Raw genomic sequence first — 57049 nt, 5'->3', positions numbered from 1 at the left:
TGGGCGGCTTCTAAGCCTCCCGGCCGGGACCTGCCCGCCAAACTGCAAAGTGCGGCCCCCTCTTCGGAGGGGGCCGCATTTTTATGTCGAAGGTTTTGGGTCCCGGCCACGCTGACGCGGCCGGCGCTGGCTGAGCCGCCCGGACGAGGAGCTGCGGGAGGCGGGTTACTTCCGGGCCGAATCCAGCATTCCCTGTACTTCCTTCTTGAATGCTTCCGCCGCGGCCTGTGGTGTCATCCGGTCGTACAGCACTTCATCCGTGTACCTCCTGATGACGTTCTGGACGCTGCCTGCACCCACGGGCGGGACAGGGGGTGCGTCCTTGATGTCCGGGGCTATGTCCTTCAGGAAGCCAACCACGGTGGTGTCAGCCGGCTTGAGCTGCGGGGTGATGCCCGAAACGATGTCCGGATTGGTGGGGACGCCCCTGTCGGTCATCAGGATGGCGCCCGCCTCCGGACTGTTGGTGAGGTAGTTGATGAACTCCGCGGCCTGCTGGGGATGCTTCGAACGCGAGGATGCCGACCAAAACATAGTGGGCTTGTAGTACATGCCACTGTCGGTCGAGGCACCGTCGACGCTGGGCGCCCGCAGCATTTTGATGCTGCTGCCGGTGGTGGCTTCAAGGGAACCAAGCTGGTTGGTCCACCACCAGGCCATGGCAACCCGATTTGTTCCGAACAGGCTTTCCTCCAGTCCTGCCCCTGCATCCTCGGTTGCCACGGTCGCTGCCGGACTGGCCTTGGAGTCGCGCTGTTCCTTGATCCGTTCCCAGAAAGATGCTGCAGTGGCGGCTTCAAAATCGAGCTTGCCGTCCCCTGAGTAGAGATTCTCGCCGTGCTGGCGCAGCCAGATGATCAGGTCGGCCTCGTTGCTGCCATAAGCGGCCCCGTAGATCTTCCCATTACCTGCTGCGCTGATCTTCGTCGCCGTGTCCACGAAGTCTTTCCACGTCCAGGTCTTGTCGTCCGGCACGGGCACTCCGGCTGCCTGGAACACTTTCGTGTTGGCCATGATGACATAGGCGTTCTGGCCTGTGCTCAGCCCGTACTGGGCGCCCCCGTACTTACCCGACGCAAGCGCTTCCTTGTCGAGTTTTGAGGTATCAATGCCGTTTTGCCTGGACAGGTCCATCAGCGCCCCGCGACCGCCGTATTCGGCGATGTATTTCTGGTCCATCTGGATGACGTCGGGTGCATCGTTGGCAGCGGTCTTCGTGGCCAGCTTGTCCCAATAGCTGGACCATTCTCCCGGCTCTGCTTTGATTTTGATGTTCGGGTGCGAGGCCTCAAAGGCCGCGATGACTTTGTTTGTCTGCGCATTCAGGTATTCATTGCCCCACCAGGCGAACCGCAAGGTCACCTGGCCGTTGTCGCCTGAACCGCCGGGGGCCCCGCAGCCGGTGGCCAGGAGGGAAAGGGCCAGCGCGGCCGCGCCCAGCTGGAAGCGGCGCCGGCTTACGACTGAAATCGTCATTGATGTTCCTTCCGGATAGGCTCCTTTTACGCCGCGGAAGCCGTGATGCGCGAACCGTGGGCGTCAGAAACCGCTTTCTTAAGTTATGCGGCGATTGTTTCGTGTGCTCTCCGCCCACGTCAAGGGTTTCCGGTAAACGTTTTCCCGCCCCCGTCGGTTTTTGGGTGCACGGCCGTCCCACAGCCCGGTTCCGGGGCGCCGGAGGGCGGCAGCTCACCCAGGCTGAGATGCGGTGGCGTCGGTCCAATGTCGGCCGCTTCTGGCAGGATGGACCAGTGACGATTACTGCAGCGGCTGATGGTTCGGCCTTGGGAAACCCCGGCCCGGCCGGCTGGGCCTGGTATGTGAATGACGATTGCTGGCGTGCCGGCGGCTGGCCCCACGGGACCAACAACCAGGGGGAGCTGATGGCTGTCCTTGACCTCCTGCGCGCTACCGCGCACCTGCCGGGGGAAGACCTCCGCATCCTCTGCGACAGCCAGTACGTGATCAATTCCATTACCAAGTGGATGCCGGGATGGAAGCGCAAAGGATGGCGCAAAGCCGATGGCAAACCCGTCCTCAATGTGGAACTGCTGAAGGAACTCGACCGCGAACTGGCCGGACGCACCTACACGTTCGAATGGGTCAAGGGCCACGCCGGGCACGACCTCAATGAAGCTGCCGATGAACGGGCCAGGGCCGCGGCCACGGCGTACCAGCAGGGAGTGGCGGCACGGTCCGGCCCCGGGTTCCCCGGCGGCCATCACCCGGGGGCCTCCGAGCGCCCGGCGGCGGCCCAGGCGGCGCGAGGCGCAGGCTCCCCGCCGGCAACGCTGGATATCCCGGCCGCGGCGCCGGCCCGTTCCACGGCGCCGGTGTCTTCCTACGAGGAACCCGACCTGTTCAGTGAACTGGACAATGAAGCCCTCGAAGTGGCCGAAGCAATCCAACAGGCGGGCTCCATACCGCCGGAAGCGCTGGTGGAGGAGCTCGAACGTGAGCTTCTGGGCCCGCTGGTGCGCGGGGACATCGGGCGGACCGCCGTCCTCCTACACCCGGACTTCATGGAAATCGGCAGTTCGGGAAGGGTGTGGACCCGGGATGCCATGATGATGGCACTGGAAGAGGACCCGGGGGAACGGACCGACATCGAAATCCTGGGTGCTGACCGCATCGGCACCAGCGCGGTCCTGCTGACGTACCGAAACTTTGCGCGTACCGGCACGACGCTCCGCAGCTCACTGTGGGTCCTGGACGGGGAACGGTGGCGGCTGCGGTTCCACCAGGGAACCCCGGAGGCCTGACCGGCAGGTCAGCTGAACCGCTGGGCGTTTCCCTGTTCGGCCTGGGCATAGGTGGCAGCGGCAGAGGAAAGAGCGGCGTTGATGGATGCCAGCGAGGCCTCCACCCGGCCCTGGGTGATGGTCCACTCAGTGACGAGCGCCTGGAAGTTTGTGGCTGCGGAACCCCGCCATGAACCCTGCAGCTCGTCCAGGCCGCGCTTCATGGCGTGGACGTCGGCGCTGATCCGGTCCACGGTGGCCTGCACGTTGGCGGACTTTAGCTGCAGCAGGTCTGTGTCGACGGAAATGATGCTCATGGCTGTGCCTCTCGGATACAGCGGGGCTGCCCCCGCGCCCGGCGGTTCCGGGCTGCTGGGACGAGCCTATGGAGCCGTGGCAGGCGTGGGCCACGGCCAGCAGGCTATATGTGGATAACCGATCCGTCGCCGCCCCTGGAAGGAATGCTGCCATCCGCTTCTTCCCGGCCGTCTCCTCCGCCATCGCGGGGTGCGTCTTCGCGCCGCGGCAGGCTGACCACCAGGGTGGCGCCGCCGCCGTCGGTCTTTTCCACCCGCACCGTCCCCCCGTGGGAGCCCACGATTGCCGCCACGATGGCGAGGCCCAGGCCGCTGCCGCCGGTCTCCCGGGTACGGGACGTGTCAGCCCGGTAGAAGCGTTCGAAGACCTTGGCTGCGTCCTCTTCCGAAATACCGGGCCCATGGTCACGTACTTCAATCACGGACCGCTCGCCGCCGCCTGTTCCCCGGACACCGACGGCAAGCTCGATCGGAGTGCCCTCAGGGGTGTAGCGCAGCGCGTTGCCCACGAGGTTTCCCACCACCTGGCGCAGCTTGGCCTCATCACCCAGGACGGGGGCCGGTCCCGCCGGCCCGCCGTCGAGCCCGGTCAGCGAGATCACCCTGGAACGGTCGCTTGCCTGGGTGTCCACTACGGCATCGTGCGCAATCAGTTGCAGGTCCACCGGCTTTTGCTGCAGCGGGCGCTGCTCGTCGAGCCGGGCCAGCAGGAGCAGGTCCTCCACCATGGACCCCATGCGCTTGGCTTCGCTTTCGATCCGGCCCATGGCGGTGGCCACGTCCTCGTCCGTGGCCAGGGCGCCGTGGCGGTACAGCTCGGAGAACCCACGGATGGTCACCAGCGGGGTACGCAGCTCGTGGGACGCATCCGCGGCGAAGCGGCGCATCCGTGCCTCCGAGGCAGTCCGGGCCGCGAACGCGGTCTCAATATGCGCAAGCATGGCGTTCAGTGAGCTGCTCAGGCGGCCCAGTTCGGTGGTGGGGTTTTCCACTTCCACGCGCCGGGAGAGGTCCCCGGCGGCAATGGCGGCCGCCGTCTTCTCCACCCTGGCCAGCGGCCGGAAGGACCGGGACACAGTCCAGCTGGCAATGAGCGAGGCCAGCAGCAACGTCAGCAGGCCCACTCCGGTGACCACCAGGGTGGCATGCTTGAGGACGTCGTCAACACTCTCCAGGGGCAAGCCGATGACCACCACGGCCATGGTCTGGCCGTTCTGGACCGTCACCGCCACTACGCGCCAATTTTCCCCGTCCGTCCCGCGGACCTGGAAGGGAGTCTGCCCGCGCGCCTGGGCCTGCTCCACCGTGAACGCATTGATGTCCGGGTGGTAGTCAGGATCCCCGCCGAAGGTGTACGGCTGCTCGCCCGGGGCGAAGAGCATCAGCGAGTAGTCGGTGGGTATGGAGCTGGGTGCCTGCAGCTGGGTGAAGGAGCGCTGTTTCCGGGCGGAGTCGACGGCGGCGTTCAGTTTGTCATCCACCTGGCCCTGGAGGTAGCTGTGCAACAGCGTCAGGGTGACCGCGCCGGTCACCGTCAGGGCCACGATCAGCAGGGCCATGATCATGGCCACCAGCTGCGACCTGAGGGAGGCCGACTTCCACCGCTTCAGCAAGGTCAGCGCTTTTCAGCCGTCCGCAGGACGTAGCCCACGCCGCGCTTGGTCTGGATCAGTGCGGGCGCCTCCGGGTCGATGTCCACTTTCCGCCGCAGGTAGGAGATGTAGGACTCCACGATGGACGCGTCGCCGTTGAAGTTGTACTCCCAGACGTGGTCCAGGATCTGCGACTTGGACAGGACCCGGTTGGGGTTGAGCATGAGGTAGCGCAGCAGCTTGAACTCGGTGGGGGACAGTTCGATGACCGTTCCGCCGCGCCGCACCTCGTGGGCGTCGTCGTCGAGCTCCAGGTCGTCCACCCGGATCACGGCGTCGTCGTCCAGCAGGGGCTGGGTGCGGCGGAGCACGGCCCGGATCCTGGCCACCACTTCGTCCAGGCTGAAGGGTTTGGTGACGTAGTCGTCACCGCCAACGGTCAGGCCGGTGACCTTGTCCTCGGTGTCGTCCTTGGCGGTCAGGAAGAGAACAGGGAAGTGCTTGCCGGAGGCGCGGAGCCGGCGGGTCACGGTGAAGCCGTCCATGTCGGGGAGCATGACATCCAGCACGGCCAGGTCAGGGGCGTGGGTATCGGCAGCGGCGAGGGCATCGCGGCCGTTGGCGGCGGAGACCACTTCAAAACCGGCAAACCGCAGCGACGTGGAGAGGAGCTCGCGGATGTTGGGTTCATCATCAACGACGAGCAGCCGGGCTTCTGGACCGTTCTTGTTCATGTTCCCATCATGCTCCCAGTCTCTGGGAGTTGTCTGGATATTCGTTGTGAGCATGGTGATGGTGGGCTTGCGGTTACCAGTCCATGGTCCCCGGTTCGCCCTTGAATGGGCCCACCACCTTGCTGGTGATCCAGCCGCCGTAGAAGCGGCCCGGTTGCGCCTGGACCCGCTCCCCATCCACCTCGCAGTAATCCATCCGGCCGGGGTAGACGGCCACCCGGTCGGCGAGGGCCTCGAAACCGGACGCCGGCTCAGGATAGGACCAGGCGGCGCTCTCCGCTTCCTTTCCGCCGCCGCGCACGGTGAGGTACTTTGCCGAGCCCTTGAACTCGCAGAAGCTGCTGCCCGACGCGGGCTCCAGCGCGCCCTCGGCGAATGCTGACCTGGGAACGTAGTACACCGGCGGATGGCTGGTCTCAAGGACCCGCAGGGAATCGGTGGTGTCCAGGATCAGCTCCCCGCCCAGGACGATGCGTACCCGTTCGCTGCTGCGTTCGATCCGGGGCGGGCGGGGGTAGTCCCACACCGACTCCTGCCCGGGCCCGGGGACGGCCGGAACGATTCTCGTTGTCATGGTTCCAGTGTGCATCCGCGTGCGGCGTTCCGCATCCGGGAACCCAATCGGCGTCGAGAACGTTCCCGTTCCCGCATCTTCCCCAGCCCCTGGTGCGGGAATACAGTGATCCTTGCCGGACGGTCAAGCCCGGCACCAGCGCTCCACAGGACCACCGGCAGCTGCTCCCTGCCGCCCCGGTGGCTCATTCCAATAGAGATAGTTATCCGATAGCTCCTGGCCCATCGAAGGGGATTGACCATCATGACTGATCTGAGTGCCACTGAAAAGCCCGCTGCCAGCGAACGCAGCATTCGGGACTGGGCGGACCTTGCCGAGGAGATGTGGTCCTATCTCACCGGCAAAGGCGCGGCCATCAATTACCAGTTCGTTGACATGACCGTTGAAGTTCCGCGTGACATCGGACCGGACGCACCGCGTGCCACCTGGAAACTCAACGGAAGCCTGCGCGTCACCACCAGCGACCGGGACGCGGCAGGATCGGACTCGAACCGCGGTTGACGGAGATGACGGAGAACCGCCTGGACATCGATCTGGACTTCTCGTACACGGATGAGTCCGGGGCGGTCACCAATGGGCGTGCCACGGCTGGCGGTACGGAAGTCACCGTGTCCCTGGACCGCCTGGCGCCACTTGCCGGTGCCGGACTGCCGCCCCTGGAGGAGATCAGGCCGCTGGCGGACCTGCTGGCCCGCAAGGGGGTCAGCGTCACGGTGGCAGGTCCAGACGGAAACATTGTCAGCCTGGGCAAGGTGGATGCACCGGCATCACAGCGGTTGGTGACGCGCTCGCCGCATATCAAGCTGGGCAACCTCGGCTCCCTGCTTCCGCTGCTCCGGCAGGGCAGGCGGCGGCCCAGGGGCGCGCCCCTGCTGCCCCCGTCCACGCCGTTGCCGTTGGTCCCCACTGTCCAGCGGAAGATCATCCGGCGCATCACCACCACCCACTACGCCAGGGGCGGCGGCCGGCCACGGCTGATCTTTGTCCAGGATGCCGCCACCTGGACCGGCCAGATCCCCCGGGAAGTTGCCCTCCCGGAGGACGTCACCACGATTGGCAGCGGGCCAGGATCCGATATCCAGTTGGAGGGCCTGGAAGCACTCCACGCCGAGATCAGGCACGACGGGCAGGATGAATACGTCCTGGTGCCGCACGGACCGGTCAGCGGCAGCGTGTCCAGGACCGGACCCTCGGTGCTGCGGACCGGAGCGAGGATCCAGATGGGGCAGTGGTGCCTGGCTTTCTTCCGGGAGGAATTTGCCGATCACGGCCGCCCCTACGGTGGCAGGAGCGGCGGCGAGCTGGCATACGAACGTCCGCAGCTCGATCCCCGGACGGGAACCATGGAGCGGGACAGCTCCGAGGGCGTGCGGTGATTGGGGGGTGCACGTTGCGGACTACTCCGCGGCGTGCACGTCCTTGGCATCCATGATCCGGTAGGCGTAACCCTGCTCGGCAAGGAACCGTTGGCGCTTGGCAGCGAACTCCTGGTCCAGGGTGTCCCGGGCCACCAGCGAGTAGAAGCGGGCGGCGCGGCCGTCCTTCTTGGGCCGCAGCAGCCGGCCCAGCCGCTGTGCTTCCTCCTGCCGGGAACCGAAGGAGCCGGAAACCTGGATGGCCACGGAGGCCTCCGGCAGGTCGATGGAGAAGTTCGCCACCTTGGACACCACCAGGGTCTGCAGTTCCCCGGAACGGAACGCGTCAAAGAGCTTCTGCCGGACCTTCACGGGGGTATCGCCCTTGATGACGGGTGCCTCCAGGCGCTCGCCGAGCTCGTCAAGCTGGTCGATGTATTGGCCGATGACCAGCAACTGCTCTCCGGCGTGCCGCGCCACCAGCTGTTCCACTACCAGCGTCTTGGACTCGGACGTGGCGCAGAGCCGGTACTTGTCCGCGTCGTCGGCCATTGCATAGGCAACCCGCTCATCCTTGGGCAGGTCCACACGGACCTCCACGCAGTCTGCCGGTGCGATATAGCCCTGCGACTCGATGTCCTTCCACGGCGCGTCGTAGCGCTTGGGCCCGATGAGGCTGAAGACCTCGCCCTCGCGCCCATCCTCCCGGACCAGCGTCGCGGTGAGCCCAAGGCGCCGCCGGGCCTGCAGGTCTGCGGTCATCCGGAAGATCGGCGCCGGCAGGAGGTGGACCTCGTCGTAGATGATCAGTCCCCAGTCGTGTCCGTCGACGAGTTCCAGGTGCGGGTAGATGCCGCCCCGCTTGGTGGTGAGCACCTGGTAGGTGGCGATGGTCACCGGCCGCACTTCCTTGAGCGCGCCCGAGTATTCACCCACCTCCTCCTCGGTGAGGGAGGTGCGCCGGAGCAGTTCGTCCTTCCACTGCCGGGCCGCCACGGTGTTGGTGACCAGGATCAGCGTGGTGGTGGATCCGGTGGCCATCGCAGCGGCTCCCACCAGGGTCTTGCCCGCGCCGCAGGGAAGTACCACCACGCCGCTGCCGCCTGCCCAGAAGTTCTCGCTGGCCAGGCGCTGGTAGGGGCGGAGCTCCCAACCGTCCTGGTTGAGGGAAATAAGGTGCGGGGTGCCATCCACGTAGCCGGCAAGGTCTTCCGCAGGCCAGCCGATCTTCAGCAGCAGCTGCTTGAGCTGGCCGCGCTGGGAGGCGTGCACCACCACCGTCTCACCGTCGATCCTGGGCCCCAGCAGCGGTGCGATTTTCTTGGCACGGATTACTTCCTCCAGGACCGGGTAGTCATCCGTCCGCATGACCAGGCCGTGGCGGGGATCCTTTTCGAGGCGCAGCCGGCCGTACCGGGACATGGTTTCCTCGACGTCGATCAGCAGGGAATGCGGGACCGGGAAGCGTGAATACTTCAGGAGGGCGTCCAGCACCTTTTCCGCGTCCAGCCCGGCGGCGCGCGCGTTCCAGAGCCCCAACGGGGTCAGCCGGTAGCTGTGCATGTGCTCGGGTGCCCGTTCCAGCTCGGCGAAAGGCGCGATGGCATGCCGGGCCTCGGTGGCCAGTTCGTGGTCCACCTCGAGGAGGATGGTCTTGTCGCTTTGGACGATCAGGGGTCCGTCGGTCACGCGGGAATCCTTTACTGGCGCAGTTCCTCTGCGGCCTCAATGTCGATGATGCGGTGCACGGACAGGACCCGCTCTGTGTCCTTCACGGGATCGAACACGCGGACCCTGCCCCCGCTCACAGAGAGCGGAACAACGATTTCCAAGCTGGCATTCCCCAGGCTGTCCACCACGTTCATGTGGATCCGCTGCTTCAACCGGATGGCCCTCTGCAACGCCTCAAGCCCCAGCTGGGTGGCCGCCTCGCTGCCGGCGGCGGTGCCGGAAAGATGTCCGACGCCGGGGCCCGCCTTCCGCAGGACCGCCAGTTGGGCTTCAACGTCCTCCGCCGGGGGCGCCATCCGGGGTGCGGTATAGACCGGGCGGGTGCTTTCCTGCCCCGGAACGGCACGGCGCGGGTGGGCGGCTTCGGCGCCGTCAACGGACGGGGACAGGCCCAGGCTCCGGAGGGCGGCGGCGAGTTCGCGCGGCGGCGACGACGACGTCAGGACGGTCGGCGACAGCCTGGCCAGGCCCAGCTGGGCGGCCTTGGGTCCGGCCAGCAGCTCGCGCAGGGCTGCTTCGTCATCGCTTTGGATGAAGCTGGCGGCCTGGCCCACGCGGAGCCTGCCGTGCCGGGAGGCCGTATCCTCCACGAGGTACTCCAGGGGCTGGGGTACCGCCGTCGCGGAGTGCTCGCGCAGGAAGCGCAGCAGGCCTGCGGCGTCGTATCCGTGGTCCAGTGCCCGTTTGACGGAGGCCGCGGAAAACCGGTAGGTGGTGGCCGGGCCCTGCCCTTCGGCGTCGGCCATGGCCAGGAGTTTTTCGGTCAGCGCGGGAGTGAGGTAGCCGGGCGCAACCGCCGTGAGGTCAGCCTGCAGGAGCACATGGTTGAGGGCCGCCGGCAGGTGTTCACCAAGGATGGCGAGGGCGGCATCCGGGTTGTCTTCGGCGAAAGCGCTCCCCAACTGGCTCAGCGCCCCGGACCCCACCAGGCCCAGCAGCTCCGCTTCGGCCAGCACGCCGCGGATCAGCGAGCTGAATCGCCTGGCCATCCGCGGCTGCGACCACTCCGCGCGCTGCAGGACAGCGGCGGCGTCCAGCACCGGGGCGGTACCGTCGGACGCGGACACCTCCTGGGTGAGCTCATGCAGGATCTCCAGGATCCGCTTGCGGACCACCGGAGCGTCAGGCCGCTGCGCTCCGGCGGCCAGTGCGGCGATGGTGGTTCCGGCCGCGGACCGGCCGGCCGCTGCGCCAGGGGCTGAGTTCACGGGCTGGCCCACCATGGACGGCACGCGTTCGCTGGCCAGCCAGGCGTTCACCAGCCACAGCCATTGTTCCTGCCGGGGAAGGACCAGCCATTCCAGTTCCGGCGGCTGCACCCACGATGAGGAGTCGACGTCGAGGCGGATCAGGCCGGCCAGCCCGCACAGCTCCAGGAGCAGGCCTGCGGCGCTTTGGTCTGTCCGCAGGTGTTCGGCCACGCGGCGCACTTCGCGGACGCCCACGCCGCCACTGCGCAGTGTGGCAAGCGGCTGTTCCCGGACGGCATGCAGCAGCTCGGAGACCAGCCGCAGGGTTTCGGAGATGGCGCTCAGGGCCGCGTTCCTGCGCAGCGCCGCCGTGGTCCGGCCAAGCTCCGGGACCGGCGGCGACAGAGTGAAGTCATTGATGATTGCCCCGCCGCGCAAAGCCAGTCCTACGCTGTGGGGCAGTTCCACATGGGCGGCGTCCAGCGGAACCAGCAGCCCGCGGGCAAGGAGCCAGTCAACAGGCCCGACGTCGGCCGCCTCCGTCGTGACCGACGCTTTCCGCTGTGCCTGGGGGACGGCACCCATGGCCCAGTTCCGGAACCTGGCGAGCAGCGCCGTCGTCCGTTCCGGGGCGCCGGCGAGGATGTCCTGCAGGGCCTCCGGTGAGGACGTCCAGTGCTGAAGGGCCAGGGCTGCTTCCATGGGCGTGGTGGCATCGTGGATCGCGAAGCCGCTGCGGTGCAGTTCTGAGACCAGTTGCACCGCCCGCTGGGCGAAGGCCGGTTGCAGACGGACCAGTTCGGTATAGCTGCGCCCCAGGCCGGCGGGATAAATTCCCACCACATCCTTGAGCGAGCCCACGGGGAGGTAGTACGGCTGGCTGGCCGCAGGGGGCGGCGTGCCGTGCGGGGGAGCGGCGGGGTGCACCAGGCCGAGCTCCTGCAGGCCGGCCAAAATACCGTCGACAGTGGCCAGTGTGGAACCGTGGATCAGTTTGTGCACGGCCTCCGCTGAGGCGCTGTGCCCGGTATCGGTGTTGGTGCACAGGTGCAGGGTCTCCAGTACCTGCATGTGAGGCTTGTTGAGCCGCTCCAGGGCGCGCTGGACGCTGACCCTGGAACTTGCGCGGGCAGCCAGCGCGGCGAAGTCAGGAACCGAAGGGGTGATGAGGTCCGGCCGCGCGGCGAACAACGCCCGCAACGAATCGTCGCTGCGTGCCTCCAGGTCCTTGCCAAGCGCGCGAATGAGGGACATCAGTCCAACGTTACCGCTGCTGGGGCCTTCCCGCCCGCCGCCGGGCGGCAACTCCGTCCAGGACCAGCAGGAGCATGAGGATGAAGGCTGCTGGCAGGCCGTACAGCGCGGTGTAGGTGATCCAGGCGGGAGCTACCGAGCCGGCGAAGGCCAGGGCCATGACAGCTGCCACGGCTATCAGGGACAGCACGGCAACAACTGCGGCGAGGACCATCAGGGGCCGCCGGTAACGCGAGGGAGTCATGGACGCAACGCTACCGCGCCTGGCGCGGTGCGGGTAAAGCGGGGCCTTGCGCCTGCGGCGGAACAGTGCCGCCCAAAGCGTCGATAGGCCATGCGGCAGGATAACCTTGAAGCATACAGACCAACACGGTCCCGGTTCGCCATACCCTGAACCCGCACAACCATGCGGATGCGGTGGTGGCCGGCCGTGTCTCATGACAGCAGAACGAAGAAGGTTGATTACGTGCCTACCGGCAAGGTCAAGTGGTATGACAAGGACAAGGGCTTTGGGTTCCTCGCGGGCGAGGACGGCCAGGAGGTCTTCCTGCCCAAGTCGTCGCTGCCCGACGGCGTCAGCGAGCTCAAAGCCGGCACCCGCGTGGAGTTCGGCGTAGCGGACGGTCGCAAGGGCGCCCAGGCGCTGGGCCTGCGCGTCCTGGACAAGACTCCCTCTATTGCCAAGGCCAAGCGGCCGAGCGCCAAGGACCTTGCCCCGCTGGTCCAGGACCTGGTGACGGTACTGGACAACCTGTCCGGGACCTTGTCCAAGGGCAAGTACCCGGACGGCAACAAGGGCAAGGCCATTGCTGCCGCCCTCCGCAAGGTCGCCGACGAGCTCGACGTTTAGCGCCGATGACTCCCGATTCCGAACAGCCGGGCACGCCGGTGCAGGAGCAGGCTGCCAGGACGCCGCCCAAGCGCAAGGCAGGCGTGCCCGTGTGGCGCACGGGCAAGCCGGACGCTTTCCTGGCCGCCGCCGTGGACACTGCCCGGACCGCCGTGGAGGGCATCACGCCTGCGGCCACCATCGGGCCGCACCTGGCGGCCAAGAGCGAGGGCGACCGGCTGGTCACCCACCTGTTTGAGTCCCGGCTGCCCGGATACGCGGGGTGGCAGTGGTACGCGGTGCTGACGCGCAACTCCCGCTCAAAAGTGGTCACGGTCAATGAGCTGGGCCTCCTGCCGTCGGAAGATTCGATCCTGGCCCCGGAGTGGGTGCCCTGGGCCGAACGTGTCCGCCCCGAGGACCAGCAGCAGGAGTCCGAAGCGGACAGCCAGGAAACGGCCGCCGCGGAAACTGAAGGCCACGCAACAGCGGCTGACGATCCAACTGACGACGCCGGCACGCAAGCGGAAGCCTGACCGCACCTCGCCACTGGGAGCCCGGCCACCCCGGAAGGGGACAACGAAAACGGCGCCGTCCGGGATGAACCCGGGCGGCGCCGTCGTACGTTGTCCCGACTGTTCTCCGCGCCTACTTCCGCAGCTCGCCCACCACGTAGTCGATGCTGGACAGCAGGGCTGAGACATCGCTGGGCTCGATGGCCACGAAGGTGGCGATCCGCAGCTGGTTGCGCCCCAGCTTCCGGTAGGGCTCGGTGTCAACGATGCCGTTGGCGCGCAGGACCTTGGCCACGGCCGCTGCATCAACCGATTCGTCGAAGTCGATGGTGGCGATGACATTGGAGCGTTCCTCCGCCTTGGCCACAAACGGGGTGGCAAACTCGGAGGCCTCGGCCCAGCTGTAGATGCGTCCGGCGGAGTCTGCGGTGCGTGCGGCGGCGAAATCCAGGCCGCCGTTGGAGTTCAGCCACTGGACCTGGGCGTCCAGCGTGACCAGCGTGGACAGCGACGGCGTGTTGTACGTCTGGTTCAGGCGGGAGTTGTCGATGGCGGTCTGGAGGTCCAGGAAGTCCGGGATCCAGCGGTTGCCTGCCTTGATCCGCGCGGCGCGCTCGAGGGCGGCCGGGGAGAACAGGCCCAGCCAGAGGCCGCCGTCGGAAGCGAAGTTCTTCTGCGGGGCGAAGTAGTAGACGTCGCTTTGGGCAACGTCCACTTCCAGGCCGCCGGCCGCGGAGGTGGCGTCCACCAGGACCAGCGATCCCTCGTCGGCTCCGGAAACGCGCGTGACAGGGGCAGCAACACCGGTGGAGGTCTCATTCTGGGGCCAGGCATAGACATCAACGCCTGCCTCGGCCTGGGCCGCCGGCCGCGTGCCTGGCTCGGACTTGATGATCGAGGAAGCCTCCAGGAAGGGCGCCTTGTTGGTGGCGGCCGCAAACTTGGACCCGAACTCGCCGAAGGACAGGTGCTGGGCCTTCTTCTCCACGAGGCCGAAGCTCGCGACGTCCCAGAATGCCGTGGAGCCGCCCACGCCGAGGACCACTTCATAGCCCTCCGGGGCGCGGAAGAACTGGCTCAGCCCTTCGCGGACGGATCCCACCAGGTTCTTGACCGGCGCCTGCCGGTGCGAAGTGCCGAGGATGGTCTTGGACGCTGCTGCCAGCGCATCGATCTGTTCCTGGCGGACCTTTGACGGGCCGGCGCCGAACCGCCCATCCTTCGGCAGGAGGTCGGCGGGGATCGTGATGCTGGTGTCGCTCACAGGTGCTCCAATTCGGCGGGGACGAAAGTTTGGTCCGGACGGGCGGGTCATGGCTCGGCCGGCAGCAGGCGATGGCTGCGCAGCGGGCCTTCACCATTCTGCCTGAATGGCAGGGGCGGCGGGAGCCGGCGGGCCCAAAGTCCAGACAATGAGACGCGCCGTCCGGGCGACGCCGCCCGACGCTCGGCTATTCGGACAAACTCAAAATAGGCTAAGCTGGCCCCCGGACTACCTCGCGGGAAGAGGCGATACGGTGGGACAACGCAAGGTACTGCGCTCGAGGAGCTGAGCTGGATGACGGATCTGATCGACACTACGGAGATGTACCTCAGGACCATCCTGGAGCTTGAGGAAGAAAACATCGTTGCCCTCCGGGCCCGTATTGCCGAGCGCCTGCGCCACTCCGGCCCTACCGTGTCCCAGACCATCGGAAGGATGGAGCGCGACGGGCTCGTGGTGGTCTCCGGTGACCGGCATCTGGAACTCACTGACACCGGCCGCAAGCGGGCAACCGAGGTCATGCGCAAGCACCGGCTGGCCGAACGCCTGCTGGCCGACGTGATCGGCCTGGACTGGGCCTACGTGCATGACGAAGCCTGCCGCTGGGAACATGTCATGAGCGAGCGGGTTGAGCGGCGCATTTACGAGATGCTGGACCACCCTACCGAATCGCCCTATGGCAACCCCATCCCCGGGCTCGCCGCCCTGGGTGGACAGCCTGCCACCGGCGGCGCCGACGGAGCCATCAGCCTGGTCGAAGCCATGAAGGGCTACGCATCGGCCTCTGTTGTCACCATCAGCCGGCTCGCTGAACCGATCCAGGTGGAGCCGGAACTGCTGGCGCAACTGGACGAAGGTGGAATCCGGCCCGGTGCCGCCGTGGCGCTGGAACGCGTGGGTGACTACATCTCCGTGCGGGTCCCGGGCATCGAGGGCGCACTGGAGCTGCCGCCCGAGGTTGCCGCCCACGTTTTCGTGGCCGTGTCCCAGCCCTGAGGCCCAGCCTTTTACCCCGGCAAGGCACTTCCACGCAAAGATAACGGAATTGTTACCTAAGGTCTAAAGGCCCTATAGTGGAACCAATCGTTGATACTTAAGCGTTACCCGATCCGGAGCCGAGCTCTGCCAGCGGATCGGGTGCACGAGTCGTTACTGGCAGAGGCGGGGGAACCACAAGCGGCAGCGGGGGACTGCCTTGGGGTGAAGTCCGTCAGCAGCAAGCCTCTCCAGTGAAGGATTCTTCCGGGAATACCCCTGTGCAGAAGCTTGCCGCGGCGGGCCGGGTCTTTGATCTCTCTGACCCGAATCCGACAGCTAACTCCGCAGGCTTTTCCAGAGAGGAACCCTTCTTGACCATGCAGACCTCCAGGGGGCGCCGCCGCGCAGCCAGCCCCCCTTCGGCACCCCGGGTTGTCGAAGACGCAGCAGTGGAGCGCCCCCGCGATCTCCATCGCGACGCGCGCCGCCGTCGGGGGCCCCTGCGGCAGGTAACGGAGTTCGCCGCCGCAAGCGGGATTGGCCAGAAGGCTGGAATCGCCCTGGCTGCCACCGGACTGGTGCTGACGGTCACAGTGCCGGCCACCAGCCCGGTCATGGCCACTGATGCGTCCGGCAACGCGCCCCTGGCAGCTTCCTCCGTCAGCCCGCAGCCGCAGATTTCCGCCGATATTGGTGCCCAGATCGACTTCAGCCGCTCCGCCGTCGTGACCCAGGCCGACCCGGACGGGAAGCTCAAGCAGCTCCTGAGTGCCCAGTCCGCCGGCTCCGTCACGCGGGCGGCGTCGGCCGGCACCCTGGCTGCACCACTAGCCTCCCTCGTGACCGCGTCACCGTTCGGATACAGGGTGAGCCCGATTACCGGCGGCTCCGGCGACTTCCACCGGGGCCAGGACTTCGTGGCTCAATGCGGGACGTCCGTCCTTGCCGCTGCGACCGGCACCGTTACCTTCGCAGGCTGGCACCAGTTCGGCGGCGGAAACCGGGTGGTCATCGACCACGGCAACGGACTGGAAACCACGTACAACCACCTGTCGTCCTTCAACGTCAAGGTGGGCCAGACGGTCTCCCGTGGAGAAGTCGTGGCGCTCAGCGGCACCACAGGTGCCTCCACCGGCTGCCACCTGCACTTCGAGGTGCAGGTCAACGGCGAAGTGGTCGACCCCATGGGCTGGCTGTAACGAATGATTGCCCACTCTCAGATCGCAGCGACCTGCCGTGACCTGAATGTGACATTGAAACAAAACTGCTGTACCGTCTAACTCGCGTCAACTTTTCCGAAGTTGACGCTCTTGAGTGGATTGCCTAACTCTGCCACCGCTCAAGGTCCGTTCGCATTTCATCGTCTGGCAGGGGCGGGGGAACCAATTTTGGCCTTCTCTCCAGAAGGCCTTGGGGTTAAGTCACCAGCTTCCCAGGAAGCTGCGTGGCCGGGTGACTCCCATCCGAATCCGACAGCTCACCTCGCAGGCATTGGGAGAGGCTACCTTCGTGTCTTCACGGCATCATTCTGCGCGCCACCGTGCGCAAACGGTTCGCACCAGCCCCTTGGACGCCGTGTCCAAGGCCGTGAGTGCAAATGCCGGGACCGTAGGCCGCCAGGCTGCCGTAGTGGCAGCCGCATCGGGCCTGATCCTGAGCATGGGCCTGCCAGCAAACGCAGCTGACACCACCGCCGGTGTCTCTGCATCCACCGAGTCCGGCTCGGCACAGACGGCACTGGCCGTCACGGCCGCCCCCACGGCCACGGTTTCCTTCGAGCGCCCGGTCGTCAAGACCACCGCCGCTCCGAAGGTGGAGGCGGTACGTCCCCAGTCCACCGCGCCGGCCGAACGCGCCGCCACCGCTGGCCAGGACGCCGCTCCCGCCGCCAAGGCTGCCGAGACTGTCTCCGCCGCAACCTCCGGCATTGCAGCCATCGCCTACACCGGCATCGGCCACTCCTATGTATGGGGCGGCACCAGCCCGGTCACCGGCTGGGACTGCTCCGGGTTCGTCCAGTGGGTCTACGCACAGGCCGGGATCAGCATCCCGCGCACCAACGCGTGGAACATCATGACCCCGACCTCCACCCCGCAGGCGGGCGACCTCGTTGTCCAGAACGGCGGCGCGCACGTGGGTATCTACGTCGGCAACGGCATGATGATCAGCGCGCTCAACCCCTCCCAGGGCACGCTGCTGCACTCGCCCGCAGCCACCGGTACCTCGTCGTACTACCACCTCAACAAGTAGTTCTTGGGCTTAGCGCTCCAAGGGCTATTTCTTTGCCCACAGCTTTTCCGCTAGAAACCAGATCCCCGTTCGGGATGCGCCGGCTTACCCCCAAGATGCCGGCGCGTCCAGCCCCCTTTGCCTGCCTACACGCGGTCCGAAGGAAAAACGAAAGAGAGAACTCATGACGACTCGTGCTACCGCACGGCACCGCGCCGAGGTCACCAAAACCAACTCGATCGCCATCATTGCCAAAGCTGTCAGCGACAACGCCGGTGGCATGGGCCGCCAGGCTGCTGTTATCGCCGCGGCTTCCGGCCTGGTCCTGACCAGCGGGCTCGCAGCGAACGCTGCCGACGCCAACGTCAAGCGCGATTCCGCTCCGGCGTCCCAGCTCGAAGTTGAATCGGCCGTCGACGCCCCGATTTCCGCGGCTTCCACCATTGCCATCAGCTACGAGAAGCCTGCTGTCACCACCACGCCGGCTCCCGTCGTCGAGCCCGAGCCCCAGGTCCAGGTGCAGGAAGCTGCTCCCGCGCCTGTGGCGCAGCCTGTTGCTGCTGCCAAGGCCACGGTCAAGGTTGTTACCGCCGCTGCTCCGGCTGCTCCCGCCGCCCAGGTTTCCGCAAGCGGGAAGGGAGCAGCCATCCTTTCCGCCGCATACGCCCAGCTCGGCGTGCACCAGGACTGCACCATGCTGGTGACCAACGCACTGGCTGCCGTCGGCATCCATTTCCACGACTGGCCGGCAGGCTACCTGTCGCTGGGTGACACCGTGCCCATGTCCCAGGCCCAGCCCGGCGACCTGCTGTACTACGCCGACGGTGGCGGCGGCATGGCCCACATTGCCGTTTACGCCGGTAACGGCATGGCCGTCCACGGCGGCTTCAATGGCAACGACACCGTGGTCTTCAGCGCCAATGTTGGCTCCGGACCGGTAGCCATCCGCGTACGTTAGGCATTCCTGTGCCGGCCTTAACCAACGCCGGCCCGCGTGCTGCTTGCCAGAGGACCCCCGCCAGCAAGGCGGGGGTCCTTTGCGCTTAAGGGCTTTGCCGCCGGCGTCCCCGCCTTTTCCCTGGCATGGTGACGGAAGGGGCCTCCGGGGCGGCGATTACCTGATTCTGCACTTCTTTGTTTACTCTTGTGATGTCGATCCATAGCCCGGACATGCCGAGGGCAGCCGGCCCTCGTGCCCCTGACGGGTGCGGCCGTGAAGAGGTAAGTGCATGCGCACTCTCGTTCTGAATGCTGGATATGAACCGCTGGCGGTTATCACTTTCCGCCGGGCGCTGGTGCTTGTGCTCACGGGCAAGGCAAGCGTCGTGGCCGAAGGGGACGACCCGGTGGTGGGGCCCACCGACGTCCTGGGCCGCCCGTCCGTGATCCTCCTCAACCGTTACATCCGGCCCAGGTACAACCACTCAACGGCCGTCAGCCGCAGGGGCGTACTCCGGCGGGACGGTCACAAATGTGCCTACTGCGGCAAGGCTGCGCACACAATCGACCACGTTCACCCAAAGTCGCGTGGAGGTGCCGATTCGTGGGAGAACCTGGTGGCCGCCTGCCTGCGGTGCAACAACGTCAAGGGCGACCACACTCCCGCCGAGATGGGGTGGACCCTTCGGTTTGTTCCCGAGCCGCCGCACGGGACGATCTGGCAGATCAAGGAACTGGAGAAGCCGACCCCCGCATGGGATCCGTTCCTGCTGCCGGAGCGCGCTGCCTGACAGTTTCCCGGCGCCTCCCGGCGCCGGAAAGGGTGCCGGTCGCTAGGCTGGGGAAGTGCACAAGAACAGCTTGGCTTTTGATGCCCTGATCCTTGCCGGGGGACGATCATCGCGCCTGGGCGGCGTGCCCAAGCAGTCGTTGGTTTTCCACGGCCAAACCCTCCTGGAGCGCGCCGTTGCCGCGGCGGCCGGTGCCCGGCTGACCGTGGTTGTCGGCGATGCGGGAGTCCTGCCGGGTGAATCCGGGGAGGGCCACCCGCTGCCACTGTCGGTCCGCCCTGCCAACCTGCTTGCATGCCGGGAGGAGCCGCCCTTTGCTGGTCCGGCGGCTGCGATTGCCGCAGGCCTGGATACCCTGGCGAGGAACGGGGGAGGGGCCCCCTACTCCCTGGTGCTGGCCTGCGACATGCCGTTGGCCGCCCAGGCGGTGGCAGTGCTGCGGGACGCATTGCTGCAGTCCGATCCCGGCGTCCGCCCAGGTGGGGTGGTGGCCCGTTCCGAGGACGGCAGGACCCAGCCGTTGGCAGGTTTCTACAGCACGGCTGGGTTAAAAAGGTCCTGCGCTGACTTGGCTTCACGCAACGCCCTGGTCAACGGCTCGGTCAGGGCGCTCCTTGCTAGTCTGGACGTGCAGCTTGTCACAGTCCCCGCCGGGTCCACCGCCGATGTGGATACCTGGGACGATGCTGCCGCGCTGGGTGTTGCCGCCGGGAACCAGCACGCATGGGAAAGTCCGGCGCACAGCCGGAGACAACGTGGGAGGCAAGTCGTGAAAAGCCAGGACGAGACACTGGAAGAGTGGTGCAGGGCGCTCCTCCAGGCGTACAAACTTGAGGACGTCCAGGTGGATATCAACGCCGTGCTGGCGCTTGCAGGCGTGGCCGCCCACTCTGTTGTGCGGCCCGCCGCACCGCTGACTACCTTCATCGCAGGCTTCGCCGCCGGACTGGCTGCCGCACCCGGCAGGGAGATGGATGCGGCATCGATGGACGCGGCACTGGCCGTGGCCCGTTCGCTGGCGGCCGACTACGACGCTGAAGCCGCCGGGACTCCCGGCGAATGACCGCAGAACCCCATCACGGTCCTGACGCGCCGCCGGGAGCAGAGCCGCAGGCGCGCAGGGGCGAAACTGAACACACGCCTGCTGACCATCACCAGGCAGCGCACACCTGGCAGGAAGCCCGGCAGGCTGCCTTCGATGCAGCAACCCCCATTCCGCCAGGCCCCGTTGCCCTGCGGATAGCCCTTGGCCGCAAGCTCGACCGGGACATCGTTGCCCTCCAGGACATGCCCCATTACGCCTCCTCAGCCATGGACGGCTGGGCAGTCAATGGAAGCGGCCCGTGGATCCCGGTGGAGGCCGGTAGCCGGCTGGCGCCGCACCAGGCCAGCCCCATTGCCACCGGTGGCCTCATCCCGCCCGGTGCAAAGGCGGTGCTTCGCAGCGAGAACGCGGTCCTGGGGCAGGATGACGAGGGGCTGCCCGTCCTGATGACCGGCGGCAAGGCGCGTCCGGGCGAGCCCCGCGCGGGAGAGCACATCCGGAAAGCCGGGGAGGAAGCCCTCGAAGGGGACGCCCTGGTCAAGGCCGGGGTATCGCTCAACCCCGCACACCTGGCCCTTGCCGCCCTGGCAGGCTACGACGAAGTCCCGGTCCAGGGTAAGCCCGTGGTCCGCCTGGTCCTGACCGGATCAGAGGTGGTGGAACAGGGCACGCCCGCCCCCGGCCAGGTACGCGATACCTTCGGCCCGCAGCTGCCTGACGTCGTGGCAATGCTGGGCGGCATCGCCGCCGGCCAGCAGCGGATCGGCGACTCGTACACCGAATGGCTGGCGGCGCTCGAAGACGTGCTGCCAGAGGTGCCCGGCGCGCCGGACCTGCCTGCCGACGTCGTCATCACCACCGGGGGTACCGGACGCTCCGGAACGGACCACCTCCGCCGGGCAGTGGCCGAACTCGGCGGCCGGCTCATCATCGACGGCGTGGCAATGCGGCCGGGACACCCCGCGGTCCTCGCCGAACTTCCCGACGGCCGTTTTGTCCTGGGACTTCCCGGCAACCCGCTGGCGGCAATGATGGCCCTCTCCACCGTGGGTGCCCCGTTGCTGGCTGCCCTGGGGCACCATCCCATGCCGCCGGTGGAAGACGTGCCGTGCGGAACGATGATCGAGCCCGACCCCGGCCGTACCCGGCTGATGCCCTTCCGGCTGCTGTATGGCATGGCATCCCCGGCGCAGCACACGGGGCCCGGCATGATGCGTGGGCTGGCAGCCGCGGACGGCGTACTGGTGGTGCCGCCGCACGGGGTGCAGCTGGGTGAGCTGGTGCCTGCCTTCGCGCTGCCGTGGGGGACGCCCATCCCGCGGCCCGGTGAAAGTGATGCCAAAGCCAAGCCCCGAACGGGCGCCCGCACGGGCCAGCCCAAGACCAAACCGGCAGCCAGCGGGCCCGTCGACTGGAGTGCGCTCCTGGGCTGACGCACGTCAGGGCCGGTGCCCGTGGAAGGCGCTCCCTGGGACAGTGCAGGCTTTGTTGGTGCCATGATGGAGTAATGAACAAGCAGGGTGGAATATGGGACGGGTAACCCAGCGCCGGAAGGTGCACAAGTATGTCCTGGATGGTTCCCCGAGTGCCCTGGAGTACCCGGTCCGCCACCGTGAAGACGTCCTCGCCGTGGAGGAACCGCTGGAAATCCGGCTCGGCGGCCTGTCCTATTCCGTAACCATGCGCACCCCCGGCGATGACTTCGACCTGGTGGCCGGCTTCCTGGTGTCCGAGGGCGTCATCTGGGCGCCAGAGCAGCTGGTGTCGCTCCGGTTCTGCGCCGGCGAGGACGAAAACGGCGTCCAGACATTCAACGTGGTGGAGGCCCAACTGCGGCCGGACGTCCCGCTCCCGGACACGGGCCGCCGGGTCTATACGTCCAGCTCCTGCGGCATCTGCGGAACGGATTCCATCGAGGCCGTCCAGAAGTCCTCGCACCACAGTCCCCAGGCGGACCCGCTGACCGTGGATGCCAGGGTCCTGGCCTCCCTGCCCGACCTGTTGCGGGAGTCCCAGCGCGTCTTCGACGATACCGGCGGCGTACACGCGGCGGGCCTGTTCAGGATCGACGACGACGGCGTCCCCCGGCTCCTGTGCCTGCGCGAGGACGTAGGGCGCCACAACGCCGTGGACAAAGTGGTGGGCTGGGCACTGCGTGAAGGCCTCCTGCCGTTGGCGGGGACTGTCCTCCAGGTGTCCGGCAGGGCGTCCTTCGAACTGGTACAGAAAGCCTCGCTTGCCGGAATCCCCGTCCTGGCCGCGGTGAGTGCGCCATCGAGCCTTGCCGTGGAACTGGCAGAAGCCAACGGGCTGACCCTGGCAGGGTTCAGCCGGGGCAGCAGTTTCAATATCTACGCCGGGAACTCCAGGGTCCTCGGGCCCCAGCCCGCCGTGCCAAGGCCTTAGCGCGGGTAACGCCTTGGCCCGTCCCACACCACCAGCCCAGGGGGTTGGACGCAGTGCCGCCAACAGGTAGATTTGTCCATCGAATGGACTCGATGATCCAGTCTCCAGCCTAAAGAGGACCTATATTGCATGACGACCGCAGGATCACGGAAGTCCGCCTGGCGAGGTTTGTGCGGGAGCGCATTGCCCCTGCCGTTTACAGCAGGACGGTCCCGCTTACCCTGAGCAGCTGGGAAGTGCGCGGTGAGCCGGTCCCGGCGCTTGAAGCGATGCGGCAGGACTTCCAGCCGCAGGAGCACGGCGCCCCCTGGGGACGGCCGTGGGGCACCACCTGGCTGCGGCTGCAGGGGGAAGTGCCCGAATCCTGGGGCGGCAGCCCTGACACCGCCGTGGAGGTGGTGGTGGACCTGGGATTCACCACCGAAGCCCCCGGGTTCCAGTGCGAGGGAATCGCCTGGCGGTCGGATGGCAGCATCATCAAGGCCATCTCACCCCGCAACCAGTACATCCCGCTCAAGCGGCTGGGCAGCGGCATGGCCGTGGACTTTTACGTGGAGGCGGCCGCCAACCCGGACATGGCGCAGGGCTGGACCTTTGCCGCTACCCCTTTGGGGGACAAGGCGACCGCAGGAGACGCCCCGCAGTACCGGCTGGGAACCATCGCCATCGCCGAGCTGAACCAGACCGTGTGGGAACTCCAGCAGGACGTCTGGACCCTCGCCGGCCTTATGGAGCAGCTTCCCCTGGAGCTCCCGCGCCGCCACGAGATCCTCCGCGCCCTCGAACACATGATGGACGTGATGGACCCGGAGGACGTTGCCGGGACCGCGGCAGCCGGGCGCCGGGCGCTCGCCGACGTCCTGACCAGGCCCGCCTACGCCTCCGCCCACCAACTGGTTGCCACCGGGCACGCCCACATCGACTCTGCCTGGCTCTGGCCGGTCCGTGAAACCATCCGCAAATGCGCCCGGACCTTCTCCAACGTGGTGGCCCTGATGGATGAAGACCCGAATTTTGTCTTCTCCTGCTCCTCCGCGCAGCAGCTCGCCTGGATCAAGGAGCTGTACCCGGACCTCTTCAGCCGGATCCGGGAAAAGGTACGCGCGGGACAATTCGTCCCGGTCGGCGGCATGTGGGTGGAATCGGACACCAACATGCCCGGCGGCGAAGCCATGGCCCGGCAGTTCGTGGAGGGCAAGGGCTTCTTTCTTGCCGAGTTTGGCATTGAGTGCAGGGAAGCGTGGCTGCCGGATTCGTTCGGCTACAGCGCTGCCCTTCCCCAGATCGTGAAGTCCGCCGGCAGCCGCTGGTTCCTCACGCAGAAGATTTCCTGGAACCAGACCAACAGGATGCCCCACCACACGTTCAACTGGGAGGGGATCGACGGCACCCGGCTGTTTACCCACTTCCCGCCGGTGGACACCTACAACTCGGATCTCAGCGCCCGGGACCTGGCGCACGCCGAGCGCAACTATCGGGACCATGGCCGCGGCACCGTATCGCTGGTCCCGTTCGGGTATGGCGACGGCGGCGGCGGGCCCACCCGCGAAATGCTCGCCGCAGCTGCACGCACGGCGGACCTGGAAGGCTCTCCAAAGGTCCGGGTCGGATCCGCGGAAAGCTTCTTCCGGCAGGCCGAGGAAGACTACTCCGCACTGCCGGTCTGGGTGGGCGAGATGTACTTGGAACTCCACCGCGGCACCTACACCAGCCAGGCACAGACAAAGAAGGGCAACCGGCGCAGCGAGCACCTCCTGCGCGAAGCCGAATTGTGGTGCGCCACGGCTGCCGTCCGCGGCGGCGGTGCCTACGACTATCCGGGCGCCGAGCTTCAGCGCCTCTGGCAACTGGTGCTGCTCCAGCAGTTCCACGACATCCTTCCCGGCAGCTCCATTGCCTGGGTCCACCAGGACGCCGAGCGGAATTACCAGGCTGTTGAGAGCGCCCTTGAGGCGTTGATCAGCCGCGCCGCCGCCGCGATGCTGGGCACCGGCAGCCGCCAGTTCCTGTTGAACGCCGCACCGCATTCCAGGGATGGGGTCCCCGCGCTGGGGGCGGCCGAACCGGCGTTGAGCCCGGAACCAGTACGGGCAACACCGCATGACGGCGGCTACGTTTTGGACAATGGTGTTATCCGGGCCGTGGTGGATGCGGACGGGCTGCTTTCCTCCCTGCGCGACCATGCCAGCGGCCGCGAAGCGATCGCCCCCGGCCAGCGCGGCAACCTGCTCGAACTGCACCGTGACACCCCCAACGAATGGGACGCATGGGACATCGATGAGTTCTACCGGCGCAACGTCACCCCACTGGTCCACGCAGAATCGGTCCGGCTTGACGGCGGAGGCGGCAGCGCCGTCGTGGTGGTGCAGCGATTGGCCGGGACCTCGCCGCTGACCCAGCGCATCACGCTTGCCCCCGGCAGTGCGTCCCTGGAGATCACGACCTCCGTGGACTGGCAGGAACGCGAAAAGCTGCTGAAGCTCGGCTTCGCCCTGGATGTGCGGGCGGACCGGTCGGCTGCCGAAACGCAGTTCGGCCACGTCTTCCGGCCCACGCACACCAACACGTCGTGGGAGGCAGCAAAGTTCGAAATCTGCGCCCACCGGTGGATCCATGTGGGTGAACCCGGCTACGGCGTCGCCGTGTCCAACTCAGCCACTTACGGCCATGACGTGGGAAGGAGCATCAGGGAGTCCGACGGCGGAACCACCACCACGGTGCGGCTGTCCCTGCTGCGGGCGCCCAAGTTCCCCGACCCCGACGCAGACCGGGGACGTCACGAGTTGACCGTGGCCATCCGCCCGGGTGCCGGCATTGCCGATGCCGTCCAGGAAGGGTACCGGACAAACCTGGCACCCCGGCTGGTCACCGGCGCCCACGGAGTGGAGCCGCTTTTCTCCGTCAGCAATCCTGCCCTGGTCATCGAAGCCGTGAAACTGGCGCAGGACGGTTCCGGCGACGTAGTGGTCCGGCTGTATGAGTCACTGGGACAGCGTTCGGCGGGGAACATTACGGCAAACTTCCCGGTGCGGGAGGTTGTGCCCACGGACCTTCTGGAGCGACCTGCCGAAGCCCCCGGGGTGGAACCCTGCGACAACGGGGCCGTGCTTCAGCTCCGGCCTTTCCAGCTCGTCACGTTGAGGTTTGCCCGGAAGTAGGAGTTCCTTGCCCGGGCTGGAGGCAGGTTGGGGGCCTTAAACAGGCTGAGTGGGGGCGGTCCCCAACGATCCGCCACCACTCATCCCCCCAATGTGTGCAAAGGCCCCCGGAGCTGCCGGCGTTTTGGAATTTATCCCCGTTCGAAAACACTGGGACAGCCCCGCCTTCACACATTCATGATTGTGTCACACTCTAATGATTTTGTGAAAGCGGGGGCAGGTTACGTTTCGGTAGATGTCTTTTGGCGGGCCCCGCTTCGTCCATTTACCACCCGGGCGGCCCAAATTAGGGCCAGGCCAACTACGAAGCACAGCACCGCCGTGTAGTTGATGATGAACTCAATGTGGCCGAGGGCCGGCGGGATCAGAGGGAAGAACAGCGTGAGGGCAACTGCCACTCCACCCAGGGCAAGCAGGCCGGCTCCGATCCTTACCAGGACCGGGAGCCGCTCCCGGGCCGCCCGCGCCAAAGACGGAACCAAGGCCAGGGCAACGTACGCGGGATAGGCCCGGCCCGCTGCACCGTAGTACTCAACCAGGGAGAAATGGCGGGCATCCTTGCCGGAGATCGCGCTTAGCCCGGCCGACGAACCGGCGGTGTCCATGGAGAAGAAGAGAGCCACCATGACTGCTGAGATGACCAGCAGGACCACAGCGCCGGCCCGCCCCGTAATGAGCCGGTGTGCGCTCTTTGCACCAAACCCACGGGAAATGCGGATGCCCATGAAATAGATGGCGGCGAAGATCACGAACCGGAGCAGCAGGTTGGCCAGGTTGATTCCCCCCAGCGCCTGGTCAATCACCAGATAGGGGCCCTGGATGCTCAACAGGATGGCGAGGGTCATCATGGCAAAGATGCCGAACAGCGACCGGTTCTCACCGCGGAGGGTGCTGGGAATGCGGGCCGCTGCAACGAATGCGCAGACGGCCAGCGTGGTCCATTGAAGGGTCTCGATCATCCCAGGTTCTCCCAAATCTTTTCTGTCTGCGCCTGGTCCTGCTCCTGGCGGCGCAATACTTTGCCCAGTGCCTGGAGCCTGTCCCCGGCAAGCACGGTGAGTTCTCCGTCAGAGAGGCTGGCCAGGGCAGCCTGCCGGGCTCCCGGGGGCCAGCCCGCCTCCTCCTCTGTGATGATTCCCGTAGCGACCAGTCCGCCGGCCGGTCCAACCCCCGCGGCAGCTGCGGTGGCCATGGCGAGCTCGGGCGACAGCCGGTTGGCGGTCAACTGCGCGGAGTAGTTTTGCGGGGCCACCCCGGTGGCGGCGGACACGCGGTGCCGGACCTCGCCGTCGTCAATGGCATCCACCCAGTTCTTTACGGAGGTCGCGTGCGGGGCCGGGCTGAGGGCAGGGGCGGCTGCTCCGCGGGGGGCGTCCATGGCCGGCCGCGAGAGGAGCGCCCGGAGAAGGTCAGCGCTGGAAATCTGGCTTACCAGTTCGTTCCTGGTGGGCGGACGCGGTGGGCCCGCCAGGGCACTGTAGGCATCGAACCCGGCCAGCGCGGATACCGGGTTGATCTTGTAGGCCCGGCTGATGCTGACCACGGTGGTGACGGAGACCTTGCCCCGGACCAGCTGCTGGGCGAGGGTGGTCCGCTTGATTCCTGAGACCCGGCAGACGTCGGCAGTGCTGGCATCCGGTGCGATGCCTTGCAGCCAGCGCTGGAACGCCTTGGCGGAAAGGGTCATGGACGGCTCTCTGCAGAACGGGTGGTGCTGACGATTTTACCGTGCCCCGCCGGACGCTCCGTGCCGCTGATTTTGTCCGCGGCTCACAGTCGTCTATAGTTGATGGTCGAGCCCGTTGGTCCGTACACCCCCCAAGTCCGGACCAGCGGGTTCTTCTATGTCCTGCAGCCCCAGCGGCGCCGCGGCCTGTTTGTGCCGCCTCTGCCGGCCGTCAACGGCTGTCCGGGCAGCGGCGAAAGGACCACCATGACTGCAACGCTTGTCGCCAAGGACATTTCCGGCGGCCACGGCCACCGCACCCTTTTTTCCGGGCTCTCCCTGACCGTAGCCCCCGGCGACGTCGTCGGGGTCGTGGGCGCCAACGGCGCCGGGAAGTCCACGCTGCTGCGCCTCCTGGCCGGTGTTGACCAACCGCAGGAAGGCTCCGTCAGCCTTGCCCCGGCCGATGCCTTCGTCGGCTGGCTGCCCCAGGAACACGAACGTGTTCCCGGCGAAACGGTGGCAGGGTACATCGCCCGCCGGACCGGCTGCGCCGAAGCCACCCACGAGATGGAGTCCACCGCCGAGGGCCTTGGCTCCGGTGCCCCCGGGGCAGATGATGCGTACGCCCGGGCCTTTGACCGCTGGATGGCCTCCGGCGCCGCCGACCTGGATGACCGCATCCCTGCCGTGCTTGCGGAGCTGGGCCTGGACGCTGGTCCCGAAGCGCTGATGACCGGGCTTTCCGGCGGCCAGGCGGCGCGGGTGGCGCTCGCAGCCCTGCTGCTGAGCCGTTTCGACGTGGTGCTGCTGGACGAGCCCACGAATGACCTGGACCTCGCCGGGCTGGCCACGCTCGAAAACTTTGTGACGGGATTGCGCGGCGGGGTGGTGCTGGTCAGCCATGACCGTGAGTTCCTGGCCCGCTGTGTGACGCGCGTGGTTGAGCTGGACCTGGCCCAGAACAGCGTGGCAGTCTACGACGGCGGCTACGACGCCTTCCTCGAGGAGCGCGCCGTGGCGCGGCGGCACGCCCGCGAGAAGTACGAGGACTTCGCCGCCACCAAGGCAGACCTGGTATCCCGGGCCCGGACCCAGCGTGAGTGGAGTTCGCAGGGCGTCCGGAACGCCATGAAGAAGAACCCTGACAACGACAAGATCCGGCGCGCCGCGAGCACCGAGTCCTCCGAGAAACAGGCCCAAAAAGTCCGGCAGATGGAATCACGCATCGCCAGGCTGGACGTGGTGGAGGAGCCCCGGAAGGAATGGCAGCTGCAGTTCAGCATTGGGCAGGCGCCGCGCTCCAGCGCCGTCGTCGCCACCCTGCGCAACGCCGTGGCACGCCAGGGCAGCTTCACACTGGGACCCGTAAACCTCCAGCTCAATGGCGGTGAGCGGATCGGGATCACGGGCCCGAACGGCGCCGGGAAGTCCACCCTGCTGCGCCTCCTGCTGGGAACCCAGGCACCGGACGACGGCGACGCCTCCCTGGGTGCCACCGTCGCCGTCGGCGAAATCGACCAGGCCCGCGGCCTGCTTGACGGTGCCCAGCCGCTGGGCGACGCCGTCGAAGCCGTACTGGCCGACTGGAACAGCGCCGACGTCCGCACCCTTCTGGCCAAGTTCGGCCTCAAGGCGGACCACACGTCGCGGACCGTGGATTCCCTCTCGCCGGGGGAGCGGACGCGGGCAGCCCTGGCCCTGCTCCAGGCGCGCGGCGTGAACCTGCTGGTGCTTGACGAACCCACCAACCACCTCGACCTGCCCGCCATCGAGCAGCTGGAAGAGGCCCTTGAAAGCTACGACGGAGCGCTGCTGCTGGTCACCCATGACCGCCGGCTGCTCGAAAATGTCCGACTCGACTACCGGTGGCACCTGGAAAACGGCACGGTCCAGGAGCTCCACCACACTGCAAGCCAGGAGAAATAACCATGAGCATGGACCGCGTTGCGTGGAGCTCGCTCTACAACATCAGCACCGCCAAGAGCGGCTCCAAGCCGTTCTCAAAGGAGACCCTGAAGCGGGTGCTGGCCTTCGCCGCTCCGCACAAGGGCAAGCTCATCGCCTTCGTGCTCTCCTCCATCGCAGCGGCCTTCCTGGCCGTCGCCACCCCGGTGCTCGCCGGCCAGGTGGTTGACGCCATCATCGCCAAGACGGATGCCGGCACCGTGATCTGGCTGGCCGTGCTGATCGCCATCGTGGCCGTGGGCGAAGCCGGGGTGGGGCTGCTGACCCGCTGGCTGTCCTCGACCATCGGCGAAGGCGTCATCGTGGACCTGCGCACCCGGGTGTTCGACCACGTGCAGCGCATGCCCATTGCCTTCTTCACCCGCACCCGGACAGGAGCATTGGTCAGCCGCCTCAACAACGACGTCATCGGAGCGCAGTCCGCCTTTGCCGGCACGCTCTCCGGCGTGGTGAGCAACTCCGTGGCTCTGGCCCTGACCCTGGTCGTGATGCTCAACAAGTCCTGGCTGGTCACCGTGCTCGCCATGGTCCTGCTGCCGATCTTCCTGATCCCGGCCCGCCGCATGGGTTCCAAACTGGCGGACCTGCGCCGCGAAGCCGCTGCGCACAACGCCGCCATGGGCACCCAGATGACGGAGCGGTTCTCCGCGCCCGGCGCCACGCTGGTGAAGCTGTTCGGCCGCCCGGATGAGGAATCCCGCGAGTTCGCTGCCCGCGCGGGACGCGTCCGCGATATCGGTGTCCGCATGGCCATGCTGCAGTTCACGTTCGTCACGGCCCTGACGCTGGTGTCAGCGCTCGCGCTGGCGCTGGTCTATGGACTGGGCGGCTGGCTCGCCCTGGGCGGCCAGCTTGCGCCCGGGGACGTAGTGGTCCTGGCGCTGCTGCTGACGCGGCTCTATGCCCCGCTCACGGCGCTGTCCAACGCCCGCGTTGAAGTCATGAGCGCACTGGTCAGTTTTGAACGGGTCTTTGAGATCCTGGACCTGAAGCCGCTCATCCAGCAGAAACCGGACGCCGTGCCCGTTCCGGCCGGCCCCGTGTCCGTGGAGTTCGACAACGTCCGCTTCGCCTACCCCTCGGCGGACAAGGTCTCCCTGGCCTCCCTGGAGGAAGTCTCCACCCTTGACACCCGGGGCGGCGAGGAAGTGCTGCACGGCGTCAGCTTCCGGGTGGAACCAGGACAGACCGTGGCCCTGGTGGGCTCCTCCGGGGCCGGAAAGTCCACCATCGCCCAGTTGCTGTCGCGCCTTTACGACGTCGATTCGGGCGCCGTGCGTCTTGGCGGCACCGCGCCGGGGACGGGGCTGGACGTCCGGGACGCCACCTTCGATTCGCTGCGGGACACCCTGGGCATGGTCACCCAGGACGGCCACCTGTTCCACGAAACCATCGCCTCCAACCTCCGGCTGGCCCGGCCCGACGCCACGGACGAAGACATGTGGGACGTCCTGCGCCAGGCACGCCTCGAGACCATGATCAGGTCCCTGCCGGACGGCCTGGAGACCGTGGTGGGGGAGCGCGGGTACCGGCTTTCCGGCGGCGAACGCCAGCGCCTGACCATCGCCCGGCTCCTGATCGCCCAACCCCGGGTCGTCATCCTCGATGAGGCCACTGCTGCACTGGACTCCACGAACGAAGCCGCCGTGCAGGCAGCCCTGGGCGCCGCGCTCGAGGGCCGGACCGCCGTCGTGATTGCGCACCGGCTCTCCACCGTGCGCGCGGCGGACGCCATCCTGGTGGTGGAAGGCGGCCAAATCGTGGAACGGGGAACCCACACCGAACTGCTGGCGGCGGACGGCCGCTACGCCGAGCTGTACCGGACACAGTTTGCCGAGGCCACGGCTGTGGCGCAGGAGTCGGTCCCCGAGTTCTAGCGGTTCCTGGTCTCCCGCCGGTTCTCAGACTGCCCGCGCCGCCAGCAGGGGCAGGATGTGGTCCGTCAGCAGCGGCGCGAGGTCGTGGGGGAGGGCCTCGCCCGACGGGGCGCTGATGTCCAGCCAGCGGATCTCCGCGATTTCAGCGGCGGGCGTGGCCTGCCATGTGCCCGGGGCGATGAAGACGGTAGCTTCGATGTCGGTGGCGGCCTCGTTCGCGGCGTCGGCGATCCACACCCCCATCAGTTCAAGCTCCTGCGGTCGGACCACGATCCCGACTTCCTCGGCGAGTTCCCTCGCAGCTGCCTGCACAGCGGTTTCGCCCGGCTCCGGCTTGCCTCCGGGATGCATGAACATGCCGGTCCCGCGCTTCCGAACGGTCAGGAGGCGCCCGGCGTCATCAAACACGCAGACAGCGGAGACCACGATCCGATCCTTCATGCGGTGATCCTTGCCAGGCGCGAGACGAGCAGCAGATCCTTGCGGGGACCGGTCACGTCCCAGCTGTAACTGAAGGCGTCCGGGCCCTGGCGTGTGTAGGAAACACGGTAGGTGTCGGGATCGCACCAGTGGCTGTCCTGGCTGGTACCGGGGGCGAAGCCCATACGGTGGAACGGCCTGCCGTCGGGAAAGAATACGTCCAGCGCATCGGGCTGCGGCAGGGGTTTCAGGACGTACTCGCGCGAGGCGGGGCCCGTGAAAGTAGGCCACCGCATGGTGCCTTCCTCGCGAAGGGCCAGGCCGCCGTCGTCCGTGGGGGTGAAAATCGCGACGCCGGAAAAGGTCCCGCGGGTGCCGTCCGACCTGTCCAGGAGGTCCCGCTCCACCAGCCAGCGGCCCGGCTGCCCCGGCTGGCTTGTTGGGCGGCGGCCCAGGAGGTAGGCGCGGAGGCTTGGCTCCGGGGAAGGAGAGTTCAAGTGCCCTCGATTGGAATCGAACCAACGACACCGGCTTTAGGAGAGCCGTGCTCTATCCACTGAGCTACGAGGGCGCGCACCCGGGGGCCGGCGGGGCCGGTCCGTCCGGACACGGTTACAAGCATACAAGGTGCCGGGCCGTACTACGCTCAAGGCATGAGTCGAGCACCCACTGCCACTCCCGCCACTGCCGTCACCCCGAACGTGGCGTCCACCCGGCAGTACATCGGGGCGTGGGCGGTGTTGAGCGTGCTGCAGTATTTCGCCGCCGAGGCTGCCGTGGCCATGGCGTGGGCGGGACCCCGCCCGTACGACCTGCGGACGGGGTACATCAGCGACCTGGGGGCGCTCCACTGCGGCATCTATTCCGGACGGGATGTCTGCTCGCCCCTGAACTGGCTCATGAATGCCTCGTTCGTGGTCCAGGGCCTGGGGCTGCTGGTGGGGGCGGTACTGCTGACCTCGGGCCTGCTGCGCGTGGCCGCGCGGCCTGGCACGCGGGTGGACTGGCGGCGCCGGGAGCCCTGGCTTGCGGCCTCCGCAGTCCGGCTGCTCACCGGAGCCGCCGGGGCGGGAACCGTGGTGGTGGGGCTGGTCCCGGAGGATACGGGCTCACCCTGGCACTACGCCGGCGCCATCACATATTTCATCTCCGGCGGGCTGGCATTGCTGGTGCTGGGCGTCCTGTGGCTTCGGAAGACCGGGATGGCGTGGTTCCTGCTGGTGTGCGGAGGCGTGTCGCTGGCGGCCACGGCCACGGGTGGACTGACCCGCATGGGGGTTCCCGAGCCTGGCACTTTGGAGCGGCTGATGGGTTATCCGGTCACGGTGGGGATGGCCGCAGCGGGGCTGGTCATCGCCCAGCGGGTGCATCGGCACCGGATGCAGCGGCGGGCGGAGGCAGCTGCCGCAAAGGCAACTGCCGTTTAGGGCTCTTTCCTCTTCCTGCTGTTGAGGAACACCGCCGCGGCCCCGGCCAGGAGGCTCAGCACCAGAAGGACCCAGCCTGCAATGGTGAGGCCGGATGCCAGGGCCACCTGGCCGGCGTCGGGACCTTCCGTGCCCATCATGGCGTCGATGGCCACGTTGCCCCACAGCCGCACCACGACGAACAGCATGGGCAAAGCCCAGAGCGCCCAGCGCACCGCCTTCCGCGCCACGTTGGTCCCAATGAGCAGCAGCCAGGTGAACCCGAAGATCAGCGGGAAGAGGGTGCCCGCGGTCTTGTGGACATAGTTCAGCTGGCCCAGGGCGTCGCTGTTCATGACCCCCTGCAGCCGGCCGATGTAGCCGGGGTCAAAACCACCAACCAACGAATCAGGCATGGCCATTTCCTGGGAGAGCTGGGTGAGCTGGGACAGGGTCAGCAGGTGCAGGTACCAGAACAGGAACAGGCTGGCCACCACGCCGGCAATGACGATCAGGTTGCTGTTGCCCTGCGCCTTTTCCGGCGTGCGCGCAGTGGTGGGGTTGACCACCGGTGGCAGGTGATGTTGCGGCACCGCCGCGTTGGCGCCGTGCTTCTTGATCCGCTGGGCAGGGGTTTTGGCCATGCCACCATTATCCCGCCCCATAAACTGAACCCATGACCACTGGCCGACACAGCGCAGCTGTTCTTGACCCCTCATTGGACGACTACGAACTGGCCTCGGCGCTGGTCCGTGAAGCCGGACAGCTGGCGCTCCTCATGCGCATGGCCGGCCTGCAGTCTGAACAGAAGACCTCCGTCTCCGATGTGGTGACCGCGGCGGACCGCGCCGCCGAGGCTTACGTGCTGGAACAGCTCCAGCGCTGCCGGCCGGAGGACGGCATCCTGGGCGAGGAAGGCGCCTCCGTCCAGGGAACCAGCGGACGCACCTGGGTGATCGACCCCGTGGACGGCACCTACAACTTCCTGCACGGCTCCACCTACTGGTGCTCCGCCATCGCACTCAAGGACCACCGCGATGTGCTCCTGGGCGCCGTCTTCCAGCCTGAAGAGGACAAGCTGTGGCTTGGCGGGCACGACCGGCAGGCGACGATCAACGGCGATCTGCTGACGACATTCACGGCGGACAGAGGCAGGCGCAACACCACCAGCGTTGCCGAACTTGGTGCCGCCACCTACATCCACCCCACCTGGTTGATGGACCCCATGTGCGCCATGCCGTGGCACGCTGCGGCAACCTCCGCCGCATCCCTCCGCATGCTCGGATCCGGTTCCTGCGACCTGGGCCGGGTAGCCGACGGGCAGCTGGGGTGCTGGTTCCAGCACAGCTGCCCGGAATGGGACTGGCTGCCGGGCAAGGCGATCATCCTTGCGGCCGGCGGGGCCGTGGACACCGTCCACGTCAACGGGCTGGAGTGGTTCATCGCAGGAGGAACGACGGCGGTCCGCGAGCTGCGTGCGGCCCTCGAGTCAGGCTCGGTGGCCTAAGGCAATTGCCCGTGCACCGGGAGTAATCCACAGCCTGGAAGGCGTTGTCGGTCCCACCGCCTAGACTTGTAGGCACCATGGATATGTTGTTTGACCCGTACTCTGACGGACCGTTCAAGGCCGCTCCTGCCTCCACCGCCCGCACCAGGACGGAGCCTGAGGGCGTTGCCACCACGGCGGGGCCGGGCGGGATGCCGGATCCGCAGGATGGCGGTCTTCACCGCTCAGGCGGCTGGCAACAGTCCAGCCGGAACGCCGGTAACCGGCAGGACGACGGCCACCATGGCAGCCGCCGCCCGGATGCTGCCCAGCTGCTGGAAGGGCTGAACCCGCAGCAGGAGGAAGCGGTCAAGCACGGCGGATCGGCGCTGCTGATCGTCGCCGGCGCGGGCTCGGGCAAGACCCGCGTGCTCAGTAACAGGATCGCCTACCTGATCGCCACCGGCCGGGCGCACCACGGCGAAATCCTGGCCATTACCTTCACCAACAAGGCGGCCGCGGAAATGCGGGAGCGCATCGAGGCCCTGGTGGGCGGACGCGCCAAGATCATGTGGATCTCCACGTTCCACTCGTCCTGCGTGCGGATCCTGCGCCAGGAAGCGGCGAATGTCGGCCTCAAATCCAACTTCTCCATCTACGACTCCGCCGACTCCCTGCGCCTGGTTACCCAGGTTTCCAAGTCCCTGGACCTGGACCCCAAGAAGTTTGCGCCCAAGGCCATCCAGCACAAGATTTCCGCGTTGAAGAACGAGCTCATCGACGCCGACTCCTTTGCCTCGGAGGCCAACTACAACGACCCCTTCGAACACGCGGTGGCGGACGTCTACAAGGGCTATACCCAGCGCCTCCGGCAGGCCAACGCCATGGACTTCGACGACCTCATCGCCGAGACCGTCTACATGTTCCGCGCCTTCCCGGCCTTGGCAGAGTCATACCGCCGCCGGTTCCGCCACGTCCTGGTGGACGAATACCAGGACACCAATCACGCCCAATACGCCCTGGTCAGGGAGATCGTGGGCGAAGGCCCCGGCGCGTCGGAGCTTACCGTTGTGGGCGACTCGGACCAGTCCATCTACGCCTTCCGCGGCGCTGACATCCGGAACATCGTGGAGTTCGAAAAGGACTACCCCGAGGCCCGAACCATCAAGCTGGAGCAGAATTACCGCTCCACCCAGAACATCCTGAGTGCCGCCAACTCGGTGATCTCGCGCAACCCCAACAGGCCCGAGAAACGGCTGTGGACGGCTGAAGGCGAAGGCCACAAAATCATCGGCTACGTTGGCGAAAACGAACACGACGAAGCGCAGTTCATCGCCAAGGAGATCGACCGGCTCCAGGACGAGGAGAACCTCCGCCCGGGCGACGTCGCCATCTTCTACCGCACCAACGCCCAGTCCCGCTCCATCGAGGACGTGCTGGTGCGGGTGGGCCTGCCGTACAAAGTGGTGGGCGGCACACGTTTTTACGAGCGCAAGGAAATCAAGGACGCCCTCGCGTACCTGCGTGTCCTGGTGAACCCGGACGACGACGTCAACCTCCGCCGGGTGCTGAACGAACCCAAGCGGGGCATCGGGGACCGTGCCGAAGGCGCCGTGGCGGCCCTCGCCAGCCGCGAACGCACGTCCTTCATGGCAGCCGCCCGCCGCGCCGACCAGGCTCCGGGCATGGCCACCCGTTCGGTCAACGCCGTCCTGGGCTTCGTGAAAATGCTGGACGACCTCGCCGAGGTGGCTGCCGGGTCCGGGGCTGCCGCAGCACTCGAAGCGGTCCTTGAACAGACCGGCTACCTCGCGGCGCTGCGCTCCAGTACCGATCCGCAGGACGAGTCACGCGTGGAAAACCTCGCCGAGCTCGTGGCCGTGGTCCGCGAGTACGAGCAGGAGAATCCGGAGGGAAGCCTGGGCGCCTTCCTTGAACAGGTGTCCCTCGTGGCAGACGCCGACCAGATCCCGGACGCCCCCGGCGCGGACATTGACGCCGCCGTGGCCGAAGCCAAACGGCTTGGCGTGGTGACACTGATGACCCTGCACACGGCCAAGGGCCTGGAGTTTCCAGTGGTGTTCCTGACCGGCATGGAACACGGGCTCTTCCCGCACCAGCGCTCAGCCACCGACCCCAAGGAGCTCGCCGAGGAACGCCGGCTGGCCTACGTGGGGCTCACCCGTGCCCGGAAGCGGCTGTACGTGACCCGGTCCGAGGTACGCAGCATGTGGGGCCAGAGCCAGTACAACCCCGCCAGCCAGTTCCTCGAGGAAATCCCCGCAGAGCTCCTGGAATGGAAACGGGAGGGAACCAGCCGCCAGTCATGGGCCGGGGGTGGTTCGATTGGTTCGGGCCGGTACAGCGGTTCGTTCTGGGGCGCCGGCACCTCACGCGGAGCGGCGGCAGATTCGTCCGCAGGGTTCAATGCCGACGTTCCGGCGTTCCTTGCCAAGACCCGGGTTCAACCGCAGAAGGAAATCATTGCCGTGAGCGTGGGGGACAAGGTCAACCACACCAGCTTCGGCAACGGAACGGTCCTGGCCCTTGAAGGAGCCGGAGACAAGACCGTGGCGAAGGTGAAGTTCGACGTCGGCGAAAAGCGCCTGCTGCTGCGCTACGCCCCCCTCACCAAACTCGACGCCTGATGGGCGCGCCCGCCCGGGCATAATGGAGGCCATGCGACGGACTGTGTGGGGGATGCTCGCCGCCCTTTTGATTATCATTGCCACGGGCTGCACGGTGACCACCAAAGACCCCGCCTACGTTCCGCCGGCTCCGCTGCAGCCCATGGAGCAGCTGGAAAAGGCACCGCTGGCTGATGCGAAGACATTCTCCAGCGGCGACGACGTCCTCTCTTTCATCACCGCCGACCGGACCGTCGCGTGCTCGCTCACGTCCGCCCGCGGGGAACACCTGAACCTGCCCTACGAGCAGAACCGCTACAGCGACGCCACCAACAACAAGCTGCCCATTGTTCCGGTAGCCTACTGCGAGCTCGCCACGTATCCGGCGCTCCAGCCGGACGACACCAAGGGCGACTGCGCCGGAACCCATTTGGGCTACCTGGGCGGCGTGGCCCTCCTGACACCGGACCATGCCCGCTACGGCGAATGCCGCTCCGGCGTCACACCCATGGAAGCCGCTTTCGGGCCCAAGGGGAGCAAGACCGGGCCCCTGGCCCAACTGCCTGTGCTGGCGGACGGGCAGAACCTGGAACGCAACGGGCTGCGCTGCTCCGCGTACAACGACGGTGTGGCATGCGGAAACGTCTCCGCCGGCGTCGGATTCTTCGTTTCGCCCAAACGTTACGAGCTGATTCAGGGGCCAGCCAAAACCAGCCACCCGCCGCAGTCCGAGGGCCAAAAAACCCCGTAAATCCGCGGTTTTTCTACCGTCCATAGAATAGTGTGCTTACTCACATAAGGGGTAGTCTGGGACGGCCCGGTCCCTCCAAAGGACTAGAGTTCCCCATGGAGCATTACGCCGCGTGGCTCGTTTCCAGACAGGCCGCCGGTGCGTGCAATCCGCAGCCCGGTCATCGTCGTACAGATGGTGTCCGACTGTACAGAAACTACTTCGACGTAGAAGGACACTAAACCGTGGACCTGTTTGAATACCAGGCGCGCGATATGTTCGAGGCGCACGGTGTACCCGTGCTTGCCGGCATCGTGGCGTACACCCCAGAAGAAGCAAAGGCAGCTGCCGGGAAGATCGGCGGCGTTACCGTTGTCAAGGCACAGGTCAAGGTAGGCGGCCGCGGCAAGGCCGGCGGCGTCAAGGTCGCAAAGTCCGCTGACGAGGCGTTTGAGCACGCCACGAACATCCTGGGCATGGACATCAAGGGCCACACCGTCAAAAAGGTGATGATTGCCCAGGGTGCAGACATTGCCGAGGAGTTCTACTTCTCCGTCCTGCTCGACCGCGCCAACCGCAACTACCTTGCCATGTGCTCGGTTGAAGGTGGCATGGAGATCGAGCAGCTCGCCGTCGAACGTCCCGAAGCGCTGGCCAAGATCGCCATCGATCCCGCCGTGGGCATCGACCAGGCCAAGGCCGACGAAATCGTCGCCGCCGCAGGCTTCGCCGAGGAACTGCGCGGCAAGGTCGCCGCCGTGATCCTGAAGCTCTGGGATGTCTTCAAGAAGGAAGACGCCACCCTGGTGGAGGTCAACCCGCTGGTCAAGACCGGCGCCGGCGACATCGTGGCACTGGACGGCAAGGTCTCCCTGGATGAGAACGCCGACTTCCGGCACGCCAAGCACGCGCAGCTCGAGGACAAGGACGCTGCCGACCCGCTTGAGGCCAAGGCAAAGGCGCAGGACCTCAACTACGTCAAGCTCGACGGCGAAGTAGGCATCATCGGCAACGGTGCAGGCCTGGTTATGTCCACCCTCGACGTCGTGGCCTACGCCGGCGAGAACCACGGCAACGTCAAGCCCGCCAACTTCCTGGACATCGGCGGCGGCGCCTCGGCCGAGGTCATGGCCGCCGGCCTGGACGTCATCCTGGGCGACGAGCAGGTCAAGTCCGTGTTCGTGAACGTCTTCGGCGGCATCACTGCATGCGACGCTGTCGCCAAGGGCATCGTCGGCGCACTGGCCGAGCTGGGCCACGCTGCCAACAAGCCGCTGGTAGTCCGCCTCGACGGCAACAACGTCGAGGAAGGCCGCCGCATCCTCAACGAGGCCAACCACCCGCTGGTTACCTTGGCCGCCACCATGGACGAGGGCGCCGACAAGGCCGCCGAGCTCGCCAACGCAGCGAAGTAAAGGGACGCACCATGTCTATCTATCTGAACAAAGACTCCAAGGTCATCGTCCAGGGCATCACCGGCGGCGAAGGCACCAAGCACACCGCCCTGATGCTCAAGGCCGGCACGAACATCGTTGGCGGCGTCAACGCCCGCAAGGCCGGCACCACGGTCCTGCACGGCGACAAGGAAATCAACGTCTACGGCACCGTCAAGGAAGCCATGGCTGAAACCGGCGCCGACGTCTCCATCGTCTTCGTGCCGCCGGCCTTCACCAAGAACGCCGTCGTAGAAGCCATCGAGGCCGGCATCGGCCTCGTCGTGGTCATCACCGAAGGCGTTCCCGTCCAGGACTCCGCCGAATTCTGGGCCCTGGCCCAGTCCAAGGTGGACGCCGACGGCAACCAGGTCACCCGCATCATCGGCCCGAACTGCCCCGGCATCATCACCCCCGGCGAAGCACTGGTGGGCATCACCCCCGCCAACATCACCGGCAAGGGCCCCATCGGCCTGGTCTCCAAGTCCGGTACGCTGACCTACCAGATGATGTACGAACTGCGCGACCTTGGCTTCTCCACCGCCATCGGCATTGGCGGCGACCCCATCATCGGCACCACGCACATCGACGCCCTGGCTGCGTTCGAGGCTGACCCCGAGACCAAGGCCATCGTCATGATCGGTGAAATCGGCGGCGACGCCGAAGAGCGCGCAGCCGACTTCATCAAGGCCAACGTCACCAAGCCGGTCGTCGGCTACGTTGCCGGCTTCACGGCCCCGGAGGGCAAGACCATGGGCCACGCCGGCGCCATCGTCTCCGGTTCCGCAGGCACCGCACAGGCCAAGAAGGAAGCCCTCGAGGCCGCCGGCGTGAAGGTCGGCAAGACGCCGTCCGAGACCGCCAAGCTGCTCCGCGAGGTCTACGCCGCCCTGTAGGCAGCACTTCAGAACGCGGGGCCATCCCCGGGTCCGTTTCCAGTCATGGGACGGACCTGCGGGTGGCCCCGCTTTCTTTGTTTAACGGCTGGCGACGACGGCGGGCGGCGCCTGCCCAGCCCCGTCGAGTAATGTTGGCACAGGAAAACAGGGCGCCCCGGGCGCGCAGGCAGGGGATTATCGATGGCAGAAAAACGACCCACGCTGGTCGACGCCGTCGTGGACAAGGTCCTCGAGCACATCATCAGCGGGGACATAAAGGCCGACGACGCCCTGCCGCCTGAGGCTGACATCGCCAAGGAATCGGGTGTCAGCAGGCTGACGGCCCGGGAAGCCATGAAGGTGCTCAAAGCGCAGGACGTTGTCTACGTCAAGCGCGGCCTGGGCACCTTCGTCAACCCGCCGGAGCGCTGGACCGGGCTGGACGCCATCATGCGCGCAGCATCCAGGGGAGTGGCCTCCGACCAGGTGGCCCTGCGCCTGCTGGAAGTCCGCCGCATGGTGGAGACCGGGGCCGCCGAACTCGCTGCCTCCCGCCACCGGCCCGCCGACCTTACCGCCCTGCAGGACAGCGTGGAGCAAATGGAAGCGGCACACCAGGCCGGAGACGTGGACGCGCTGACCGTGGCCGACATCGCCTTCCACGACACCGTGCTGCGGGCCTCCGGAAACCCCTTCGTGCCCGCCCTGCTGGGACAGCTCTCCACCCTGCTGTATGCCATGCGTCGCGAAACCTCGGCATTCCCGGATGTGCAGCGCCATGCCATCCACCACCACAAGATGGTCCTTGCTGCCATCGCGGCCGGCGATCCTGCCACGGCCCGGTCCACCATGGATGCCCACATCACCCAGACCTTTGAGGACTACGAGCAGTTCCTTGCCATGTCCAGCCGGAGCGAAACGACGGCCCGTTAGGATCCCTCCGGTGCAGCCTCCAGGGGGCGGCAGGCAATCCACCAGATCTGCGGAGGGGTCTGCCATGCGTCTGGTGTTGACGACCACATTTACCTGTGACTAGAATCTCAGTCAGACATCTGACATCTGATGTCACCCCCGAAAATGCCGCCAGCCAAAGGAGTCGTCATGCGCGCGCATTCCCCTTTTGAGGGTCCCCACACCACCACCGGAGGCCTGCGATGACCTCCCGTGCCACTGCCCCCGCACTCAGCCAACTGGGCGAGACCACCCTCCGCAAGGTCCGCCGGCGGCTGATGCCCCTGATCGTCCTTCTCTACTTCATCGCCTACCTGGACCGGAACAACGTGGGCTTTGCCAAGCTCGGCATGCAGGGCGACATCGGCCTGACCGAAGCTGCCTACGGCCTGGGCGCCGGCATCTTCTTCCTCGGCTACGCACTGCTGGAGATTCCATCCAACGGCGGCATGTACCGCTTCGGCGCCCGCAAATGGATCGCCCGCATCCTGATCAGCTGGGGCATCTTCGCCACCGCGATGTTCCTGGTGAACGGTGAAGCTACCTTCTACGTCATCCGCTTCCTCCTCGGCGCGGCGGAGGCCGGCTTCTTCCCGGCGATCCTCTTCTACCTGACGCTGTGGTTCCCGGCAGCACAGCGCGTGACGGTGCTAGGCATCTTCATCCTCGCCCAGCCCATCTCCAACGCCCTGGGCGCGCCAGTGTCCGGCATGCTCCTGAACCTCGAGGGCGTGGCCGGCCTGCACGGCTGGCAGTGGCTCTACATCCTCGAAGGCATCCCGGCCATCATCCTGGGCATCATTACGCCTTTCGTCATGACGGACCGCCCCGAACACGCCAAGTGGCTCAAGCCGGAAGAACGCGAATGGCTCTCCACCACCATGGCTGCGGAGCTGGCGGACAAGCAGAAGGCCGGCAACCACAACTTCCTCGCCGGCCTGAAGGACTCCCGCACCATTGCCTATTCGGCGCTGTACTTCGGCCTGGTCTGCGGCATCTACGGCCTTGGCCTTTGGCTGCCCACCATCGTTAAGGCGCTCGGAACGTTCGACTCAACGCAGGTGGGATTCATCGTCTTCATCCCGTACGCCATCGCTGCTGTGTTCGTCTACTTCTGGAGCAAGCGTTCGGACCGCACCGGCAACCGCGTTTGGCACGCCAGCGCCAGCATGGTGCTTGCCGCCGTCGGACTCCTGGGCGCCGGCTTCCTGCTCCCCGTCAACGCCGTGCTCGCCATGGTCTTCCTGACCCTGGCAGCAATGGGCATCTACTCCGCAATTGCGCCCTTCCTGGCTATGCCGTCCGCCGCCCTCACCGGCGCCGCGGCAGCAGCCGGACTGGCCATGGTCAACTCGCTCGGCAACCTGGGCGGCTTCGTGGCCCCCTACATCGTGGGCATCCTCAAGGACGCCACCGGAAACTCCCAGACCGGCCTGGTGTTCCTGGCCGCCTGCCTCGCCGTGACTGCCGCCGCCACCTACCTTTACGCACGCAAGCGGCCGGAAGGTGTCTCCGCACCCGGAGCCACCGTTCCTGCCGCCGATACCCACTAGGAAACAGCAATGACTACAGAGCACGCATTCCCCGCAGAACGTACCGCGGTCCTCACCGGGGCGGCATCCGCCCGGGGTATTGGCCGCGCTACCGCAGACCGGCTGGCCAGCCAGGGCTGGTCCATCGCCATCCTGGACATCAACGCCGAAGACGCCAGGGCGGCAGCGGCGGAAATCGGCTCCAGCCGTGCCGTCAAGGCGATCGGCGTAGGCGCCGACGTCTCGGACGAGGCTTCGGTGGACCGTGCCATCACGGAAATTGAGCAGTCCCTTCCGCCCATCGTGGGACTGGTCAACCTGGCCGGAATCAGTTCCCCCACTCCCTTCATGGAAACCACCGTGGCGGAATGGGACAAGGTCTTCGCCATCAACATGCGTGGCACCTTCGTGGTGTCCCAGCGGGTCCTCAAGGGCATGATTGAGCGGGAGCTCGGGCGGATCGTCAGCATCTCCTCCATCTCCGCCCAGCGCGGCGGAGGAACGTACTCCAAGGTCGCCTACAGCGCCTCCAAGGCCGGCATCCTCGGGTTCACCCGTGCCCTGGCGCGCGAAGTCGGTGAGCACAACATTACGGTGAACGCCATCGCGCCCGGCCCGATCGATACGGACATCATGGGTGGAACGCTGAGTGACGAGCGCAAGGCCCAGATGTCCGAGGGGATCATGATGGGCCGGGTGGGAACCCGCGAGGAAGTGGCTGCCCTGATCGCGTTCCTCCTCAGCGAGGATGCCGGCTACATCACAGCCGCGACCTATGACATCAACGGAGGCCTGCAGGTTTCCTGACGTCCGCTTTCCCGGCACCCCGGCGCACGGTGCCGTACGGCCCGCCGGCCGCACGGCACCGCCGCCGCAGTGCGTCATCCGCAACGTCCCGCCCCTACAGCGGCTATAGGATTTCTACATGGCAACCAAGAACAAGGCCACCGGCGGGGTGAGCAGGCAGGTCCTCGCGGACCACGTCTACGAGGCGCTTTTGGTTGCCCTTATGGACGGCCGGCTGGAAGCGGGTACGCCGGTCAGCATTGACGGGATGGCCAGGGAGCTGGACGTCTCGCCGACGCCGGTGCGGGAGGCGCTTGCCCGGCTGGAAGCCACCGGCATGGTTCGAAGGATGGCGCTGCGGGGCTACCGGGTAGCCCCGCTGTTTTCTCCGGAAGAGCTGGCGGACCTGATGGACGCCCGGCTTGTGATCGAACCAGCCAACGCCTTCATGGCCTGCAGGCACGCAGACCAGGAGCTTACCGGGCAGCTTCAGCAGGCCATCGAGGACCTGAAAGCCGCGCCGCGCGGCCCGTCCTTTGCCGAGTTCCGGGCCTACTGGGAAGCGGACGAGCGCTTCCACCGGCTCATTGCCGAGTCGGCGGAAAATCAATTCCTGCTGTCCGCCTACAACGCGTTGGGCGGCCAGGTGCAGCGTTTCCGCTTCTTTGGTGGCCTGGGCGTAACCGACGCCGACTACGCCATCGCCGAACATACCGAGATCCTCAAGGCCTTTGAAGCCGGCGACGCCGAACTCGCCCGGCAAAAAATGATCGACCACATCGAGGGCGTCAAGCAGCGCTCGCAGCACGACAGCGAAGTGCGCAGCTAGCAGCACGCCCGGGGTCCGGAAAGACCCCCAACCCACGACTCCCCCAGGGGAGTCCACCTGCAAACCCTTGACAAGATCGCTTATCAGCGTAGATCCTATAGGAAATGCGATTCATGATCTGGAGTGACAATGCCGTACACCGCTGAAAACTGGCCCATCGCCGCCGCCCTGCTGCAGTTCCCCGGAACCCGGCCGGACGGAACCGCCGTCCAGGACGCCCCTGCCAGCGAATGGCAGCAGGTCTTCGAAGAAGTGGCGGACGCCGGTTTCACCAATGCCGACCTCACAGACAGCTGGGTCCGTCCCGGCGACCTTTCCAGCGTCCGGCTGGACGAGCTGAAAGCCGCCGCCACGGCTGCGGGCCTCGGCCTTCCCTCCATCTCCGCCATCCGCCGCAGCGTGATCGAGGAAGGCAACTGGGAGGAAAACCTTGCCTACACCCACCGGACGCTCGAAGCCGCGGCACAGCTTGGCTGCGAGGTTGTCTCGATCGGGCTCCACCAGGCCATCACCCCCGAGCAGCGGAAGCAGCTGTGGTTCTGGACCGTCGAGGGCCACAAGGACCCGGTGGGTGACAAGGAAAGCTGGAACAACGCCGTCACCCGCATCCGCGAAGTGGGCAAGCACGCCGCCGAACTTGGCCTGCTGGTGTCGCTGGAGATGTACGAGGACACGTACCTGGGCACCGGCGATTCCTCCGTGCAGCTGGTCCAGGACATCGACCTGCCGAACGTTGGGCTGAACCCGGACCTGGGCAACCTGATCCGCCTGCACCGCCCCATCGAAGACTGGCGGGAGCTGGTGCACAAGACCCTGCCGTACTCCAACTACTGGCACGTCAAGAACTACATCCGTGACGAAGACCAGGCCCGCAACCAGTACGTCGCCATGCCGGCTCCCATGGAATCAGGCCTCATCAGCTACCGCGAGGCGTTCCAGTTCGCCATCTCGGTCGGCTTCCAGGGCGTGATCTGCACGGAGCACTACGGCGGCGACGGCCTGAGCGTGACAGCCGCCAACCAGGACTACCTCCGCCGACAGGTCCTGCCCAAGCGCGACGGCTACACCCTGGGCACCAGCCTGGTGGCGCAGGGCCGGCAAACCCCCGCGGCAGTCCCTGCACGCTAGCCGGCAGGCTTCCCAACCGATCCAACGGGTTCAACGAGGAATCATGACAAAGATATTTGATGATCCAGCGCAGTTCGCAGACGACGCCCTTGACGGCTTCGTGGCCGCCAACCGCCAGTATGTGGCGCGTGTCGACGGCGGTGTTGTCCGCTCCACCGAATCACCCGCCGGCCAGGTGGCCCTGGTCATCGGCGGCGGCTCCGGCCACTACCCGGCTTTTGCCGGCCTGGTGGGCGCAGGGCTGGCCGCCGGAAGCGCCTGCGGCAATATGTTTGCGTCCCCCTCCGCGGGGCAGGTGTACCGCGTGGCCAAGGCATCCCAGGCCGGCGGGGGAGTCCTGCTCAGCTATGGAAACTATGCCGGCGACGTCCTTCACTTTGGCCAGGCCCAGGACAAACTGAACGCCGAAGGAATCGAGACCCGGACCGTCTTGGTCACCGATGACATTGCCAGCGCCCCGCTGGAGGAAATCACCAAGCGCCGCGGCATCGCCGGGGACCTGACGGTCTTCAAGGTGGCCGGCGCGGCAGCGGAAGCCGGCCTGGACCTGGACGAGGTGGAGCGCCTCGCCATCAAGGCCAACCACAACACCCGCTCGCTCGGCGTTGCCTTTGCCGGCTGCACCCTTCCCGGGGCAGCCGAACCTTTGTTCACGGTGCCTGAGGGCATGATGTCGGTGGGTCTGGGCATCCACGGTGAACCGGGCATCTCCGAGCAGCCCCTGCCAACCGCCAGCGAACTTGCCCGGCTCCTGGTCGACGGCCTGCTGAAGGACAAGCCGGACGCCGCGGGCACCAGGGTGGTGCCGATCCTGAACGGCCTGGGAACGGTCAAGTACGACGAACTCTTCCTGCTTTTCGGCAAGATCGAGGCGCTGCTGACCGGGGCCGGACTGGAAATCGTGGAGCCGGAGTGCGGCGAGCTGGTGACCAGCCTGGACATGTCCGGGCTGTCCCTGACGCTGTTCTGGCTGGACGCGGAACTGGAGAAATTCTGGGCAGCGCCTGCCGACACCCCTGCCTTCCGCAAGGGCAACCTGGCCCCGCGCCGGGCCCGCTCTGTGGAGGCACTCGCCGAAGCTGGAACGGCGCCCGCGCTGGCCGCCACGCCGGCGTCGACTGCCCTGGCCGCCACGGCGGTGGGCGCGCTGAAGGAAGCCCGGTCCGTCGTCGTCGAACACGAGGACGCGCTTGGCAAACTGGACGCCATCGCCGGGGACGGCGACCACGGCATCGGCATGCGCCGCGGCGTTGATGCCGCCGTTGCCGCCGCAGAGAAGTCCCACGCGGCCGGCGCCGGGCTCGAGGAACTCCTCACGGCGGCGGGCGAGCAGTGGGCCGAGCGCGCCGGCGGCACCTCCGGCGCCCTGTGGGGCGCGGCCGTCGCCGCCGTCGGCAAAACCTTGGGCAGCAAAAATTCCTACACCGCCTCGGATGCGGCCGCAGCCGTCAACGCCCTCCGCGATGCCATCGTCACCCTGGGCAAGGCGGAAGCCGGGGACAAGACCATGGTGGATGCGCTGCTTCCGTTCGCCGAGACCTTCAACCGCGCAATTGACGACGGCGGCAGCCTGGCCGCAAGCCTCCGTGCGGCAGCGGAGGCGGCAGCAAAAGCCGCTGACGAGACCGCCGGGCTCAGCCCGAAGAAGGGCCGGGCACGCCCGCTGGCCGAAAAGAGCCTGGGCCATCCCGACCCCGGTGCTGTGTCCTTCGGCCTCATCGCCCGGCGGCTGGCCGATTACGCCGCCACCATCGAAAGCCACTAAAGGAGAGAACCCTGATGACTGAGCAATCCCAGCCGGGCTGGCGCATCGTTGTCGGCAATGACGAAGCCGGTGTCGAATACAAGAATGCCCTGCGCAAACTGCTGGAGGCGGACCCCCGCGTCGCGTCGGTGGAAGACGTGGGAGTCGGCGCCGACGACACCACGGCCTACCCCCACCTGGCCGTCGCCGCCGCCCGCAAGGTGGCTGCCGGCGAAGCGGACCGCGCCCTGCTGATCTGCGGCACGGGCCTGGGCGTGGCCATCTCCGCCAACAAGGTGCCGGGCATCCGGGCCGTCACAGCGCACGACAGCTACTCCGTGGAACGCTCCGTGCTGTCCAACAACGCCCAGGTCCTCACCATGGGCCAGCGCGTCATCGGCCTTGAACTGGCCAAGAAGCTGGTGGGCGAGTGGCTCAACTACCGCTTCGATGAAAACTCCGCATCCGCGGCCAAAGTAGACGCCATTTCCTCCTATGAGGACGCGTCGGAAGGACTTGAGGACAAATGACCACTCGCAACATCGCCGTCGTCGGCTCAGGCTACATGGGCGGCGGGATCGCCCAGGTCCTGGCACTGGCAGGAGCCCGCGTGGCACTCGCCGACGTCTCCGCCGAAATCGCCCAAAGCAACTACGAGCGGCTGCTGAAGGAATCCGACGAATTCGTGGCGGCCGGCCTCTTCCCGGCCAACGCCACGGACCTGCTCAAGGAAAACCTTTGGGCCGCCAAGGACATCGAAGAAGCCGTGGCCGGCGCCGAATACATCGAGGAGGCGGTGCCGGAGATCCTCGAGATCAAGCACGCCACTTTGGGCCGGATCAGCGCCGCCGCCCGGCCGGACGCCATTATCGGTTCCAACACCTCCACCATCTCCATCGCCAAGCTCGCCGAAGTGGTGGAGAATCCGGAGCGCTTCCTGGGCGTCCACTTCTCCAACCCGGCCCCCTTCATCCCCGGTGTGGAAGTCATACCGCACGAAGGGACGTCGGAGGCCACGGTCCAGGCCGCGCGCACCATCGTGGGGGAGACCGGCAAGGAAACCGCCACCGTCAAGGACGTCACCGGCTTCGTGCTGAACCGGCTCCAGTACGCCCTGTTCCATGAGGCAGCCCAGGTCGTGGAAGAAGGCATTGCCACCGCGGAGGACGTGGACACCCTGGTCCGCACCACCTTCGGCTTCCGGCTGCCGTTCTTCGGGCCGTTCGCGATCGCCGACATGGCCGGCCTGGACGTTTACGCGTTCTGCTACAAGTCCCTCCAGACGGGGTTCCCGGAGCGGTTCGCCACCCCGAAGGTCCTGCAGGAAAAGGTCGACGCCGGCCAGCTGGGCACCAAGACCGGGTCCGGATTCCTGGACGTCCCGGCAGACCGGACCGCCGCCCTTGTTGCCTACCGGAACAAGGCGTACGTCGCCATGCAGAAGCTCATTGAAGAGCTGGGCCCGGCCCCGCTTTCCTGATCCCTAAGGAACCCTCCATGACAGCATTTCCCACAGACCGCACGGTGATCGTTACCGGCGCCGTCTCCGAGCGCGGCATCGGCCGGGCCACCGCGGACTACCTTGCAGAGCGCGGCTGGAACATCGGCGTGATCGATATCGACGACGCAGCCTGTAAGGCCGCGGCCAAGGAGCTTGCCGAGAAACACGGAATCAAAGCCCACGGTGCCGGTGCAGACGTCAGCGACGAGGCGTCGGTCCGGGCGGCCATCGACGGGATCGAGGCCGAACTTCCGCAGCTTGTGGCCCTCGCCAACATTGCCGGCGTGAGCTCCCCGGTGCCGTACCTCGAGCTGGACGCCGCCGAATGGGACCGCGTGCTCAGCATCAACCTGAACGGTGTCCACTACGCCACCCGTCGCGTGGCCGAATCGATGGTCAAGAACCGGCTGGGGCGGATCGTCAACATCTCCTCCGTCTCGGCGCAGCGCGGCGGCGGAACCTTCAGCAAGACCCCGTACTCGGTGGCCAAGGCCGGCGTCATCGGCCTGACCCGCGCCACGGCCCGCGAGCTGGGCCCGTACGACATCACGGTCAACGCGATCTCACCCGGTCCGATCGACACCGACATCATGGGCGGCACCCTCAGCGAGGAACGCAAGGATGAACTCGTCAAGGACCTGGTGGTGAACCGGGTGGGCTCCACCCGCGACATCGCGGCGGCCATTTCCTTCCTCATCGGCGAGGACGCCGGCTACATCTCCGGCCAGACGCTGAACGTCGACGGCGGCCTGTACATGCACTGACGGCACCCCAACCAGGGTGCCACCACAAGCCCCGCGGACCGCCGGCCCGCGGAACCACCAACGTCACCACTCGAAGGAGAGTGTCGTGTCCGAAACCACCGCAACATCCAAGGAACTCCTGGCCCGTCCGGTCCTGAAGTCCGCGATTTCGAAGGCAGCCCGCCGGCTTATGCCGATGCTGGTCATCCTGTACGTTGTGTCCTTCCTGGACCGCACCAACGTCGGCTTTGCCGAGGCCGCCCTAGGGGCGGACAAGGGGGTGTCTGCCGCGGCCTTCGCCCTCGGCGCCGGCATCTTCTTCATTGGCTACGCGCTCTTCGAGATTCCCAGCAACCTGCTGCTCAAGAAGGTCGGTGCCAAGATCTGGCTGGCGCGCATCGCCATCACCTGGGGCATCGTCTCGGCATGCTTCGCGTTCGTGCAGGGCGAGACCTCGTTCGTAATCCTGCGTTTCCTCCTGGGCGTGACTGAAGCCGGGCTGTTCCCCGGTGTGATCATGTACCTCGCCGAATGGTTCCCCAACAAGGTGCGCGTGCAGATGTTCGCCATCTTCTACCTGGCCCAGCCGTTCTCCCAGATGATCGGCAACCCCCTCTCCGGCTGGCTGATCAACATCGGCGACCAGGTGCCGGGACTGCGTGGCTGGCAGGTCATGTTCTTCGTTGAGGGCCTGCTGGCGGTCCTGGCCGGCATCGCGGCGTTCTTCTTCCTGATCAACGGCCCCGCAAAGGCCAAGTTCCTTAACAGCGAGGAAAAGTACGCGCTGAAGGAGGTCATGGCCCTGGAGGACACCATCAAGGACGAGACCGGGCCCCGCGGCATCCTCGCCGCCATGCGCAACGGCCGGGTCTGGTACTTCACCGTGATCTACTTCTGCCTGCAGGTCGCGGTGTACGGCGTGACGTTCTTCCTGCCGCAGCAGGTGTCCTCGCTGACCGGACAGAAGGTGGGGCTCGCCGTCGGCCTGCTCATCGCCGTCCCGTGGTTCTTCGGCATCTTCTCCTGCTACTTCATCGGCAAGGCCGCAGACACGGTGGCCAAGCGCCGCAAGTTCGGCACCATCCTGTTCATCTCCACCGGCCTGTGCATCTTCGGGTCGGCCTGGGCAGGTACCAACCACCAGCCCGTCCTGGGCATGATCTTCATAACCCTGGCCGTCTGCAGCTTCCTGGCCGTGGGCCCGGTGGTGTGGTCCTATCCCACCGCCTTCCTTGCCGGGTCCGCTGCCGCCGCAGGTATCGGACTGATCAACTCCCTGGGCAACCTGGGCGGCTTCGTGGCACCCATCCTGCGTACCGCTGTCAATGAGGCCACCCAGTCGCCAACGGGTTCCATGGGCGTCTACGCCCTGGGCGTCCTGCCGTTCGTGGCGGCGGCGATGATGTTCGCCACCAAGCGGTTCAAGAACAAGGCCGACGACCTGCTCGACTGAGCGCTCCACTCCATCCACGCAAGGAAACCATGAGCACCTCCGGCAGCAGCACAGGCAACAGCCCCCTTTACATCGGTGTCAGCACCAAGATGTACCTGGGCTACCAGGCAAGCCTGCGCTGGCTGTCGGAGGTGCGTTCCATCGTAGACAACAGGCCCGGACTGGGCATGGATTCTGCCACGGAGTCCCCGGTCCGGGTCTTCGTCATCCCTTCCTTCCCTGTCCTGGAGCCGGCCGCGCGGATCCTGGCAGGTTCGCCCGTACTCCTCGGCGCGCAGAACTGCGCCTGGGGCGACGGGCCACTGACCGGTGAAGTCAGCCCCGGCATGCTGGCCGAACTTGGCGTCTCCCTCGTCGAGATCGGCCATGCCGAACGCCGCAAACTTTTCGCGGAGGACGACGCCGTGGTGGCACGCAAGGTTCGTGCCGCCGTCGAACAGTCCCTCACCCCGCTGCTCTGCATCGGCGAGCCGGACAGGCTCGACGACGGAGCTGCCGCCGCCTTCTGCGTGCAACAGGTCCGCGCCGCCACGGACGGCGACCCCGCCCTGCTGAACCGCCTGGTCCTGGCCTACGAACCAGTCTGGGCCATCGGTGCGGAGGAGCCCGCCCCACCGCACCACGTCAACGCCGTCCTGGCGCGGATCCGTGCAGAGCTTGGCCCTGCCTGCCCCCTTATCTACGGCGGCAGCGCCGGGCCCGGACTGCTTCCCCGGCTGCCGGCCGCGGACGGACTCTTCCTGGGCCGTTTCGCCCACGATGCCGACAACCTTGGCCGTGTGCTGGACGAAGCCCTCCTCCTGCGTCAGACCGATGCGCCCGCCAACAGTTCGTCCAGCCGCTCGTAGCCTTCGGACATGCCACCCTCCATGCCTGAGTGCAGCATGCCGTCGCGTGCCTCCATACTCTGGTACATGGCGTGGCCCCGCAGCCGGCACCGGCCGCCGTCGAGCTCCTCGAACGTCATGGACTCCAGGCTGACCGAGTCCGGATAGCCACCGAACTCGAAGGTCTGCAGGGCGAACTCGTTCTCGCGCACCGTGTGGAACATGCCACGGAACTCGTACGGCACCCCCTCCGGGCCGGTATGGATGTACCGGTAGCTTCCGCCGGTGCGGAAGTCGTAGTGGTCCATTTCCATCTTCATGCCCCGCGGGCCGAGCCATTGGACCACCAGTTCCGGGTCTTTGTGGGCCCGGAACACTTCCGCGACCGGAAAGTCGAACTCACGCTCGAAGTCGATGTAGGGGAGCCCCTCGGGGGCGGTGATCTTCAGTTCGTTGGTCATTTCCTGTCCTTTGCCTTTGGCGCCGTTTGCCCGGCGCTGGATTCAAGCACCGCATCGAGGCTGCGGAACTGCCCTTCGCGGACCAGCCTGTACTGGTCGATCCAGGCAGTGAGCGCCTCCAGCCGTGCAGGGTTCAGGTGGACGGGCCGGCGCTGGGCGTCCCTGCTGCGGGTGACCAAATTTGCCTGCTCGAGTACCTGGATGTGCTTCGAAACTGCCTGTTTGGAAATCTCGAAGGGTTCGGCCAGGTCATTGACGGTGGCCGGACCACGGCTCAACCGGGCGATGATGCGTCGACGAACGGGGTCGGCCAGGGCCAGGAAAGCCACGTCCAAAGCCGCGTCGTCATCCGCCACGATTCCCACCCTCTCATAATCAACCTAAATGTTTATCAACCTCTAGGTTGATTAATATTAGGCCTGCCTGTCATCATCCGCAAGAGGTGTCTTGCGATATCAAAATCCTGTTTGTTAGTATGTCAGTACAAACTACGTGAAGGAGAAGCTCCATGCCATTGGTTCGCATTGACGTTAACGAAGGCCGCACCGCGGGCGAGCTGCAGCAGCTGAGCCGCGGAATCCACGACGCGATCCTTGCGGAGTACGGCATTCCGGAGCGGGATTACTTCCACATCCTTACCGAGCACCCGCGGGGGCAAATCTTCGCGCAGGATGCCGGACTGGGGTTCGAGCGCACCGGGGGAGTGGTGATGATCCAGATCTTCACCCAGGCCGGCCGGTCCCAGGAGGCCAAGCAACAGCTCTTTGCTGCGGTGGCTGAAAAGCTTGCCGAAGTTGGGGTTGCCGGCGAGGACGTCTTCATCGGCTATGTCGAAAATACTGCCGGCGACTGGTCTTTCGGCTTTGGCCGCGCCCAGTACGTGACGGGCGAATTGGCCGTTCCGCGGAAGTAGCGCGAGCGTGCCCATCTGGGGTGGCTTGTTCGAATTTATGTTGTAAGTATGTCAGTACAAACCTTTGACAGGACATTCGATCTAGGGCAAAGTAGTCCGTGTGGCCCACGCCACGGCCTGCCAGTCCCGGACCCCCTGCTCCGCAAAGGACCCGAGTTCCACACCAGAAAGGTCCACGATCACCGTGACCCACGAGCTTCTTACGATCGGGCGCATCAGCGTTGATATCTACCCGAACGACATTGGGGTTGGCCTGGAGGACGTCAACTCCTTCGGCAAATACCTGGGCGGTTCACCGTCCAACGTCGCTGTTGCCGCAGCCCGCCACGGCCGCCGGACGGGCGTCATTACCCGCACCGGGGACGACGCATTCGGCACCTACCTGCACCGGGAACTGCACAAGTTCAATGTCGACGACACGTTCGTCACGCCGGTAAGGGACTGGCCCACGGCGGTCACATTCTGCGCCATTAAACCGGCCACAGACGAGTTTCCGCTGTACTTCTACGGCCGTTTTCCCACCGCTCCGGACCTGCAGATCAAGGCTGAAGAGCTGGACCTCGAAGCCATCCGCGGGGCCCGCATCTTCTGGTCCACGGTGACCGGCCTGTGCCAGGAGCCTTCCCGCTCCGCGCACCTCGCTGCCCATGAGGGCCGCCCTCGCACCGGCCTGGCCGAGGGGCAGTTCACCATCCTAGACCTGGACTACCGGCCCATGTTCTGGGCCTCCGAGGATGAAGCCCGCGCAGAAGTGGCCAGGATCCTCCCGCATGTAACCGTCGCCATCGGCAATGACAAGGAATGCGCCGTGGCCGTAGGGGAGGGAACCCCGGACGAGCAGGCGGACCGGCTGCTTGCCGCCGGCGTCGAGATCGCCGTCGTCAAGCTCGGTGCCGAAGGCGTGATGGCCAAGACGCGTACCGAGCGCGTGGTCTCCGCCCCCGTCCCGGTGGAAACCCTCAACGGCCTGGGCGCCGGTGATTCGTTCGGCGGCGCGTTCTGCCACGGGCTGCTGTCCGGCTGGCCGCTGGAGCAGGTCCTGGACTACGCGAACGCCGCGGGAGCGATTGTGGCCTCCCGCTTGTCCTGCGCGGATGCGATGCCGACGCCGGACGAGGTCACCTCGCTGCTGGCCGAACGCGGCCGTACCGTGCCGGGTGCGGCTTCCGGCGCTTCAATTCCCGAAGGAGCAGCACTGTGACCCTCACGCACGCCGCCTCGACCAACGCCGTGGATGACAATCCCCGCCGCTACGAGCACCTGAGCACCATCCGCCTCGAAGACCCGGACGCCGTGGCCCGCGCCGCGAAGGCGCGCCGCCGCCACCCTGGCCTGAAGGCCGGCCGGCAGAACTTCATCGTCGCTGCCGACCACCCGGCGCGCGGTGCCCTGTCCGTCGGCAACGATCCCGTGGCCATGGCGGACCGGCGCCAGTTGCTGGACCGGCTGCAGATCGCCTTGGCGAATCCGGCCGTTGACGGTGTCCTGGCCTCCCCGGACATCATGGACGACCTGCTCCTGCTGGGGGCCCTGGACGGCAAGCTGGTGTTCGGATCGATGAACCGTGGCGGGCTGTCCGGGCTGGTCAACGAGTTCGACGACCGGTTCACCGGCCACACCGCCGCCGCTTTGGCGGCCCTGGGTGCGGACGGCGGCAAGATGCTGACCCGTATCTGCCTGGGCGACCCGGACACCGTGGTGACCCTGGAAGCGACAGCCAAGGCCATCGATTCCCTGGCGGAGCGGAAATTGATCGCCATGGTGGAGCCGTTCCTGTCGGTCCGCGAAAATGGCCGGGTCCGCAACGACCTCTCCACCAACTCCGTGATCAAGTCCATCGCCATCGCCGAGGGCCTGGGTTCCACGAGCGCCTACACCTGGATGAAGCTTCCCGTGGTGGCGGAGATGGAACGCGTCATGGCCGCCACCACCATGCCCACCGTCCTCTTGGGCGGTGACCCGGACGGATCCCAGGACGAAGTCTTCGCCACCTGGGGAGCTGCCCTGTCCCTGCCCGGCGTCCAGGGCCTCACCGTTGGCCGGACCCTCCTATACCCCGCGGACGGGGACGTCGCCGGCGCCGTTGCCGCGGCAGCCTCGCTCCTGCACCACACCACAGAACTCCCGGAGAACTAGCCATGGGCACAACTACGCGCAGGATGACGGTGGCCCAGGCCGTCGTCGAATACCTTTCCAAGCAGTACACCGTGGACACGGTGGGCGGCGTTGACTACCGTGAGCGGCTGATTCCGGGCACGTTCGGTATCTTCGGGCACGGCAACGTGGCCGGCGTGGGCCAGGCGCTGAAGCAGTACCAGCAGCAGGACCCGGCCCTGATGCCCTACTACCAGGGCCGGAACGAGCAGGCCCAGGTCCATCAGGCCGTCGGCTACGCCCGGCACACCCGCCGCCGCCAGACCTACGCCATCAGCACCTCGATCGGTCCGGGTTCCTCCAACCTCCTCACCGGCGCCGCCCTGGCCACCACCAACCGGCTCCCGGTGCTGCTGCTGCCGTCCGATACGTTTGCCACCCGCGCGGCCGACCCCGTCCTGCAGCAACTGGAGCAGCCGTACGCCTATGACATCACCGTCAACGACGCGTTCCGGCCGCTGTCCAAGTTCTTCGACCGGGTGAACCGTCCGGAGCAGCTGTTCTCCGCGTTCCACCACGGACTGCGGATCCTGACGGACCCCGCCGAGACCGGCGCTGTCACGATTTCGCTGCCGCAGGACGTCCAGGCCGAAGCCTTCGACATCCCCGCCGAGTTCCTGGCGGAGCGGGAATGGCGGATCCGCCGCCCCGACGCCGACGACGAGGACATCGCCCGCGCCGCCGCAGCCATCCGCGCCGCGAAGCGTCCGCTGATCATCGCCGGCGGCGGCGTCCTCTACGCCTACGCCAACGAGGAACTGGCAAAGTTCGCCGAGCTGACCGGGATTCCAGTGGGTAACACGCAGGCAGGCGTCGGCGTGCTGCCCTGGGACCACCAGTTCTCCCTCGGTGCCATTGGTTCCACGGGCACGACGGCGGCCAACGCCATCGCCGCCGCGGCGGACCTGGTCATCGGCATCGGCACCCGCTACGAGGACTTCACCACTGCGTCCCGGACCGCGTTCCAAAACCCCGACGTGAAGTTCGTGAACATCAACGTCGCCCCGATCGACGCCTACAAGCACGGCACCGCGCTGCCGATCGTTGCCGATGCCCGCAAGGCCCTGGTCAAGCTCAACGCAGCCTTGGGCGGGTACCGGGTCGGGGCGGACCTGGAAGAGAAGGTCGCCGCCGAGAAGAAGCGCTGGAACGCCACCGTGGACGAGGCGTTCGACACCCGGTACACCCCGTTGCCGGCGCAGAACGAGATCATCGGCGCCACCAACCGGGCCATGGACGCCCGCGACGTGGTCATCTGCGCCGCGGGGTCCCTGCCCGGTGACCTGCACAAGATGTGGCGCGTACGGGACCCGTTCGGCTACCACGTCGAATACGCCTACTCCTGCATGGGCTACGAGATCCCCGGCGGACTGGGCGTGAAGCGCGCCGCGATCGCCGAAGCAGCACGTACGAAGGCGGCAGGCGGGTCGGCTGATCAGGTGCGGGACGTCGTCGTGATGGTGGGGGATGGTTCCTACCTGATGATGCACACGGAGTTGGTCACCGCCGTTGCCGAACGCATCAAGCTGATCGTGGTCCTGATCCAGAACCACGGCTACGCCTCCATCGGCTCCCTGTCCGAATCCCTCGGGTCCCAGCGGTTTGGCACCCAGTACCGGGCGCTGGACGAGGAGCAGCACAGCTTCGACGACGGCGAGACCCTGCCGGTGGACCTGGCCCTTAACGCCGAGTCCCTGGGCGTGAAGGTCATCCGGATCGAGCCCGGTGGGAAAGTCATCGCCGAACTGGAACAGTCCATCCGCGACGCCAAGGCCGCCCCCGAGAACAGTGGCCCGATCCTGATCCACGTCGAATCGGACCCGCTCCTTGACGCCCCGTCCTCCGAGTCCTGGTGGGACGTCCCCGTTTCGCAGGTCTCCGAGCTGGACTCCAC

Annotated in this window: 54 protein-coding genes, 1 tRNA gene and 2 riboswitches (1 of these 57 cut by a window edge); of the genes, 38 read left to right on the top strand and 17 right to left on the bottom strand. The window is 66.6% G+C overall.

Annotation, left to right across the window (positions count from 1 at the left end; translation table 11 throughout):
* A protein-coding gene (groL, locus tag PV772_RS16545) for a chaperonin GroEL (RefSeq protein WP_141158046.1) crosses the window boundary here: on the top strand, positions 1-14 show its 3' end. Its footprint begins 1621 nt before the window's first position; the window shows 14 of its 1635 coding nt (coding positions 1622-1635); its start codon lies off the left edge, out of view; its stop codon occupies positions 12-14.
* A 151-nt stretch (positions 15-165) separates the two neighbouring features.
* Here groL and PV772_RS16540 read toward each other — a convergent pair whose 3' ends face one another.
* Positions 166-1476 carry an extracellular solute-binding protein gene (locus PV772_RS16540; protein WP_347886855.1) on the bottom strand — a complete coding sequence of 437 codons (1311 nt, stop codon included), beginning with the start codon at positions 1474-1476 and terminating at the stop codon, positions 166-168.
* A 275-nt stretch (positions 1477-1751) separates the two neighbouring features.
* On the opposite strand from PV772_RS16540, the gene PV772_RS16535 reads away from it, so the two are divergent.
* Positions 1752-2762 carry a ribonuclease HI family protein gene (locus tag PV772_RS16535; protein WP_347886854.1) on the top strand — a complete coding sequence of 337 codons (1011 nt, stop codon included), beginning with the start codon at positions 1752-1754 and terminating at the stop codon, positions 2760-2762.
* Positions 2763-2770: 8 nt separating this feature from the next.
* Here PV772_RS16535 and PV772_RS16530 read toward each other — a convergent pair whose 3' ends face one another.
* The 4 genes from PV772_RS16530 to PV772_RS16515 all read right to left on the bottom strand — a co-directional run bounded on the left by PV772_RS16530 (position 2771) and on the right by PV772_RS16515 (position 5958).
* Positions 2771-3058, bottom strand: a complete 288-nt coding sequence (locus PV772_RS16530) for a WXG100 family type VII secretion target (protein ID WP_141158044.1) — start codon at positions 3056-3058, stop codon at positions 2771-2773.
* 104 nt (positions 3059-3162) lie between these two features.
* Positions 3163-4671 carry a HAMP domain-containing sensor histidine kinase gene (locus PV772_RS16525; RefSeq protein WP_347886853.1) on the bottom strand — a complete coding sequence of 503 codons (1509 nt, stop codon included), beginning with the start codon at positions 4669-4671 and terminating at the stop codon, positions 3163-3165.
* 2 nt (positions 4672-4673) lie between these two features.
* A complete protein-coding gene (locus PV772_RS16520; RefSeq protein ID WP_056331118.1) occupies positions 4674-5384 on the bottom strand; it encodes a response regulator transcription factor in 711 nt (236 codons plus the stop codon).
* A gap of 73 nt (positions 5385-5457) precedes the next feature.
* Positions 5458-5958, bottom strand: coding sequence for a DUF427 domain-containing protein (locus PV772_RS16515; RefSeq protein WP_141158042.1), 501 nt, complete (start codon positions 5956-5958; stop codon positions 5458-5460).
* Positions 5959-6201: 243 nt separating this feature from the next.
* On the opposite strand from PV772_RS16515, the gene PV772_RS16510 reads away from it, so the two are divergent.
* Positions 6202-6459: a hypothetical protein gene (locus PV772_RS16510; RefSeq protein ID WP_141158041.1), complete on the top strand. Its 258-nt coding sequence runs from the start codon at positions 6202-6204 to the stop codon at positions 6457-6459.
* 5 nt (positions 6460-6464) lie between these two features.
* Positions 6465-7334 carry an FHA domain-containing protein gene (locus tag PV772_RS16505; RefSeq protein WP_347886852.1) on the top strand — a complete coding sequence of 290 codons (870 nt, stop codon included), beginning with the start codon at positions 6465-6467 and terminating at the stop codon, positions 7332-7334.
* Positions 7335-7355: 21 nt separating this feature from the next.
* Here PV772_RS16505 and PV772_RS16500 read toward each other — a convergent pair whose 3' ends face one another.
* The 3 genes from PV772_RS16500 to PV772_RS16490 are packed head-to-tail and all read right to left on the bottom strand — an operon-like array spanning position 7356 to position 11732.
* Positions 7356-9002, bottom strand: a complete 1647-nt coding sequence (locus PV772_RS16500; RefSeq protein ID WP_141158039.1) for a DNA repair helicase XPB — start codon at positions 9000-9002, stop codon at positions 7356-7358.
* A gap of 11 nt (positions 9003-9013) precedes the next feature.
* Positions 9014-11488: a helicase-associated domain-containing protein gene (locus PV772_RS16495; RefSeq protein ID WP_347886851.1), complete on the bottom strand. Its 2475-nt coding sequence runs from the start codon at positions 11486-11488 to the stop codon at positions 9014-9016.
* A gap of 10 nt (positions 11489-11498) precedes the next feature.
* Positions 11499-11732 carry a hypothetical protein gene (locus PV772_RS16490; RefSeq protein WP_141158037.1) on the bottom strand — a complete coding sequence of 78 codons (234 nt, stop codon included), beginning with the start codon at positions 11730-11732 and terminating at the stop codon, positions 11499-11501.
* 222 nt (positions 11733-11954) lie between these two features.
* Here PV772_RS16490 and PV772_RS16485 point away from each other — a divergent pair, with 222 nt between their 5' ends.
* Both PV772_RS16485 and PV772_RS16480 read left to right on the top strand, forming a co-directional pair.
* The gene (locus PV772_RS16485; RefSeq protein ID WP_141158036.1) at positions 11955-12338 is read left to right on the top strand and encodes a cold shock domain-containing protein; all 384 of its coding nucleotides are present in this window, start codon (positions 11955-11957) and stop codon (positions 12336-12338) included.
* Positions 12339-12343: 5 nt separating this feature from the next.
* The gene (locus tag PV772_RS16480) at positions 12344-12853 is read left to right on the top strand and encodes a DUF3027 domain-containing protein (RefSeq protein WP_347886850.1); all 510 of its coding nucleotides are present in this window, start codon (positions 12344-12346) and stop codon (positions 12851-12853) included.
* A gap of 112 nt (positions 12854-12965) precedes the next feature.
* Here PV772_RS16480 and serC read toward each other — a convergent pair whose 3' ends face one another.
* A complete protein-coding gene (serC, locus tag PV772_RS16475) occupies positions 12966-14096 on the bottom strand; it encodes a phosphoserine transaminase (RefSeq protein WP_347886849.1) in 1131 nt (376 codons plus the stop codon).
* A gap of 294 nt (positions 14097-14390) precedes the next feature.
* Here serC and PV772_RS16470 point away from each other — a divergent pair, with 294 nt between their 5' ends.
* The 9 genes from PV772_RS16470 (at position 14391) to PV772_RS16430 (ending at position 25642) form a co-directional block, all read left to right on the top strand.
* Positions 14391-15092, top strand: coding sequence for a metal-dependent transcriptional regulator (locus tag PV772_RS16470; RefSeq protein ID WP_141158034.1), 702 nt, complete (start codon positions 14391-14393; stop codon positions 15090-15092).
* A 107-nt stretch (positions 15093-15199) separates the two neighbouring features.
* Positions 15200-15441: riboswitch (cyclic di-AMP (ydaO/yuaA leader) on the top strand.
* Between the two features lie 10 nt (positions 15442-15451).
* Complete coding sequence (locus PV772_RS16465; protein WP_347886863.1) at positions 15452-16273, top strand: M23 family metallopeptidase; 822 nt, start codon at positions 15452-15454, stop codon at positions 16271-16273.
* A 111-nt stretch (positions 16274-16384) separates the two neighbouring features.
* Positions 16385-16579: riboswitch (cyclic di-AMP (ydaO/yuaA leader) on the top strand.
* Positions 16580-16649: 70 nt separating this feature from the next.
* Positions 16650-17324 carry a C40 family peptidase gene (locus PV772_RS16460; RefSeq protein WP_307360963.1) on the top strand — a complete coding sequence of 225 codons (675 nt, stop codon included), beginning with the start codon at positions 16650-16652 and terminating at the stop codon, positions 17322-17324.
* A 163-nt stretch (positions 17325-17487) separates the two neighbouring features.
* Positions 17488-18261 (top strand): NlpC/P60 family protein, encoded by a 774-nt coding sequence (locus tag PV772_RS16455; protein WP_347886848.1) that lies wholly within the window; start codon positions 17488-17490, stop codon positions 18259-18261.
* Positions 18262-18532: 271 nt separating this feature from the next.
* The gene (locus PV772_RS16450; protein WP_056331149.1) at positions 18533-19033 is read left to right on the top strand and encodes an HNH endonuclease; all 501 of its coding nucleotides are present in this window, start codon (positions 18533-18535) and stop codon (positions 19031-19033) included.
* 55 nt (positions 19034-19088) lie between these two features.
* On the top strand, positions 19089-20096 hold the full coding sequence (locus PV772_RS16445) for an NTP transferase domain-containing protein (RefSeq protein WP_246857358.1): 1008 nt from the start codon (positions 19089-19091) through the stop codon (positions 20094-20096).
* Positions 20093-21511 carry a molybdopterin molybdotransferase MoeA gene (locus tag PV772_RS16440; RefSeq protein WP_347886847.1) on the top strand — a complete coding sequence of 473 codons (1419 nt, stop codon included), beginning with the start codon at positions 20093-20095 and terminating at the stop codon, positions 21509-21511. Before PV772_RS16445 ends, PV772_RS16440 begins: the two co-directional genes overlap by 4 nt.
* Before the next feature lie 94 nt (positions 21512-21605).
* Complete coding sequence (gene fdhD, locus PV772_RS16435) at positions 21606-22484, top strand: formate dehydrogenase accessory sulfurtransferase FdhD (protein ID WP_347886846.1); 879 nt, start codon at positions 21606-21608, stop codon at positions 22482-22484.
* Positions 22485-22609: 125 nt separating this feature from the next.
* Positions 22610-25642 carry a glycoside hydrolase family 38 C-terminal domain-containing protein gene (locus PV772_RS16430; protein WP_347886845.1) on the top strand — a complete coding sequence of 1011 codons (3033 nt, stop codon included), beginning with the start codon at positions 22610-22612 and terminating at the stop codon, positions 25640-25642.
* A 221-nt stretch (positions 25643-25863) separates the two neighbouring features.
* Here the strand turns inward: PV772_RS16430 and PV772_RS16425 are convergent, their stop codons facing one another.
* Both PV772_RS16425 and PV772_RS16420 read right to left on the bottom strand, forming a co-directional pair.
* A complete protein-coding gene (locus PV772_RS16425) occupies positions 25864-26601 on the bottom strand; it encodes a hypothetical protein (protein WP_347886844.1) in 738 nt (245 codons plus the stop codon).
* Positions 26598-27329 carry a hypothetical protein gene (locus PV772_RS16420; RefSeq protein ID WP_307360818.1) on the bottom strand — a complete coding sequence of 244 codons (732 nt, stop codon included), beginning with the start codon at positions 27327-27329 and terminating at the stop codon, positions 26598-26600. Before PV772_RS16420 ends, PV772_RS16425 begins: the two co-directional genes overlap by 4 nt.
* Positions 27330-27575: 246 nt before the next feature.
* Here PV772_RS16420 and PV772_RS16415 point away from each other — a divergent pair, with 246 nt between their 5' ends.
* Together PV772_RS16415 and PV772_RS16410 are read left to right on the top strand one after the other, a co-directional pair.
* Positions 27576-29237 carry an ABC-F family ATP-binding cassette domain-containing protein gene (locus tag PV772_RS16415; RefSeq protein WP_141180824.1) on the top strand — a complete coding sequence of 554 codons (1662 nt, stop codon included), beginning with the start codon at positions 27576-27578 and terminating at the stop codon, positions 29235-29237.
* 2 nt (positions 29238-29239) lie between these two features.
* Positions 29240-31153: an ABC transporter ATP-binding protein gene (locus PV772_RS16410; protein ID WP_307360821.1), complete on the top strand. Its 1914-nt coding sequence runs from the start codon at positions 29240-29242 to the stop codon at positions 31151-31153.
* Between the two features lie 24 nt (positions 31154-31177).
* Here the strand turns inward: PV772_RS16410 and PV772_RS16405 are convergent, their stop codons facing one another.
* The 3 genes from PV772_RS16405 to PV772_RS16395 form a co-directional block, all read right to left on the bottom strand.
* On the bottom strand, positions 31178-31594 hold the full coding sequence (locus PV772_RS16405) for an NUDIX domain-containing protein (protein ID WP_347886843.1): 417 nt from the start codon (positions 31592-31594) through the stop codon (positions 31178-31180).
* A complete protein-coding gene (locus tag PV772_RS16400; RefSeq protein WP_347886842.1) occupies positions 31591-32070 on the bottom strand; it encodes a DUF6314 family protein in 480 nt (159 codons plus the stop codon). Before PV772_RS16400 ends, PV772_RS16405 begins: the two co-directional genes overlap by 4 nt.
* A gap of 1 nt (position 32071) precedes the next feature.
* Positions 32072-32144, bottom strand: a tRNA-Arg gene (locus PV772_RS16395).
* An 82-nt stretch (positions 32145-32226) separates the two neighbouring features.
* Here PV772_RS16395 and PV772_RS16390 point away from each other — a divergent pair.
* Positions 32227-33000: a DUF998 domain-containing protein gene (locus PV772_RS16390; RefSeq protein ID WP_347886841.1), complete on the top strand. Its 774-nt coding sequence runs from the start codon at positions 32227-32229 to the stop codon at positions 32998-33000.
* Here the strand turns inward: PV772_RS16390 and PV772_RS16385 are convergent.
* Positions 32997-33623 (bottom strand): hypothetical protein, encoded by a 627-nt coding sequence (locus PV772_RS16385; protein ID WP_141158022.1) that lies wholly within the window; start codon positions 33621-33623, stop codon positions 32997-32999. The two genes, PV772_RS16390 and PV772_RS16385, sit on opposite strands and share 4 nt — an antisense overlap.
* Positions 33624-33655: 32 nt before the next feature.
* Between PV772_RS16385 and PV772_RS16380 the strand changes: the two genes are divergently transcribed.
* From PV772_RS16380 to PV772_RS16305, 16 genes are all read left to right on the top strand, one after another.
* On the top strand, positions 33656-34486 hold the full coding sequence (locus PV772_RS16380; RefSeq protein ID WP_347886840.1) for an inositol monophosphatase family protein: 831 nt from the start codon (positions 33656-33658) through the stop codon (positions 34484-34486).
* A gap of 77 nt (positions 34487-34563) precedes the next feature.
* Positions 34564-37113 carry a DNA helicase PcrA gene (gene pcrA / locus PV772_RS16375; RefSeq protein WP_141180828.1) on the top strand — a complete coding sequence of 850 codons (2550 nt, stop codon included), beginning with the start codon at positions 34564-34566 and terminating at the stop codon, positions 37111-37113.
* A 22-nt stretch (positions 37114-37135) separates the two neighbouring features.
* Positions 37136-37843, top strand: coding sequence for a hypothetical protein (locus PV772_RS16370; RefSeq protein ID WP_347886839.1), 708 nt, complete (start codon positions 37136-37138; stop codon positions 37841-37843).
* Positions 37844-38067: 224 nt separating this feature from the next.
* Positions 38068-39237 (top strand): ADP-forming succinate--CoA ligase subunit beta, encoded by a 1170-nt coding sequence (gene sucC / locus PV772_RS16365; RefSeq protein ID WP_141158019.1) that lies wholly within the window; start codon positions 38068-38070, stop codon positions 39235-39237.
* Between the two features lie 11 nt (positions 39238-39248).
* The gene (gene sucD, locus PV772_RS16360; protein ID WP_018769572.1) at positions 39249-40151 is read left to right on the top strand and encodes a succinate--CoA ligase subunit alpha; all 903 of its coding nucleotides are present in this window, start codon (positions 39249-39251) and stop codon (positions 40149-40151) included.
* A 183-nt stretch (positions 40152-40334) separates the two neighbouring features.
* Positions 40335-41066 (top strand): FadR/GntR family transcriptional regulator, encoded by a 732-nt coding sequence (locus PV772_RS16355; protein WP_141158018.1) that lies wholly within the window; start codon positions 40335-40337, stop codon positions 41064-41066.
* Positions 41067-41287: 221 nt separating this feature from the next.
* Positions 41288-42637, top strand: a complete 1350-nt coding sequence (locus PV772_RS16350) for an MFS transporter (protein WP_347886838.1) — start codon at positions 41288-41290, stop codon at positions 42635-42637.
* Positions 42638-42646: 9 nt separating this feature from the next.
* A complete protein-coding gene (locus PV772_RS16345) occupies positions 42647-43423 on the top strand; it encodes an SDR family NAD(P)-dependent oxidoreductase (protein WP_141158016.1) in 777 nt (258 codons plus the stop codon).
* Positions 43424-43541: 118 nt separating this feature from the next.
* Positions 43542-44231: a GntR family transcriptional regulator gene (locus tag PV772_RS16340; RefSeq protein ID WP_347886837.1), complete on the top strand. Its 690-nt coding sequence runs from the start codon at positions 43542-43544 to the stop codon at positions 44229-44231.
* A gap of 129 nt (positions 44232-44360) precedes the next feature.
* Complete coding sequence (locus PV772_RS16335; RefSeq protein WP_347886836.1) at positions 44361-45359, top strand: sugar phosphate isomerase/epimerase family protein; 999 nt, start codon at positions 44361-44363, stop codon at positions 45357-45359.
* A gap of 43 nt (positions 45360-45402) precedes the next feature.
* Positions 45403-47124, top strand: a complete 1722-nt coding sequence (gene dhaL, locus PV772_RS16330) for a dihydroxyacetone kinase subunit DhaL (protein ID WP_347886835.1) — start codon at positions 45403-45405, stop codon at positions 47122-47124.
* A 14-nt stretch (positions 47125-47138) separates the two neighbouring features.
* Entirely contained in the window at positions 47139-47633 is a 495-nt protein-coding gene (locus PV772_RS16325; RefSeq protein ID WP_141158012.1) for a ribose-5-phosphate isomerase, read from the top strand.
* On the top strand, positions 47630-48583 hold the full coding sequence (locus PV772_RS16320) for a 3-hydroxyacyl-CoA dehydrogenase family protein (RefSeq protein WP_347886834.1): 954 nt from the start codon (positions 47630-47632) through the stop codon (positions 48581-48583). Before PV772_RS16325 ends, PV772_RS16320 begins: the two co-directional genes overlap by 4 nt.
* Before the next feature lie 17 nt (positions 48584-48600).
* A complete protein-coding gene (locus PV772_RS16315; protein ID WP_347886833.1) occupies positions 48601-49368 on the top strand; it encodes an SDR family oxidoreductase in 768 nt (255 codons plus the stop codon).
* A gap of 85 nt (positions 49369-49453) precedes the next feature.
* Positions 49454-50800 (top strand): MFS transporter, encoded by a 1347-nt coding sequence (locus PV772_RS16310; protein ID WP_347886832.1) that lies wholly within the window; start codon positions 49454-49456, stop codon positions 50798-50800.
* A 29-nt stretch (positions 50801-50829) separates the two neighbouring features.
* Positions 50830-51648 (top strand): triose-phosphate isomerase family protein, encoded by an 819-nt coding sequence (locus tag PV772_RS16305; RefSeq protein ID WP_347886831.1) that lies wholly within the window; start codon positions 50830-50832, stop codon positions 51646-51648.
* Here the strand turns inward: PV772_RS16305 and PV772_RS16300 are convergent.
* Both PV772_RS16300 and PV772_RS16295 read right to left on the bottom strand, forming a co-directional pair.
* Positions 51606-52088, bottom strand: coding sequence for an SRPBCC family protein (locus PV772_RS16300; RefSeq protein ID WP_347886830.1), 483 nt, complete (start codon positions 52086-52088; stop codon positions 51606-51608). The two genes, PV772_RS16305 and PV772_RS16300, sit on opposite strands and share 43 nt — an antisense overlap.
* On the bottom strand, positions 52085-52444 hold the full coding sequence (locus PV772_RS16295) for a metalloregulator ArsR/SmtB family transcription factor (RefSeq protein ID WP_141161354.1): 360 nt from the start codon (positions 52442-52444) through the stop codon (positions 52085-52087). Before PV772_RS16295 ends, PV772_RS16300 begins: the two co-directional genes overlap by 4 nt.
* Before the next feature lie 152 nt (positions 52445-52596).
* On the opposite strand from PV772_RS16295, the gene PV772_RS16290 reads away from it, so the two are divergent.
* From PV772_RS16290 to iolD, 4 genes are all read left to right on the top strand, one after another.
* On the top strand, positions 52597-53001 hold the full coding sequence (locus PV772_RS16290; protein ID WP_347886829.1) for a tautomerase family protein: 405 nt from the start codon (positions 52597-52599) through the stop codon (positions 52999-53001).
* A 184-nt stretch (positions 53002-53185) separates the two neighbouring features.
* Entirely contained in the window at positions 53186-54202 is a 1017-nt protein-coding gene (gene iolC, locus PV772_RS16285; protein ID WP_347886828.1) for a 5-dehydro-2-deoxygluconokinase, read from the top strand.
* On the top strand, positions 54199-55137 hold the full coding sequence (locus tag PV772_RS16280; protein WP_347886827.1) for a deoxyribose-phosphate aldolase: 939 nt from the start codon (positions 54199-54201) through the stop codon (positions 55135-55137). Before iolC ends, PV772_RS16280 begins: the two co-directional genes overlap by 4 nt.
* A 2-nt stretch (positions 55138-55139) precedes the next feature.
* Positions 55140-57049 (top strand): 3D-(3,5/4)-trihydroxycyclohexane-1,2-dione acylhydrolase (decyclizing) (gene iolD / locus PV772_RS16275; protein WP_347886826.1); only part of this gene is annotated, 1910 nt, incomplete at its 3' end.

The sequence above is a fragment of the Pseudarthrobacter sp. CC12 genome (assembly GCF_039907755.1).
Lineage (GTDB): Bacteria > Actinomycetota > Actinomycetes > Actinomycetales > Micrococcaceae > Arthrobacter > Arthrobacter niigatensis.
The sequence above is the reverse complement of the archived record's forward strand: the minus strand, read 5'-3'. Positions and strand labels throughout refer to the sequence as shown.

Bases quoted from the DNA above. Each gene is read 5' to 3' on its own strand.
- PV772_RS16540 (WP_347886855.1), bottom strand. From the start codon at position 1,476: ATGACGATTTCAGTCGTAAGCCGGCGCCGCTTCCAGCTGGGCGCGGCC.
- PV772_RS16530 (WP_141158044.1), bottom strand. From the start codon at position 3,058: ATGAGCATCATTTCCGTCGACACAGACCTGCTGCAGCTAAAGTCCGCC.
- PV772_RS16520 (WP_056331118.1), bottom strand. From the start codon at position 5,384: ATGAACAAGAACGGTCCAGAAGCCCGGCTGCTCGTCGTTGATGATGAA.
- PV772_RS16515 (WP_141158042.1), bottom strand. From the start codon at position 5,958: ATGACAACGAGAATCGTTCCGGCCGTCCCCGGGCCCGGGCAGGAGTCG.
- PV772_RS16510 (WP_141158041.1), top strand. From the start codon at position 6,202: ATGACTGATCTGAGTGCCACTGAAAAGCCCGCTGCCAGCGAACGCAGC.
- PV772_RS16505 (WP_347886852.1), top strand. From the start codon at position 6,465: ATGACGGAGAACCGCCTGGACATCGATCTGGACTTCTCGTACACGGAT.
- PV772_RS16495 (WP_347886851.1), bottom strand. From the start codon at position 11,488: ATGTCCCTCATTCGCGCGCTTGGCAAGGACCTGGAGGCACGCAGCGAC.
- PV772_RS16490 (WP_141158037.1), bottom strand. From the start codon at position 11,732: ATGACTCCCTCGCGTTACCGGCGGCCCCTGATGGTCCTCGCCGCAGTT.
- PV772_RS16480 (WP_347886850.1), top strand. From the start codon at position 12,344: ATGACTCCCGATTCCGAACAGCCGGGCACGCCGGTGCAGGAGCAGGCT.
- PV772_RS16470 (WP_141158034.1), top strand. From the start codon at position 14,391: ATGACGGATCTGATCGACACTACGGAGATGTACCTCAGGACCATCCTG.
- PV772_RS16465 (WP_347886863.1), top strand. From the start codon at position 15,452: ATGCAGACCTCCAGGGGGCGCCGCCGCGCAGCCAGCCCCCCTTCGGCA.
- PV772_RS16455 (WP_347886848.1), top strand. From the start codon at position 17,488: ATGACGACTCGTGCTACCGCACGGCACCGCGCCGAGGTCACCAAAACC.
- PV772_RS16450 (WP_056331149.1), top strand. From the start codon at position 18,533: ATGCGCACTCTCGTTCTGAATGCTGGATATGAACCGCTGGCGGTTATC.
- PV772_RS16440 (WP_347886847.1), top strand. From the start codon at position 20,093: ATGACCGCAGAACCCCATCACGGTCCTGACGCGCCGCCGGGAGCAGAG.
- fdhD (WP_347886846.1), top strand. From the start codon at position 21,606: ATGGGACGGGTAACCCAGCGCCGGAAGGTGCACAAGTATGTCCTGGAT.
- PV772_RS16425 (WP_347886844.1), bottom strand. From the start codon at position 26,601: ATGATCGAGACCCTTCAATGGACCACGCTGGCCGTCTGCGCATTCGTT.
- PV772_RS16420 (WP_307360818.1), bottom strand. From the start codon at position 27,329: ATGACCCTTTCCGCCAAGGCGTTCCAGCGCTGGCTGCAAGGCATCGCA.
- PV772_RS16415 (WP_141180824.1), top strand. From the start codon at position 27,576: ATGACTGCAACGCTTGTCGCCAAGGACATTTCCGGCGGCCACGGCCAC.
- PV772_RS16410 (WP_307360821.1), top strand. From the start codon at position 29,240: ATGAGCATGGACCGCGTTGCGTGGAGCTCGCTCTACAACATCAGCACC.
- PV772_RS16405 (WP_347886843.1), bottom strand. From the start codon at position 31,594: ATGAAGGATCGGATCGTGGTCTCCGCTGTCTGCGTGTTTGATGACGCC.
- PV772_RS16390 (WP_347886841.1), top strand. From the start codon at position 32,227: ATGAGTCGAGCACCCACTGCCACTCCCGCCACTGCCGTCACCCCGAAC.
- PV772_RS16385 (WP_141158022.1), bottom strand. From the start codon at position 33,623: ATGGCCAAAACCCCTGCCCAGCGGATCAAGAAGCACGGCGCCAACGCG.
- PV772_RS16380 (WP_347886840.1), top strand. From the start codon at position 33,656: ATGACCACTGGCCGACACAGCGCAGCTGTTCTTGACCCCTCATTGGAC.
- pcrA (WP_141180828.1), top strand. From the start codon at position 34,564: ATGGATATGTTGTTTGACCCGTACTCTGACGGACCGTTCAAGGCCGCT.
- PV772_RS16370 (WP_347886839.1), top strand. From the start codon at position 37,136: ATGGAGGCCATGCGACGGACTGTGTGGGGGATGCTCGCCGCCCTTTTG.
- sucD (WP_018769572.1), top strand. From the start codon at position 39,249: ATGTCTATCTATCTGAACAAAGACTCCAAGGTCATCGTCCAGGGCATC.
- PV772_RS16355 (WP_141158018.1), top strand. From the start codon at position 40,335: ATGGCAGAAAAACGACCCACGCTGGTCGACGCCGTCGTGGACAAGGTC.
- PV772_RS16350 (WP_347886838.1), top strand. From the start codon at position 41,288: ATGACCTCCCGTGCCACTGCCCCCGCACTCAGCCAACTGGGCGAGACC.
- PV772_RS16345 (WP_141158016.1), top strand. From the start codon at position 42,647: ATGACTACAGAGCACGCATTCCCCGCAGAACGTACCGCGGTCCTCACC.
- PV772_RS16340 (WP_347886837.1), top strand. From the start codon at position 43,542: ATGGCAACCAAGAACAAGGCCACCGGCGGGGTGAGCAGGCAGGTCCTC.
- PV772_RS16335 (WP_347886836.1), top strand. From the start codon at position 44,361: ATGCCGTACACCGCTGAAAACTGGCCCATCGCCGCCGCCCTGCTGCAG.
- dhaL (WP_347886835.1), top strand. From the start codon at position 45,403: ATGACAAAGATATTTGATGATCCAGCGCAGTTCGCAGACGACGCCCTT.
- PV772_RS16325 (WP_141158012.1), top strand. From the start codon at position 47,139: ATGACTGAGCAATCCCAGCCGGGCTGGCGCATCGTTGTCGGCAATGAC.
- PV772_RS16320 (WP_347886834.1), top strand. From the start codon at position 47,630: ATGACCACTCGCAACATCGCCGTCGTCGGCTCAGGCTACATGGGCGGC.
- PV772_RS16315 (WP_347886833.1), top strand. From the start codon at position 48,601: ATGACAGCATTTCCCACAGACCGCACGGTGATCGTTACCGGCGCCGTC.
- PV772_RS16305 (WP_347886831.1), top strand. From the start codon at position 50,830: ATGAGCACCTCCGGCAGCAGCACAGGCAACAGCCCCCTTTACATCGGT.
- PV772_RS16300 (WP_347886830.1), bottom strand. From the start codon at position 52,088: ATGACCAACGAACTGAAGATCACCGCCCCCGAGGGGCTCCCCTACATC.
- PV772_RS16290 (WP_347886829.1), top strand. From the start codon at position 52,597: ATGCCATTGGTTCGCATTGACGTTAACGAAGGCCGCACCGCGGGCGAG.